Origin of the sequence: Collinsella aerofaciens (assembly GCF_040910245.1) — a bacterium.
GTDB lineage: Bacteria > Actinomycetota > Coriobacteriia > Coriobacteriales > Coriobacteriaceae > Collinsella.
The window spans coordinates 1-54,766 of record NZ_JBDGAY010000010.1; the positions used below are offsets into that span (position 1 = coordinate 1).

45 protein-coding genes, 5 tRNA genes and 1 rRNA gene are annotated in these 54,766 nt (G+C 58.7%); 24 read left to right on the plus strand and 27 right to left on the minus strand.

Annotated elements, in window-relative coordinates:
• The 12 genes from AB5Z20_RS05015 to purB all read right to left on the minus strand — a co-directional run.
• Positions 1-75 (minus strand): 16S ribosomal RNA (locus AB5Z20_RS05015); the annotation flags it as partial.
• A 769-nt stretch (positions 76-844) separates the two neighbouring features.
• A tRNA-Lys gene (locus AB5Z20_RS05020) sits at positions 845-920 on the minus strand.
• Positions 921-948: 28 nt separating this feature from the next.
• On the minus strand, positions 949-2,229 hold the full coding sequence (locus AB5Z20_RS05025; protein WP_368156525.1) for an aminopeptidase: 1,281 nt from the start codon (positions 2,227-2,229) through the stop codon (positions 949-951).
• A gap of 89 nt (positions 2,230-2,318) precedes the next feature.
• A complete protein-coding gene (locus tag AB5Z20_RS05030; RefSeq protein WP_196031406.1) occupies positions 2,319-2,894 on the minus strand; it encodes a hypothetical protein in 576 nt (191 codons plus the stop codon).
• A complete protein-coding gene (locus AB5Z20_RS05035) occupies positions 2,895-3,773 on the minus strand; it encodes a phosphoribosylaminoimidazolesuccinocarboxamide synthase (protein WP_368156577.1) in 879 nt (292 codons plus the stop codon). It lies immediately after the preceding gene.
• Positions 3,774-3,891: 118 nt separating this feature from the next.
• Entirely contained in the window at positions 3,892-5,457 is a 1,566-nt protein-coding gene (locus AB5Z20_RS05040; RefSeq protein ID WP_368156526.1) for a sensor histidine kinase, read from the minus strand.
• A gap of 12 nt (positions 5,458-5,469) precedes the next feature.
• Positions 5,470-6,192 (minus strand): response regulator transcription factor, encoded by a 723-nt coding sequence (locus AB5Z20_RS05045; RefSeq protein ID WP_117735814.1) that lies wholly within the window; start codon positions 6,190-6,192, stop codon positions 5,470-5,472.
• Positions 6,193-6,345: 153 nt separating this feature from the next.
• Positions 6,346-7,557, minus strand: coding sequence for a hypothetical protein (locus AB5Z20_RS05050; protein WP_368156528.1), 1,212 nt, complete (start codon positions 7,555-7,557; stop codon positions 6,346-6,348).
• A complete protein-coding gene (locus AB5Z20_RS05055; protein WP_349104435.1) occupies positions 7,557-7,820 on the minus strand; it encodes a TIGR03905 family TSCPD domain-containing protein in 264 nt (87 codons plus the stop codon). The genes AB5Z20_RS05050 and AB5Z20_RS05055 overlap by 1 nt, the downstream gene beginning before the upstream one ends.
• A 113-nt stretch (positions 7,821-7,933) precedes the next feature.
• Positions 7,934-9,733 carry a GGDEF domain-containing protein gene (locus tag AB5Z20_RS05060; RefSeq protein WP_368156529.1) on the minus strand — a complete coding sequence of 600 codons (1,800 nt, stop codon included), beginning with the start codon at positions 9,731-9,733 and terminating at the stop codon, positions 7,934-7,936.
• Positions 9,730-10,566 carry a substrate-binding periplasmic protein gene (locus AB5Z20_RS05065; protein ID WP_368156530.1) on the minus strand — a complete coding sequence of 279 codons (837 nt, stop codon included), beginning with the start codon at positions 10,564-10,566 and terminating at the stop codon, positions 9,730-9,732. Before AB5Z20_RS05065 ends, AB5Z20_RS05060 begins: the two co-directional genes overlap by 4 nt.
• 138 nt (positions 10,567-10,704) lie before the next feature.
• Positions 10,705-12,051, minus strand: a complete 1,347-nt coding sequence (purB, locus tag AB5Z20_RS05070) for an adenylosuccinate lyase (protein WP_368156532.1) — start codon at positions 12,049-12,051, stop codon at positions 10,705-10,707.
• 618 nt (positions 12,052-12,669) lie between these two features.
• Here purB and AB5Z20_RS05075 point away from each other — a divergent pair.
• The 6 genes from AB5Z20_RS05075 to AB5Z20_RS05100 all read left to right on the plus strand — a co-directional run bounded on the left by AB5Z20_RS05075 (position 12,670) and on the right by AB5Z20_RS05100 (position 16,469).
• A complete protein-coding gene (locus AB5Z20_RS05075) occupies positions 12,670-13,872 on the plus strand; it encodes a tyrosine-type recombinase/integrase (RefSeq protein ID WP_368135195.1) in 1,203 nt (400 codons plus the stop codon).
• The gene (locus tag AB5Z20_RS05080; RefSeq protein WP_368135196.1) at positions 13,872-14,423 is read left to right on the plus strand and encodes a hypothetical protein; all 552 of its coding nucleotides are present in this window, start codon (positions 13,872-13,874) and stop codon (positions 14,421-14,423) included. The genes AB5Z20_RS05075 and AB5Z20_RS05080 overlap by 1 nt, the downstream gene beginning before the upstream one ends.
• A 219-nt stretch (positions 14,424-14,642) precedes the next feature.
• Entirely contained in the window at positions 14,643-14,867 is a 225-nt protein-coding gene (locus AB5Z20_RS05085) for a helix-turn-helix domain-containing protein (RefSeq protein WP_117840649.1), read from the plus strand.
• 260 nt (positions 14,868-15,127) lie between these two features.
• Positions 15,128-15,295, plus strand: a complete 168-nt coding sequence (locus tag AB5Z20_RS05090; protein WP_368135209.1) for a helix-turn-helix domain-containing protein — start codon at positions 15,128-15,130, stop codon at positions 15,293-15,295.
• The gene (locus tag AB5Z20_RS05095) at positions 15,288-16,049 is read left to right on the plus strand and encodes a hypothetical protein (protein WP_368135197.1); all 762 of its coding nucleotides are present in this window, start codon (positions 15,288-15,290) and stop codon (positions 16,047-16,049) included. Before AB5Z20_RS05090 ends, AB5Z20_RS05095 begins: the two co-directional genes overlap by 8 nt.
• 228 nt (positions 16,050-16,277) lie before the next feature.
• The gene (locus AB5Z20_RS05100; protein ID WP_195232638.1) at positions 16,278-16,469 is read left to right on the plus strand and encodes a hypothetical protein; all 192 of its coding nucleotides are present in this window, start codon (positions 16,278-16,280) and stop codon (positions 16,467-16,469) included.
• Between the two features lie 1,014 nt (positions 16,470-17,483).
• Here AB5Z20_RS05100 and AB5Z20_RS05105 read toward each other — a convergent pair.
• Positions 17,484-17,558: transfer RNA gene (locus AB5Z20_RS05105), tRNA-Gly, on the minus strand.
• Between the two features lie 120 nt (positions 17,559-17,678).
• On the minus strand, positions 17,679-18,434 hold the full coding sequence (locus AB5Z20_RS05110) for an IclR family transcriptional regulator (protein ID WP_368156533.1): 756 nt from the start codon (positions 18,432-18,434) through the stop codon (positions 17,679-17,681).
• Between the two features lie 199 nt (positions 18,435-18,633).
• On the opposite strand from AB5Z20_RS05110, the gene AB5Z20_RS05115 reads away from it, so the two are divergent.
• The 5 genes from AB5Z20_RS05115 (at position 18,634) to AB5Z20_RS05135 (ending at position 27,045) form a co-directional block, all read left to right on the plus strand.
• Positions 18,634-20,160, plus strand: coding sequence for a UxaA family hydrolase (locus AB5Z20_RS05115; protein WP_368156535.1), 1,527 nt, complete (start codon positions 18,634-18,636; stop codon positions 20,158-20,160).
• Positions 20,161-20,199: 39 nt separating this feature from the next.
• Positions 20,200-21,333, plus strand: a complete 1,134-nt coding sequence (locus AB5Z20_RS05120; protein ID WP_156599290.1) for a PTS transporter subunit EIIC — start codon at positions 20,200-20,202, stop codon at positions 21,331-21,333.
• Positions 21,334-21,464: 131 nt separating this feature from the next.
• The gene (locus tag AB5Z20_RS05125; RefSeq protein ID WP_156599293.1) at positions 21,465-22,376 is read left to right on the plus strand and encodes an amidohydrolase family protein; all 912 of its coding nucleotides are present in this window, start codon (positions 21,465-21,467) and stop codon (positions 22,374-22,376) included.
• 57 nt (positions 22,377-22,433) lie between these two features.
• Positions 22,434-23,312, plus strand: coding sequence for a dihydrodipicolinate synthase family protein (locus AB5Z20_RS05130; protein ID WP_368156536.1), 879 nt, complete (start codon positions 22,434-22,436; stop codon positions 23,310-23,312).
• A gap of 301 nt (positions 23,313-23,613) precedes the next feature.
• Positions 23,614-27,045 carry a SpaA isopeptide-forming pilin-related protein gene (locus AB5Z20_RS05135; RefSeq protein WP_368156538.1) on the plus strand — a complete coding sequence of 1,144 codons (3,432 nt, stop codon included), beginning with the start codon at positions 23,614-23,616 and terminating at the stop codon, positions 27,043-27,045.
• A gap of 65 nt (positions 27,046-27,110) precedes the next feature.
• On the opposite strand, the gene AB5Z20_RS05140 is transcribed toward AB5Z20_RS05135, so the two are convergent.
• Positions 27,111-27,329, minus strand: coding sequence for a hypothetical protein (locus AB5Z20_RS05140; RefSeq protein WP_329738778.1), 219 nt, complete (start codon positions 27,327-27,329; stop codon positions 27,111-27,113).
• Between the two features lie 22 nt (positions 27,330-27,351).
• Complete coding sequence (locus tag AB5Z20_RS05145) at positions 27,352-30,489, minus strand: hypothetical protein (RefSeq protein ID WP_368156539.1); 3,138 nt, start codon at positions 30,487-30,489, stop codon at positions 27,352-27,354.
• Positions 30,490-30,687: 198 nt separating this feature from the next.
• On the opposite strand from AB5Z20_RS05145, the gene AB5Z20_RS05150 reads away from it, so the two are divergent.
• Complete coding sequence (locus tag AB5Z20_RS05150) at positions 30,688-31,710, plus strand: helix-turn-helix transcriptional regulator (protein ID WP_368156541.1); 1,023 nt, start codon at positions 30,688-30,690, stop codon at positions 31,708-31,710.
• Complete coding sequence (locus AB5Z20_RS05155) at positions 31,697-32,614, plus strand: helix-turn-helix transcriptional regulator (RefSeq protein ID WP_368156543.1); 918 nt, start codon at positions 31,697-31,699, stop codon at positions 32,612-32,614. Before AB5Z20_RS05150 ends, AB5Z20_RS05155 begins: the two co-directional genes overlap by 14 nt.
• Here the strand turns inward: AB5Z20_RS05155 and AB5Z20_RS05160 are convergent.
• Positions 32,611-35,505: a helicase C-terminal domain-containing protein gene (locus tag AB5Z20_RS05160; protein WP_368156545.1), complete on the minus strand. Its 2,895-nt coding sequence runs from the start codon at positions 35,503-35,505 to the stop codon at positions 32,611-32,613. The two genes, AB5Z20_RS05155 and AB5Z20_RS05160, sit on opposite strands and share 4 nt — an antisense overlap.
• Positions 35,499-36,464, minus strand: coding sequence for a D-alanine--D-alanine ligase family protein (locus tag AB5Z20_RS05165; RefSeq protein ID WP_349090258.1), 966 nt, complete (start codon positions 36,462-36,464; stop codon positions 35,499-35,501). The genes AB5Z20_RS05160 and AB5Z20_RS05165 overlap by 7 nt, the downstream gene beginning before the upstream one ends.
• Positions 36,465-36,549: 85 nt before the next feature.
• Between AB5Z20_RS05165 and rlmN the strand changes: the two genes are divergently transcribed.
• Positions 36,550-37,602, plus strand: coding sequence for a 23S rRNA (adenine(2503)-C(2))-methyltransferase RlmN (gene rlmN, locus AB5Z20_RS05170; protein ID WP_368156546.1), 1,053 nt, complete (start codon positions 36,550-36,552; stop codon positions 37,600-37,602).
• Between the two features lie 198 nt (positions 37,603-37,800).
• Here the strand turns inward: rlmN and AB5Z20_RS05175 are convergent, their stop codons facing one another.
• The 9 genes from AB5Z20_RS05175 to rpmH form a co-directional block, all read right to left on the minus strand.
• On the minus strand, positions 37,801-38,055 hold the full coding sequence (locus tag AB5Z20_RS05175; RefSeq protein WP_349100065.1) for a hypothetical protein: 255 nt from the start codon (positions 38,053-38,055) through the stop codon (positions 37,801-37,803).
• Complete coding sequence (locus AB5Z20_RS05180; protein ID WP_368156548.1) at positions 38,045-38,950, minus strand: ParB/RepB/Spo0J family partition protein; 906 nt, start codon at positions 38,948-38,950, stop codon at positions 38,045-38,047. Before AB5Z20_RS05180 ends, AB5Z20_RS05175 begins: the two co-directional genes overlap by 11 nt.
• Positions 38,943-39,743, minus strand: a complete 801-nt coding sequence (locus AB5Z20_RS05185) for a ParA family protein (RefSeq protein WP_368156549.1) — start codon at positions 39,741-39,743, stop codon at positions 38,943-38,945. Before AB5Z20_RS05185 ends, AB5Z20_RS05180 begins: the two co-directional genes overlap by 8 nt.
• Before the next feature lie 133 nt (positions 39,744-39,876).
• The gene (gene rsmG, locus AB5Z20_RS05190; RefSeq protein ID WP_368156550.1) at positions 39,877-40,614 is read right to left on the minus strand and encodes a 16S rRNA (guanine(527)-N(7))-methyltransferase RsmG; all 738 of its coding nucleotides are present in this window, start codon (positions 40,612-40,614) and stop codon (positions 39,877-39,879) included.
• A 96-nt stretch (positions 40,615-40,710) separates the two neighbouring features.
• A complete protein-coding gene (locus AB5Z20_RS05195; RefSeq protein ID WP_368156552.1) occupies positions 40,711-41,280 on the minus strand; it encodes a protein jag in 570 nt (189 codons plus the stop codon).
• A gap of 45 nt (positions 41,281-41,325) precedes the next feature.
• Positions 41,326-42,096, minus strand: a complete 771-nt coding sequence (locus tag AB5Z20_RS05200) for a YidC/Oxa1 family membrane protein insertase (protein WP_195363704.1) — start codon at positions 42,094-42,096, stop codon at positions 41,326-41,328.
• A gap of 29 nt (positions 42,097-42,125) precedes the next feature.
• Positions 42,126-42,350, minus strand: coding sequence for a membrane protein insertion efficiency factor YidD (gene yidD / locus AB5Z20_RS05205; protein WP_117584026.1), 225 nt, complete (start codon positions 42,348-42,350; stop codon positions 42,126-42,128).
• Positions 42,347-42,685: a ribonuclease P protein component gene (gene rnpA / locus AB5Z20_RS05210; protein ID WP_006236191.1), complete on the minus strand. Its 339-nt coding sequence runs from the start codon at positions 42,683-42,685 to the stop codon at positions 42,347-42,349. Before rnpA ends, yidD begins: the two co-directional genes overlap by 4 nt.
• Before the next feature lie 20 nt (positions 42,686-42,705).
• Positions 42,706-42,840 carry a 50S ribosomal protein L34 gene (gene rpmH, locus AB5Z20_RS05215; protein WP_019127408.1) on the minus strand — a complete coding sequence of 45 codons (135 nt, stop codon included), beginning with the start codon at positions 42,838-42,840 and terminating at the stop codon, positions 42,706-42,708.
• A gap of 345 nt (positions 42,841-43,185) precedes the next feature.
• On the opposite strand from rpmH, the gene AB5Z20_RS05220 reads away from it, so the two are divergent.
• From AB5Z20_RS05220 to AB5Z20_RS05265, 10 genes are all read left to right on the plus strand, one after another.
• Positions 43,186-44,538 carry an ATP-binding protein gene (locus AB5Z20_RS05220; RefSeq protein WP_368156553.1) on the plus strand — a complete coding sequence of 451 codons (1,353 nt, stop codon included), beginning with the start codon at positions 43,186-43,188 and terminating at the stop codon, positions 44,536-44,538.
• 15 nt (positions 44,539-44,553) lie between these two features.
• Positions 44,554-46,278: a DnaA ATPase domain-containing protein gene (locus AB5Z20_RS05225; protein WP_368156555.1), complete on the plus strand. Its 1,725-nt coding sequence runs from the start codon at positions 44,554-44,556 to the stop codon at positions 46,276-46,278.
• Between the two features lie 238 nt (positions 46,279-46,516).
• A complete protein-coding gene (gene dnaN, locus AB5Z20_RS05230; RefSeq protein ID WP_117647803.1) occupies positions 46,517-47,620 on the plus strand; it encodes a DNA polymerase III subunit beta in 1,104 nt (367 codons plus the stop codon).
• An 8-nt stretch (positions 47,621-47,628) separates the two neighbouring features.
• Positions 47,629-48,735, plus strand: a complete 1,107-nt coding sequence (gene recF / locus AB5Z20_RS05235; RefSeq protein WP_368156556.1) for a DNA replication/repair protein RecF — start codon at positions 47,629-47,631, stop codon at positions 48,733-48,735.
• Positions 48,722-49,285, plus strand: a complete 564-nt coding sequence (locus AB5Z20_RS05240) for a DciA family protein (RefSeq protein WP_368156557.1) — start codon at positions 48,722-48,724, stop codon at positions 49,283-49,285. The genes recF and AB5Z20_RS05240 overlap by 14 nt, the downstream gene beginning before the upstream one ends.
• 105 nt (positions 49,286-49,390) lie before the next feature.
• Entirely contained in the window at positions 49,391-51,421 is a 2,031-nt protein-coding gene (gyrB, locus tag AB5Z20_RS05245; protein WP_368156559.1) for a DNA topoisomerase (ATP-hydrolyzing) subunit B, read from the plus strand.
• A 41-nt stretch (positions 51,422-51,462) separates the two neighbouring features.
• The gene (gyrA, locus tag AB5Z20_RS05250) at positions 51,463-54,174 is read left to right on the plus strand and encodes a DNA gyrase subunit A (protein WP_368156578.1); all 2,712 of its coding nucleotides are present in this window, start codon (positions 51,463-51,465) and stop codon (positions 54,172-54,174) included.
• A 294-nt stretch (positions 54,175-54,468) separates the two neighbouring features.
• Positions 54,469-54,545 (plus strand) — tRNA-Ile (locus AB5Z20_RS05255).
• Positions 54,546-54,612: 67 nt separating this feature from the next.
• Positions 54,613-54,688, plus strand: a tRNA-Ala gene (locus AB5Z20_RS05260).
• A 4-nt stretch (positions 54,689-54,692) separates the two neighbouring features.
• Positions 54,693-54,766 (plus strand) — tRNA-Ile (locus tag AB5Z20_RS05265).

A 54,766-nucleotide genomic window follows, 5' to 3' on the forward strand; every position in this document is an offset into this window, starting at 1 on the left:
TGGGTGCCGTTCGACTTGCATGTGTTAGGCGCGCCGCCAGCGTTCATCCTGAGCCAGGATCGAACTCTCCGTCCAAATATGTTGGGCTTCGAGCCCGTCCGGTCCTCTCAGTTCATCGCTGATCGGTTCCGTTCGATTCATATGGTTTTAGTATAGGAAAAGGAATTTCTCGGGGCCGCCTCTCGGCGGCCTTGCGAAAAACAAATCCAAGTTAGACCATTTCAAATGGTTCGATGTCTGCCCGGATGCGACACTCGGAAGTGTCCATCCTCGCAGTATCCGGTTCTCAAGGTGCACGCCTGCGCTGGTTCCCGGTCCGACCGGGCCGCGCGGCAAGGAGATATATTGCCAGACCGGAGGGCCCCCGCGGGCGGGAATCACGCACTCCATATTTTGTTCACAAATGAATAGAACCCTCAGTTGCTTCACTGAGGCCGTATTCGAAGCAGCAGCTTCTGATATTGGCGATGACCAGCTGGTTTATAGGTGTTAAGGCATCGGTCATCTCTGGAGCGCCACTTTACTCCAAAAGCATCAACCATTTGTTTCCCGTCGGTAAAAGGCAGGTTTTGTTCGCCAAGCGTTCTTATATATAGAGAAGTTCGGGTTCGAACCCGTGTCGCGGCAACAAAAAAGCGACCAACCGGAGTCGATCGCTTTCTTTTCTATGGTGGGCCGTCAGGGGTTCAGCCTGCTCCGCAGGCGGCCGCTGCGGCGCTTTCGCGCCTTGCGCGCTGCGCTGGCAAACGCTCACGCGTTTACTCAGCTCCGCGCCCTTTCGGGTTCGAACCCGTGCCGCGGCAACAAAAAAGCGACCAACCGGAGTCGATCGCTTTCTTTTCTATGGTGGGCCGTCAGGGGTTCGAACCCTGGACCTTGGGATTAAAAGTCCCCTGCTCTGCCAGCTGAGCTAACGGCCCGCGGGTGGCATTGTACCACGGTCTGGGACTATTCCCAACTCCATTGGCCGTTCTGGAAAATCACAACTTCACGTCCATCAGGTGTTATGCCCGTAATATCGATATCGTCCGTGCCAATCATAAAGTCGACATGCGTGCTCGAAACGTTAACGCCATGCTCCAAGAGCTCCTCCTTGGACATGTCATACCCACCCTCGATGCACTCAGGGAAGCCGACGCCTAGCGCAAGGTGGCAGCTAGCGTTCTCGTCATAGAGCGTGTCATAGAACAGAACGCCGCTTTCGCGGATCGGAGTGTTCTTGGAAATGAGCGCGACCTCACCCAGATGAGCGGCACCTTCATCGGTGTCAATAATGCTCGCAAGCGTCGCCTTGCCCATGCGGGCATCGTAGTCCACTACGCGGCCGGCCTCGAACTTAATCCAAAAATCGTCAACCTTGTTACCGTGGTGAATGAGCGGCATGGCCGAGTACACGATACCGTCGGCGCGCATGCGATCGGGCGAAGTGAAGACTTCTTCGGTGGGAATGTTGGGGAAGAAGGGGTGTCCATCGGGCGTCTTGCCCTTGCCGCCGGCCCACTCGTGACCTTTCGTCATGCCAATCCTCAGATCGGTTCCATTTGCCGCGGTGTAATGCAGGTAGTCGAAACGATTGTCGTTCAGGAAGCGCAAGTTCTTTTCGAACGCCGCGTCATGAAGCTCCCAATCGCTCTCCGGGTCCTGGCCATCGGCACGAGCGGTGTGCAGAATCGCATTCCACAGCTTATAGATTGCAACCTCATCGGCGTCTCCCGGGAACACCTCGCGCGCCCAAGCCACGACCGGAGCGCCGGCGATACACCACGGGTTGATGTTGTAGTCCAGTCCACGGCGGAAGACCTTGCACTGCGTGTTCCTTGCCTTAGAAGCTGCAGCGGGCTTGGCGGGATCGATACCCTTGAGAGCCGCAGGATCCGCACCCTCGATAAAGATAAAGCAGGCACCGTCCTGGGCCAGGGAATCCAGCTGCAGGCGCTTCCACTCGGGCGTCTGCTCAAAATAGCTTTTCTCGACATGCTCGTACGTGAGCCTCGTCACGGCATCATCGGCCCAAATGACCGTCACGTGGCCAGCGCCGGCGGCATAAGCCTCCGCAACCACCACGCGGGCAAAGGGCGCGCACTCGACCGGAGACTGAACGACGACCTCCTGGCCGGGTTTGACGTTTACGCCCTTGCGGACAACCAGGCGCGCATAGTTTTTAATCTTGGGCTCCAGGGCCTTCATGCCCTCCAGAGCTTCTTCGACCGTCAGGGCAGCTCGAATCATGTGCCACTCCATCTATCTATAGAACAGTAAAAAGGCGCGCCGCTAAAACGACGCGCCTTATATCTTAGCGATATGTATGAATACAAACGCTACTTCTTCTTGGAGTCCTTCTTGTCCTCCTCGGCAGCCGCGCGCTCGATAAGAGCGTTGAGCTTGTTCTCGGACATGCCCTCGGCCTGCGTGCGGTACATGTTGCGCAGGGGACGAATACGAACGAAGTCGTAGATAAAGTCACCCAGAATGATGACATAGGACAAAACGATGCCGACCATCTGGACGGGACTGGACACCGTGCCGCCGGGAGCGAAGTAGAGCGAAGCCCAAATTGCCACGACGAGTACCATGCCGATGGCGAGCACGGCCCACCAGATACGGCGGCGCTTGGTGTAGTCCTCATCCTGCTTAAGGAGGATATTCGACACCGTATAGATACGATCCTCGCGAGCACGCTGCTTGGCCTTGCGGGCGCGCTTCTCCTCCTTGGAAAGACCTTCCAGGTTTTCACCCTTCTCGAGCTCTTTGCGGCGTGCCTTAGACGAAGCCGGCACGACGCGAACGGAGCTCGCTGCCTGGCGGGCGGGTTTAGCAGATGCGGCGGACTTGCGCGCAACCCCGGTAACTTCGTGGGATTGCGTGCGCTTGTTCGTGGCGCTACGAGTACTCACTTATGCGTTCTCCTTCATGCTTGTGAACTGGGAGCCCGTGATGATCTGGAAGGCCTCGCGATAGCGCTCGGACGTGCCATCGATGACCTCGGCGGGCAGGTGCGGGGTCTCCCCCGTCATATCCCAGTTGGCTTTGAGCCAATTGCGGACGAATTGTTTGTCGTAGCTAGGCTGAATCTTGCCCTCCTCGTAGCTGGCGGCGGGCCAGAAACGGCTGGAGTCGGGCGTGAGGCACTCGTCGATCAGCGTAACCTTGCCATCGATGACACCAAACTCGAACTTGGTGTCGGCGATGATGATGCCACGGGTCGCGGCGTACTCGGCAGCGGCCTTGTAGATCTTGAGGGACAGGTCGCGAATCTGCATGGCGATGTCCTCACCCACGATCTCGCAGCAACGCTCGAACGAAATGTTCTCGTCGTGGTCGCCGATCTCGGCCTTCGTGGACGGCGTGAACAGCGGCTCGGGGAGCTTGGAGGCCTCGGTCAGACCCTCGGGCAGCTGAATGCCGCAGACGGTGCCGTTCTCGTCATAGGTCTTCTTGCCCGAACCGGTCAGATAACCGCGGACGATGCACTCGATAGGAATCGTCTGGGCCTTCTTGACCAGCATGGCGCGGCCTGCGAGGTAGTCACGATACTCGGCAAACTCCTCGGGGAAATCCGCCGGGTCGATGGAGACGAGGTGGTTGGGAACGATGTCGGCAAACTTATCGAACCAGAATGCCGAGATGCGGTTGAGAACCTCTCCCTTAAACGGAATCTCGTCGGGGAGAATAAAGTCGAACGCAGAAATGCGGTCGGTGGCGACCATCAGCAGGTTTTCGCCGGCATCATAGATATCACGAACCTTGCCACGGGAATCCGGACGACGCTCCATCGTTGTCACGTGAGTCACTCCTTACCTAAATACGACAGTAATGCGGGTTCTTCCCCGCACGTTCTCGCAAACTCGGAGCGGCAGGGACGAAACCCCTCCTTCACCGAATAGCGAAAAGCTAGTGCTCCATTGTAGTAGATGCCGCGTCCGCCGTGTGCTCGCGAGGCAGATGAATCGTAAAAGTCGTACCCTTTCCAAGCTCCGACTCCACGGATATGTAGCCGTGATGACGCTCGACAATCTGCTTGGTCACGGCGAGGCCCACGCCCAGGCCACCCGCCTCGCGGGCGCGACTGGCGTCGGCACGCCAAAAACGACCGAAGATGCGCGACAAATCATCCTTGGCGATACCGATGCCCGTATCCGAAACCGCGATATCGACGTGCTTGCGGTCGCTGAGCACCGACACCACGACCCAACCCCCCTCGGGGGTATAGCGCATGGCGTTACTCAAGAGGTTGATGACGCATTGCGTGATCATGTCGGGATCTGCCTCGACAACGTCATCGTGACCCTGCGTCTCATCTGCAAAGCGTAAACGCAGGTCACGGTCGGCAAACAGGCGCTCCTGGCCGTTCACAATCGATCGCACGAACGGAACCATGTCCACCGGCTCCAGGTTGAGCGGCGCGGTGCTGTTTTCCATGCGCGACAGGTCGAGCATCTGCTGCACCAGACGGGCCAGACGACGCGTCTCGGATGCGACCGTTTCCAGGTGTTCGTCGTCGGTGGGATACACACCGTCTTGCATGGCTTCGACCGTCGCAAGCATGGCCATGAGCGGCGTGCGCAGCTCGTGGGCAACATCAGAGGTCAGGCGCTTCTCGTGCTTCATATCCTTTTCGAGTGAGGTGGCCATCTCGTCGAAGGTCTCGCCCAGCTGATCGATCTCATCATCGCCGCGCAAGCCCGTACGAGCGGACAGGTCTCCATCGCGAATCTGCTTGGCGGTGCTGGTAATACGATGAATCGGCTTGGTGAGCATGCGCGACATGAGCGCTCCGATAACGACCGAGATGCAGACGGCCACAACCGCGGCAAGGGCCATGGCGTTAAAGGTCTTCTCTCTGAATGCCGAGTCTGCCCTGGTGAGCAGGGCATCGGAGCCAACCGCCCACAATTTGACCTGACCCACGTGCTCGCCGGAGGACGTCACGATCTCAACGTTGGCAACACTATTGGAATCGGTGGGAGCAGACGAGACTGGGCTGTGCGATGCCCTCTTTCCGCTCGCATCGTCGGTCGTCGCCTGATTTTCGCGTACATCGGCAGTAGCGCTTGCCGAGGGCCACGAGTCGTCGTAGACGATGACGCCCTTTTTATTGACGACCTGCATACCAAGATCGTCGGACACCAAACTCGATGTCGCGACCGTACGCAGCTCCCCCGCAGTCCAAGAACCGTTTTCCTCATATGACGTTGCCAACTTTTCGGCAGCGGAATTGGCGATTTCGACAATATTGGAGCGCGTGTAATCCGTAAAAACCGTGCCCCATACAACGGAGACTACGCCCACCAGCACCAATACCGTCATGAGCGATGTCAGGGCAAAAGCCAGGGCCATGCGCGAGGGATAGCTCATCGTTGGCCGTGAATCGGAACGAGGCGTGTTCCAACTAGCCTTGGAACCCGCCTCGTTCTCCTGCTTATGCTTTTGCCCGATTTCAAAGCGCGCAGGTGTCATATGTGATTTCCCTTATTTCTCGTCCGACTTATCGGTCTTGGTCGGAGCCTCGAAGCGGTAGCCGACACCGTGGACGGTGTAGAGCCACTTGGGCTTCTTGGGGTCGTCGCCCAGCTTGGCGCGAAGGTTCTTCACGTGGCTGTCGATGGTGCGCTCGTAACCCTCAAAGTCGTAGCCGAGCACCTTCTCGACCAGCTCCATGCGGTTGTAGACGCGGCCGGGGTGACGGGCAAGCGTGGTGAGCAGCTTGAACTCGGAAGCCGTCAGGTCGACCTCCTTGCCCTCGACCAAAATCTTGTGGCCCGAGATGTCAATGACCAAATCGCCAAAGTCGAGCACCTCGACGGCCGGCTCATCGGCCTGGTGGGCACGGCGGAACAAGGCGCGCACGCGCGCGACAAGCTCGCGCGGCGAGAACGGCTTGATCAGGTAGTCGTCGGCACCGAGCTCGAGGCCGATAATACGATCCTCAATCTCGCCCTTGGCCGTCAGCATAATGATGGGGACATCCGAGGTGTCGCGAATGGTGCGGCAAACGCGCTCGCCGGGAATCTTAGGAAGCATGAGGTCGAGCACGACCAGGTCGAACTGATGCTTCTCGAACTCCTCGATAGCGGACTGGCCGTCGCCCACGCCCACAACCCAATAGCCCTCGCGCTCGAGATAGGCAGCGACAGCGTCACGGATTGCCTTCTCATCCTCGACCAGCAGAATCTTTTTTGCATCTGAAGCCATAACACGGCCCCCCTGTCTCAATTAGCTAAGAACAAGCTCATTTTAACGCACCTGAGCCCACCGGGTATCGCATGGGCGCGATAGCTCGGCGGGCGGTACTCATAGTCACAACGCGCTTATTCCCCTGTCGAGCCCTTTTTAACCCCTCGGAGACTAAAGAGAGAACAAGCGAGCGGTAACCGTCTCGGGAATTCCCTGGCTGTTACGCACCGTTGCGTACGTTAAGAACGAGTTCGATTTACCCGCCGTAGCAGGATAATCGCCATACTCCAAGGCTCGGTCGGGCGACAGAAGCGAGCCGTAGGTCTTGGCCGAAGTGTCAATCAAAAAATGCGACGCCTGAACTTTAACCAGGTATTTGTTTTTCCTTCCCGCAGCGCACGCGAGCGGCTCACGCGAAAGGAAGAGGTACGGCCCACCCTCGTTACCGATATAGGTGCCCATATTGCCCAGGCCACCCACACCGCTATACGCCGCCTCAATGGAGAACACGAAGGTGTCGCCCATATACACGGCCTCAAAAGGCGAAACCGATGAAGGAAGCACCAGCTGAGCTCGCTTCGTGTTGTTGCCGTCAGTCAGGTCGATCGCCGTCATGCCGTAATAGACGCCCTCATCATTGTGCACGCGGGGCGAGATGGTCAGGATGCCGTCGCTCACACGCGGGGCGGATGCGAAACGGCCCGTTGACTTCCAAATAGTCTCAGGCTTGGACTCACTGGGCGACTGACGGTAGCAGTACGAATCGTTGCTCGTCTTGGTGCCGCTGGACGAAGGCATCTTATACCAGATGACCGACGACCCATACGCTGTGAAGAGCGGCGGATCGTAGTTTTCGCCACCGCGGTCGAGCTCGACAGCGTTGCCGGTGAGGGAAGAGCCCGCAAGGTTTTGCGCATAGAGTTTCCAAGACGCATTGGCAAAGTTCATCTCGACCCACGCGAACACGCCATCACCCGCGCGAACGTCGTAAAACGCATAACCGGTTCCCTCAATGGGATCCTCGATAAGTGTGGTAAGCGAGCCATCGCCCAGGTTGAGCACACCAAGCGTATTGGCATGCAGGGCAGAAGCAGGTGCCATCATCGCGGCAGCGTAGTCTCCATCGCAGTAGTACAGCAGCGTGCCCAGCGGCAGCGTCCACGAGGCCGCGGGCTCAAGATCGATATCGACAGCTTCGTACTCATCAGTGATCGAGACAATCTTCGAATCGTCCTTGATAACCTGCGGCTCGCCAGCGGCATCATCACTCGTGCCCGTTTTTTTCGAACAACCGGCCAGTACGGCAGCAGCACCGGTAGCGGCGCCACCGAGTACAAAGCCGCGACGCGATATTCCGTTCTTGATGTGATCAGCGATGCCCATTAGGCGATCTCGGCGCGAGCGGCCTCGATGGCGCGCGTAAGCTGATCGGCGCAAGAGGTCTTTTTCATACCGCAGGTATTACCGGCGAGAACCTCGATTACGCGATCGGCGGGAGCGCCCTCGACCAGCCTGGAGATGGCCTTGAGGTTGCCATCGCAGCCGCCGGTAAACTCGACGCCCAGCACCTTGCTGCCATCGTCAGAGAGATTGAGGTGAATATTGCGAGCGCATACGCCCTGCGGCTTGTAGTCAAAACTAATCATTGAGATCCCCTCTCAGAAAGAAATTTCAGACGTCTATTATCCCCGCCTGGGCCGACTTATTATCGCAAGCACCGATTCAACATCCTACGATGCTTGGACTGGTGGGGGCAAGATTAGCAGTCCGCACCCTGTGCGTGGACCATGCGCTTATCCCGATACATATTGTGGTCGGCGACACGATATACATCGGCCAGCGTATTTCCAGCCGTCTCGACGGTCGCCACGCCAATCGATGCGCTGACCGTCAGGTCCTCATCGCTTACCGCGGCCAGACCAAGACGAAGATCCTGTTCCAGCCCGAGCGCAGACTCATTGTCAGTATGGGGACAAACCAGCAAAAACTCGTCGCCGCCAACGCGCATCGGCAGGTAATCCGCGCCAGCCACCCGCCGCAGCACGGACGCCGTCCGTCGCAGCAGCTCATCCCCCATCTCGTGACCATAGATGTCGTTGGTCCGCTTGAGATAATTGCAGTCCACCATAATCACGCTCACTGGCAAGCCCTCGTTTACCAGGCTATCTCCGCGCGATTCAAGATAGTTGCGGTTGCGAAGCCCCGTCAGTTTATCTTGGTATGACAGCTCCTCGGCATGCTTGATCATCGATATATTGTGCGTCGCCACGACGACCGACTCCAGCCGGCCTTGCTCATCGCGATGCTGGGGGACAACCTGTAGCGAGTACCAAGCGCCTCGACAATCTCGCACCTCGGCAGCCAAGTAGGGTACGCCCTCCATACGTTCACGAAGAGTCTTCATATCTACGAGTCCCACAACCGCTTCGCGGCTTTCGGGGCTCACGATATCCCGGCAGACCGTGTCCATAAAGTCATATGCCTCGTTGTGCTCGGCAAATATCTTCGCTATCGCCGGTGACATATTGATTCCCTCGATCTCGAGGGTGTCGAGATGCAAAAGGAAGGTCGAATCGTAGATGGCGCTTATGGCATTGATAATGCCGAGCTGTTTATCCTTTTCGACCAAATTGCGGTGGTCAACGATATTTCGAGCCAACAGTACCACGACCCAAAACGCAAGGCACACCAAGACGCCGGCGGCGACAAATGAAATCCTGTCAGACATGACCTCAGATTTGGGATATAGCGCAAACAGGCGGTAGTCCTTATATGCCGCACGCACGGCATATAAGGTGGTCCCCCGATATTCGATACGTGTTACGCCCTCGTCTTTCCAGTCAATTCCGCTATCGGCGAGAAGCCGGGCAAGGGTTATATCGACGGTCGAATCGTTTGAGGAAACGATTTGCGCATCGCGCATCACAAGCACTGTTGGACTCTGATGGAACGTGTTGTTCACAAGGACGTCGGCGATTGTGTACGAATAGTCATCGGCGGGCTCAGCCGCAAGGGATCGATACCCCAACGCCACCCCATCACCGTATGGAACGGCACTCACGGCAAAGTCGACACCGCGGCGCTCGACAGCGGTCGAGTAGGAAACTTTGGACCCTCGATACATCGATGCGATCGACGAACAGGCCAGCTCCTCTCGCCACAGCATGAGTGGATCGCGGCCGTCGATATCGTAATGGGCGACCATATGACCATCGGCGTCCATGACCAACATTCCCGAAAGGCTCTCGGTATGGACATATTCCTCGACCAGATCGTCGTTGACTTCAAATCGATCAGGCGGCAAGAACGTCGCAAACGACTCGAGCGCCGCATCCAAATTGTGCGTCGCCTCGGTTTTTCTTCCCTGTTCATATCGGTCATATTTTTCGCAGGCATTTTTTAAAAACACCATGGTTTCCTGGCCGAACCCAAGCGTTTTATCAAGGCAGCGATGCGTGCCAACCATATAGAGCAGACTCAGTAGGGCAACGCTGGCCACGATGCCGATGCCCGCTGCGGCTAAACTCTTTCGGCGAAAGCGGCGCTCGTCATTTGTCATGATTCCGCTCCTTGCCCGCCTGTCGTCGCTCCCGCCTTGTAATTGTCCACAATGTGCTCTATCGTGCCGTCTCGATCCATGTCGGACAGTGCGGTATCGAGGTTTTTGACGTACTCCCCCTCATAGCTATCATCAAACGCGACGCCCAGGTCAACCGTCATAACGTTGTCGGCGAACACACGATAAACGCCAGGATACTGGGCAACGAGTCGATCAAGCGACTGAACGTCCGCCATCCAACAGTCAACATACCCTTTGGCGAGGGCGGCCTTGCAGAGTTCGGCAGAACCATACGATTTGATTTGCACGTCCGGCGAGATTTCCAGATCCCCTGCGAGCAATCGGCGTTCGCTCACCGAGCCCGCAATCACCGCAATGGTCTTGCTTCCATCGAGATGCGCCAAGGACGTGATGCCACTCGTTTTCTTGGCGGCGACCGAAACCGTCAGGGTCAAATACGGCTCAGTCCAGTAATACTTATCCTCGCGATAACAGGGAGAATAGTCGCACCACAGGCAATCGATATCGCTGTTTTTGAGTAGGCGATCACGGTCATTCCAAGATATGTCGATAAATTGCGGCTTGATCCCCGCGCGCTTGCAGGCCTCGCGGGCGATGTCGATATCGATACCGGCGTAATCGCCCGTGGTATCGACATACACATAGGGGTCGTTATCCGTAACGCCGATTTTGAGTACCGGGAGGTCTTTGTCGGCTTCATTCGGGGAGGAAGAACTGCTTCGAACGGTATACGTCAGGGCGGCCACACAGGCGGCGACAAGGAGCATGAGCGTAAACGAGACGATGGCGGCTCGCTTGATACGTCCGGGCACACGCCTCCCTTCATCGAAACAGCAGTCGGATTTCATTTTATACCCGGGGCTGATGCGGCGATAAAAAAGCGCCTCACCCAAGATGGGCAAGGCGCCAAAGGTTGAAATGCATCCGCAAGCGGTCGAATTAGGTTAGCCCTACTCGAAGTTCAGCTGCTCCAGGCGGTCGAAGACCGTGTCGATGCGGGTGAGGAAGTCCCACGGATCAAAGATCTCGTCGAGTTTTTCCTGGCTAACGGTGCAGCGCGGATCGGCCTCGAGACGCTCCTTAAAGGTGGGGCCGGAGACACAATCCTGCACCTCGTGCCAGGTAGCCATGGCATTTTCCTGCACGATCGCATAGGCGTCCTCGCGGGTGATGCCCGTGTCGACAAGGGCAAGCAGGACCTTGGAGGAGAAGATGAGGCCGCGGGTCTTGTTGAGGTTGGCCATCATGCGAGCCGGATACAGCTGCAGGCCGTCGATAACGCGGATGAGGCATTGGAACATGTGGTCGAGCGCGATGAAGCTATCGGCCTGGGCGACACGCTCGGCGGAAGAGTGCGAAATGTCGCGCTCGTGCCACAGGGCAACGTTGTCAAAGGCAACCTGCGCGTTGGACTTCACGACGCGCGACAGGCCGCAGACCTTCTCCATGGTGATGGGGTTGCGTTTGTGCGGCATGGCGGAACTGCCCTTTTGGCCCTTGCGGAAGGGCTCCTCGGCCTCGAGCGTATCGGTCTTCTGCAGGTTGCGGACCTCGGTCGCGATGCGCTCGCAGGTGGCCGCTGTAGTGGCAAGCACGCCGGCAAGGTAGGCGTGGTGATCGCGGCTGATGACCTGCGTGGACAGCGGATCGTGGACCAGGCCCAAGTGCTCGCAGACGTACTCCTCGACGAACGGCTCGATGGAGCTGTAGGTGCCGACGGCACCGGAGATGGCACCGAAGGCAACGTTCTTGCGAGCGTCCTCAAGACGATCGAGATCGCGCTTGAGCTCCCATGCCCAAGAGCCAAACTTCATACCGAAGGTCATCGGCTCGGCATGGATGCCATGGGTGCGGCCGGCGCAGAGTGTATTGCGCTCCTCGAAGGCGCGACGCTTGCAGATCTCGCCGAGTTTCTTGACGTCCTCGATGATTAGGTCGCAGGCCTGGGTGAGCTGGTAGCACAGAGCCGTATCGCCCAGGTCGGAGCTGGTCATACCGTAGTGAACCCAGCGGCTAGGCTTGGGGTCGCCCTCGGGAACATCGGCGTCGATGTACTCCTTCATGTTGGTCAGGAAGGCGATGACATCGTGGCGCGTGACCTCCTCGATCTCGTCAACCTTCGCCTTCTCAAAGTTGGCGTGGTCGCGAATCCACTGGGCCTCTTCTTTGGAAATACCGATCTTGCCGAGCTCCGCCTGAGCCTCGCAGGCTAGGACCTCAATCTCCTGCCAAATGGCGTACTTGTTCTCGAGGGAGAAGATGTGTCCCATCTCCGGGCGGGTATAGCGATCGATCATAGCGGCTCCTTTTTGGCTATTGGCACGTTGGTCGTAACCCAACCATTGTACCGTGCGCGGGTGCGAGTAACGATAACGGGCATTAACCTAACATTTTGTAGCATAGAGCGGCCATGAGGGCGTCCGCGTATTTACGAAGCAAATTCGCACCGGCTGCGGGCGAGCCCCTCGGCCTCACGAAGCCGCGGAGGAAGACTTTGTTGAATTGGCCGTCCCGAGGTCTTCCGCGCTCGGTGGAGCGGGCAACGGGACGTCCGCGTATTTGCTTCGCAAATCCGCACCGGCTGCAGTCGCCTATCGGCGACCTTGCCTGCTCGCTATAAACGCTTCGCGTTTATTTAACGCTCGCACCCTGTCGGGTTCGAGTCCCGGCGCTTTATTGAAAAAAGCACGGCACCGTAATGGTGCCGTGCTTGTGCTTTTAACTGGAGCGGGCAACGGGACTCGAACCCGCGAGTGTCAGCTTGGGAATCCTGCACACAAGTGTTCAAAGAGATAAAAAGCGTTGCTAACGTTGCAGGTAAAACGCACGTTATGTGCCATAATGTGCAACGTAGACCAAAGAGATACACGCTATTTGATCTACATTTGGTCTACGTTTTGGTCTACGGAGCACGCATGGAGTACACGCACTACATAGCCGCGAACCTCGAAAGCAGGGGCGGGAAATACCGCGCGGCGCTGAAATACATCGACGAGGACGGCGCGAGGAGGAAAACGACCAAGGCCCTCAAGGCCACCGGGAAACGCGCGGCCCAGAAAGAGCTTGAGGAGTGGCGCGCGGCCATGGAGGCCGAGTGGAACCAGAGGCAGCGCGAGGGCGCGGCGTTGGCGGTTCTGGGGTTCGACCCGGAGACGGTACTCACCGTGGCCGCCTACGTTCGCCGCTATATCGACGGCAAGCGCCCGAGCATCGACCCGTCAACGTTCAACGAGTACGGGCGTCTGCTCGACAACATCATTTCCCCGCTGCTCGGGGAGGTGGCGCTTTCCGATCTCAACCCGGACATGGTGAGGGCGTGGGTTGCCAAGATGGGCGAGACGTACGCCCCCGGCACGATGAAAAAGGCGCTCACGCTGCTACGGTCTGCGTGCAATCAGGCCGTCGATACCGATTTGTTGGGCAAAGACCCGACCCGAGGCGTAAAGCCGCCCAAGGCCGGACGCCCGCGCCCCAACTCGCTTACCGCCGAGGGCGTGCGAACCGTGCGCGAGGTACTCAGGGTGGCGGGCATGACCCCGGCTATGCTCGGGGTGAAAATCGCCCTATACACGGGCATGAGGGAGGGCGAGATATGCGGCCTCCGGTGGGCGAACGTCGATACTGATAGCGGCGTGCTCAAGGTGGAGGACAGCATAGGCCGCGACGGGACGAGGTTCTACGCCAAAGACCCCAAGAACGACGGCAGCGCCCGCGCGGTGTATTTCGGCTCAGAGCTTGCCGCCGATCTCGTGGCCCGGCGCGAGGAGATGGAGGCCGCTTGCCTCGCTGCGGGCGTGCCCTTCACCGGGGCGCTCTACGTGCTCGGGGACATCCGCGGCGGTTTCATGCGCCCCAACACGATTTGGCAGAGGTGGCGCAACCTTGCCGAGGCACTGGAGCTGAAAGGGACGAGAGGAACCCGCCCGACGTTCCACGACCTGCGGCACACGTTCGCAACCATGGCCGTAGCCGCCCACGTGGACATTAAGGCAATCTCGGCGTCTATGGGGCACTCGAACGCCGCCATGACGCTCAACATCTACGCCGACGCGACAGCCGAGGGCAAGCAACGCGCGGCCCAGACCATGCAAGCCGTTTTGTCGAGCGGTGAAGCGTGATGGACGCCGAATATATCGAGCATCAGGATAAGCACGGTAAAACGAGGGCAATTTCCCTAAACGTCGAGGCCGTCGAAAGGCTCAATGAGGGGGCGTGGCGCTTCGGCGTCCCTCCGTTCTCAACGTTCCTCGACGGCGGGCGCGGTATCGTGGAGCTACTCAAGAGATTCGACATTCCCCGGAAAGAGCTAGCCGCCGAGTTACAGGTATCACGGGCGACGGTTACGAACTGGACAAGACGCGACGATCTCGAACCGCACAGAGCTCTGTGTGTGCTTAGGGCCGTTTCGGAGATACTGCGCAGGCGAGGGGCCGCTGACCCTGACGCAGATATTGCGCGCTACGTTGCGCCGAAAATGGCTCCACCTCCGTACATAGACGTTGCGAAAACGAAACGCAGGTTTGCGTCCGAGGCGCTTAACCGGTTGACTGACCCACAGGTCGATATTCTGTTAGAGGTTATGCGCGGGCTGATGTTTTGCAATGGCGAAACAGAGGAGGCAAACGAACTTGCCAGAGCCATCGCGGCGCTAGAGGCAACGCAGAAATGAAAATCTTTTCAATCCGCCCGACACGTTTTCTGGAGTCACTAAATCGCATTGACATAGTGCCAGCACGGATAGACCGATAATTTAACAGCACGTCGAGAAACAGGCGCTCTACTGAACAATCGCAGGTAGAGCGCCTATTTTATGTTTCGTTGCAGCATAGCTATAACCGTTATAGAGCGCTCAAGAAGATAGCAACCGAACCATTGGAGGGATATACCCATGTGCACTCAGGAACATCTCGACGAACTCAGGAAAGCCGCGAACGAGGGCCGCTATTCCGATATTCCCAACCCGCTCACGGCACCGGAGGCGGCAGCTATCGCCCGTCGCTCGCGCGTGACTATCGCCCGCGCCTGCCAAAGCGGACAGCTCAAAGCCTCGAACACGGGCACCCGCTGGAACGTCAACCGTGACAGCCTGCTCGCATACGCGGGCCTCATCTAGGGCGCGGCGCATGAGGCCGATTAGGACGGCGCTCGGGGCCGCGAGGCGCGCGGCGAACGCCGACGTTCCGGGAATGACCGGGCGGCAGATGGGCGAGGAGATAGACCGCCTCACGGCCCGTCTAGCCGCCAAGGGATACAGACAGCCCTACCGCGCTTGGGCGCGGGGCCGTATCGAGGCCATCGGGCGCGAGATAGCGAGACGAAAGCGAGGGGGCGGCGGCAGTGTGGAACGAGGATATTAGGCCCGTGCCCGTGAACATGGGGAGGCTCATAACGTCGGCTCAGGCGGGCGCGGTGCTCGATCTCAGCGAGAGGGACGTTCGCCGCCTCATCCGGCAAGGGGCGCTCGACGAGGTGCGCATAGGGCGGCGCGTCTACGTAACCCGCAAGTCGGCACTCGCACTCGTGGGGGTGGACGATGGATAGCGAAAAGCGGGCAGAGTACCGCCGAGAGGTCGAGCGGCGGGCGGCGGCGCTCAGGCGCATGAGGAAGGACCGGGGCATTGCGAGCGGCAAGCCTCCGTGCGCATACGACAAGATTCAACTGCGGGACTACCTCGCGTCGCTCAGGATAGAGGACGAGGGCGAGCGGTGCGCCTACCTTGCCGCGCTCATCGACTATTGGTTCACGGGCGTGTGCCCCGATCATCTGGACGGCGTGCCCCGCGCCTATTTCGACGCAAACGCCGACCGCCTCAGCGACGCCCGCGAGGACTCGTGGCGAAAGGCCAACATGCTGCGGGACATAGACCTCACCGGGTGGCTGGAGGGCGGGAACGGCAACGTTCCCCCAGCTGGAGAGGGGGTATCACACCCCGTGTCAGACCCCGTGTCAGACGGGGTGTGCGAACAGCATAGCTATAAACTACTACCTACTAGCTATGACCTATCCGCTACTAGCCATGGGCCTATAAGCCCAATGGCTAGTAGCGAGGAGGCTACCGACTATGAGCGAGGCCCCGGCGTTTTCGAGACGGGCGAGACGTTCTTTCATGCCCCGTGCCCCGTATGCCATGAGGCGGTGAAGGCATGGATAGACGGCAGCGGGCTAATCGTTTCGAGCTGCGGCAGGCACGGCATGAAAACCGTCGGCCTGCCACCATCAGGTCTGGAGGCCGTGAGGGAGAACGGTCGAAGCTCATACGTGCTCAGGGAAAGCGGGGAGCATGGGGAAGGCTAGGGCGCTATCCATGCCGAATGGGTGCCCGATGCCCTCAGTCGTTCCCGGTGGAGCGCCGCGCACGCCCTCAAAGAGATCGAGGAGGCGGAAGCCGAGGCAGCGGGAAAGCGCAAGCACCGCTAATCAGGAACCGCTTGATGTCCTGCGGAAATACCTGCTTGATGTCCTGCGGAAATACCTACCTGAATCAACTAAAATATTCGAAGAGATGCTTGAGGAGCTGATTTGATGGAAAGCCAGGTTAAGCAGGAGAAGCTAGCAAAAGCCCGTATCGAGAAGGCCAAACCCGTCTTTATTGAGATGTTCGGCTATGAGCCTATGTTCTACGGGCACGTTTGCGAATATGCCGACCTTCTGGAAGAGTCCATCTCGTCCGGTGAGCCTAAGCTTATGGAGCATGACCCTAGCATCTTCCTTTAGCCCATCAATCGGCTAATCGGTCTAACCGCTTGCCTAGTTCAGCCCCGCCACGGCGGGGCTTTTTTATGCCGGGGCGAACCCGCGAGGCGGGGCCGGGGGCGTGGCGTGTGCAGGGTTTCGGCGTTTCGCCGGGACATGCGGGGCGAGGCCGACGAGGGCGCGGCGTCGGCGCAACATGGGGAGCGCCGGGACGGAACGGAGAGACGAGGAGGAGACATGACGACTCGATTTATCGGGGGCATGATCGCCGAGGGCCTGCCGGAGATAGCGGGCGCGGTACCCGCTGCGGGGGGGGGTTGTCGTGGAGGTGGACACGGCGCTAGAGCCGGAGCGTGGCGATTTGGTGGCGTGCTCGACCGCCGACGATTGCCCCTCAGCGCCCCAGATTGCCCGTATTCGGCGCGTTGACGCCGAGGCGGGGACCGTTGGAGGTGCAGCCGTTGGACACGGCCCTAGAGGCCGCCACGGTGGCCCGGGACGCCAAGCCGGAGGACGGGCTTACCGTTGACGGCGTGATAGTTGCCGCCTACGTCCCCGTCTACGTGAGGGGCCGGGGCGGGGAACATTGGCTCAGGGCCTAGCGCCCGAGGTGGCGGCCCCGTCGCCGGGGCGGTATCGGGGCGCGGTCTCCGTAGACCAAAACCGCGCTCGTTCCAAGCCGATACCGCGCCGAGGGCGGGGCCGTTCAACCTGAAGTTTCTGAAGCCCCTAAAAAGGCGCTCAATTTGAACTATCTGAACAACTAAAAAGGGCCGTATCCCGGTATCAGGGGTACGGCCCCGCTGCTTTAACGTCAACTATGTCAACAACTAAAAAAGGGCGGGGAGGGGCACACGGGCCGATCAGCCCCAACTTGCCCAAGCCCTAAAAAGGGGCCGGAGGAGACGCGGGCGGCGTCGGGGCGAAAAACGGTTTCACCGGAGTTTGGTCTACATTTGGTCTATTTCCGTGGTCTACGGAGCCGGAAAAGAGAAACAGGCCAAGCGCTCTAAGCTCTTGACCTGCTGTTTTACGTGGAGCGGGCAACGGGACTCGAACCCGCGAGTGTCAGCTTGGGAAGCTGATGCCTTACCACTTGGCGATGCCCGCAATTGCGCATTGGGATAAATTAAATGCTTGGATAGTATATACCGAGCATTTCAAGGGGGCAATATGAATGCGGCGTGTTATCACTATGCAATCGCGCACCGCGCACTGCGGCACAAAAGCCTACGAAACGCGCTCCAACTGGTCCCTTGCATCAGAAAGCGCATGTTCTACCCCGTTTTGCGCCTCAGTATCAAAACGATACGCAGGGACCGAAACGCTTAAACCATAGAGACGCCCGCCTTTTTCTATGGGAACGGCGATGCACTCAACCCCTTCTGCCATCTCCTGATGATCATATGCAAAACCACACCTTCGGACCTCCTCGAGCTGCCGCATCAGGTCATCTATGTGTTTTACCGCATGCCCAGTCGTTTTCTCGAATGGGAAAGGAAGCAGCGAGCGAACCGACTCCTCATCCCATCGAGATAGAATCGCCTTTCCAATCGCCGTGCAGTGCGCAGGAAGGGTCTTACCGATTTCCGATGAAAGACGGATGTGCTGGGGGGAATCAACGCGCGAAATATAGAGGACACGACCGTGGTCGAGCACACCGAGCTGACAGGTCTCTCCGCACGATGCGACAACCTTTCGCATGGCTGTCTCAAAAGAGGACAATCCCCCACTCTCACGATCGAATGCCTTGCCCAGCAGATACGTCTTAAGCCCAATCGAATACCTACCGGTAGTCTCGTCATAACTAACGTAATCTGAATCGGCCATGGTGTGCAAAATCGAGAAGAGACTGCTTTTTGGAGCGCCGACAATGCGGCATATCTCCGCCATGGTAAGTCCGCTCTTTGTAGCCGAAAGGGCCTCAAAGATTGATAGAACCCGCAAGGTAGAGCGGTGGCCAGCAGGATTATATCGCGAGGACATGGCAACTCTCCCTGTTCATTAACGCCCAAACTTTCCCCGTAAGTATAGCGGCATGCCCCTTCAAGCAACCGTTCACCGGCCAACCAAAACCATTCGCGGCGGGACCGTGTGAGATCTTCAGCATTTCATATATATTGTTCCGTATAACGAATAACGTTCGTAAATACGAACGTTATTCAAATGGACATAGGGAGGAAACATGTCAGACGCTGTAAGCCAAGGCCAAAACGCCGTTGTCATCGATCAGAGGGACAACGTCGCCGTCGCCACCTACCAACTGGAGGCGGGCGCCGAGGCCCGCTATCCCATGCCGGACGGCACGCTGGCGAGCGTTACCGTGACCGACGACATCCCGCTGTTCCACAAGATTGCCCTCGTGGACATCCCCAAGGGTGAGAAGATCGTCAAGTATGGCGAGTTCATCGGTGTGGCCACCACGGACATCAAGCGCGGACAGCATGTTCATACGCACAACTGCGCCAGCTCCGACGACCTGAAGGACTCCGTCGTCACCGACACCGACTCCGTCGCCTCCAAGACCTCCTCGTCCGCGGAGGGCACACGCACCTTCATGGGCTACCGTCGCCCGGACGGTCGCGTCGGCATCCGCAACCACGTCCTGATCCTTCCCACGAGCATCTGTGCCTCCGACACCACGGAGAGGATCGCGAACGCGGTTGAGGGCTGCGTCTCCTTCCACAACCAGAATGGCTGTTCGCAGGTCGACTGCGACCAGAAGGTGACTATTGCTGCCTTGGCAGGCTACGCTGCAAACCCGAACATCTATGGCGTCGTTTGCGTCTCCCTGGGCTGCGAGGGCTGCCAGAACGACATCGTGGTCGACGCGATTCGCGAGCGCACCAACAAGCCCGTCGAGACCCTGGTCATCCAAAAGGTCGGCGGCTCCATCAGGGCAATCGAGGAGGGCACGCGCCTTGCACGCAAGATGGTCGCCGAGGCGGACCGGTGCGTCCGTGAGCCCACTGACATCTCCGAGCTCATCTTCGGCACCAACTGCGGCGGCTCCGACCCCTCGAGCGGCCTTGGCTCCAATCCGCTGATCGGCGAGGTCTCCGACTGGCTCGTCAACCATGGTGCCACCTCCGTGCTGTGCGAGACGCCCGAGCTCTTTGGCGCCGAACACATCCTCGCCCGCCGCGCGAAGGACAAGCAGGTTTCGGACGACATCCTCAAGATCGTCTACGACTACGAGAAGTACGTCCAGATGTTTGGCGCCGAGATGCGAGAGGGCAACCCCAGCCCTGGAAATATGGCTGGCGGACTCACGACCCTCGAGGAGAAGTCTCTCGGCTGCGTGCACAAGGGAGGCCACAGCCCCCTCAACGCCGTCTATCCGTACGCGGCGCAGCTCAATCCGCACGAGGGCCTCGTCGTGATGGACACCCCCGGCAACGACCCCTCCAGCGTGGGCGGCATCATCGCCGGCGGCTGCCAGCTCGTGGTCTTCTCGACCGGTCTTGGCACCCCTACCGGAAACGCCATCGCGCCCGTGTATCGCCTGACTGCCAACAAGCGCACCTACGAGGCCATGAGGGATAACACCGACCTCGACGCGAGCCCGACGATCTACGGCCCCGAGTCCATGGAGGAGATGCGCGACAGGATGCTCGACGACATCATCGCCGTCTGCAACGGCCGCAAGGTCTGCGCCGAGGCCCTTGGCTATACCGAGACCGCCCTTCCGCACATCTGCAACTATATGTAGGCCAGCGTCTGACAGGACGCTTCAGAAAGGAGAGAAACCGTGACAACCACGCAAGCCCCAGAAAAGACGCCCAACGCGTTCCAACGCGGCGTCAACGCGGTCATCGACCTGCTGTCTTCGTTCTTCCTCCCGATCATCAACCTGCTCGTCTCCGTCGGCATCCTCAAGGGCATCCTGACGCTTCTGCAGGTCTCGGGCATGGTCACCGACGACTCGACCACGTATGCGATCCTCAACGCGATGGCCGACTCGCTGTTCTACTTCATCCCGGTGTTTCTTGCTTACACCTCGTCAAAGCGCTTCGATGTTGACACGGTGACCGCCGTCCTTCTCGGCTGCATCCTGGTGTATCCGTCCATCACCACCATCATGGCGGCGGACGCGCCCGTCTACCTGTTTGGCCTCGAGCTCTCGAAGGCGACGTACTCCAGCTCCGTCATCCCCATCCTTCTTGCCATCTACTGCGCGAGCTGGGTCCAGAAGGCCTGCTACAAGATCATCCCCGAGACCTTCCGCGGCCTGTTCACGCCGCCTATCACGATCATCGTTATCGTCCCGCTCACCCTGGCCGTCTTCGGCCCCCTCGGCACCATCGTGGGCGGTTGGCTCGCGCAGGGCTACGAGGCCGTCTACAACCTCTCGCCGCTCGTCGCCGGCGCGCTGATCGGCGCGTTCCAGCCGTTCCTCGTCATCCTCGGCCTGCACTGGGCCCTGTTCCCCATTGCCATGAACAACGTCGCGGTCTACGGCTTCGACACCATCATGGCCCTGTTCGGCGGCGCGATCTTCGCCCAGGGCGGTGCCGCGCTCGCCGTCGCCCTCAAGACCAAGAACAAGAAGTTCCGCTCCCAGGCGATCTCCGCCTCGCTCACCACGCTGCTGGGCATCACCGAGCCCGCGATGTACGGCGTGAACCTGCGCCTCAAGAAGCCCATGGTCTGCGCATGCGTCGCCGGCGGCATTGGCTCCGCCGTGGCAGGCCTGTTCGGTTGCGCCGGCACCGCCTTCGCTTTGCCCGCGCTCACCACGCTGCCCGTCTTCATGAGCCGCGCGTTCGTTCCCTTCTGCATCTCGCTGGCGCTCGCCTTTGGCCTCGCCTTCCTGTTCACGCTCTTCGTCCCGATCGACGACGTGACCGAGGAGGAGATGGAGGCCGAGGAGCAGTCCGCCTAGCGTCCGGATTGCAAGGCCACTCTATGTCCCGCGTCTGCGGGTTCGACTGGAGGTGGTGCCCACCTGGCAGCAAAGCGTATCCGTCACTGACCATATATCCATTAGACATTGTTTGACGTAAGGAGAACAAAATGAAGAAGATCGACGCACACGCCCACGTCTTTGACCACATCGGCTCCATGGGCAAGGCCGGAGAGCTGCGCCCCCTGGGCAACGGCAACTGTCGCTGGGCCACCGGCGAAGAGTTCCGTATCATCCCCGAGGGCAAGGGAGACAAGGAGTACCTCGTTGAGACCTTCATGGACGTCATGGACGAAAACGACGTCGAGAAGGCCATCCTGCTGCAGGGCGTCCTGTACGGCCTGCAGAACGAGTACGCCATGGAATGCGCCGAGAAGTACCCTGACCGCTTCAAAGCCGCGGTCATGCTCGACCCCTTCTGCCGCTGCGCCCAGCAGATCCTCGAGCACTTCATCAACGATCTGCACGCCCACGTCTTCAAGTTCGAGGTCTCTGTGGGCGGCGGCCTTTCCGGCTACCACCGTGATTTCGCGGTCGACGGCCCCGAGATGACGGTCCTCATCGACAGGATCGCCCAGGTCGAGGACGCCACTCTGGTGCTCGACATCGGCAGCCCCAACCAGTCCAGCTGCCAGCCCGAGGCCGTATATCGCCTGGCCAAGAAGTACCCCGGCCTGCACATTGTCGTCTGCCACCTGCTCGCCCCGTCCCTTGAGGACGGCGACGTCCTCAAGTGCGCGCTTCCGTACCTCGCCCACGATAACGTCTGGGTCGATCTCTCCGCGCTGCCCTGGAACGTCGCTCCCGAGGCCTACCCGTATCCCACCGCGCTCGAGTACATCGCGATGGCGAAGGACGTCCTGGGCGCCGACAAGATCATCTGGGGCACCGACTCCCCCTGTGTCCTCACCAAGTTCGACTACAAGGACCTCTATAGCTTCATCGAGGACTCCGACGTCTTCACCGACGCCGAGAAGCAGGGTGTCTTCTACGATAACGCCGTCAAGGCCTACTACCTCTAGGTCCTTCTCGGCAGTGCAGGGATTCGTGGGGGTGTGACCCCGGAAAGCGAGTGACACATGTTTGAGGGAGTCTTCTGCCCCTCCATCACCATCACCGACGATGATGGAAAGATCGATAACGAGCTGTGGGGCAGGCACCTGGACCACCTGGCCGACGCGGGCATCAACGGCGTGCTGCTGTTTGGCAGCATCGGCGAGTTCTACAGCGTGAGCCTCGAGGACAAGAAGTCGGTCATCGACTTTGCCGTCGAGCGGGTCGCCGGCCGCATGAAGGTCTTCGTCGGCGTGGGTGACACCACCTACGACAACGTCCTCGAACTCACGCGCTATTCCCAGAAGGCCGGTGCCGACGCAGTCCTGGCGGTCTCGCCGTACTACTTCGGGCCCACCGACGACGCTGCCGAAAAGTACTTTGGTGGCATCGCAGACGCCACCGACCTGCCCGTCGTGCTATACAACTTTCCGGCGCGCACCGGCACCGACCTGTCGCCCGAGCTCGTGGCCAGGCTCGCCGCCGCCCATCCGAATATCTGCGGCATCAAGGACACGGTCGACACCATCAGCCACACGCGCAAGGTCATCCGCGCCGTCCGCAAGGTCAACCCCGAGTTCTCGGTCCTTTCCGGCTTCGACGAGTACTACCTGGTCAACCGCGCGAGCGGCGGCAACGGCGTTCTGTGTGGCCTCACCAACGTGGAGCCCGAGCTCTTTGTGAGGCTGCACGGCGCCTACCAGGCAGGCGACTTCGCGACCGCCATCGAGTGCGCCAAGCGCATCTCGTCGCTCATGGCCGTCTACGACGCCTGCGATTTGTTTGTATCTGCCATCAAAGTAGCGGTCAATATAAAGGGTCTTCCAATCTCGACCGCGATCTTTGATCCCGCCATACAGGCCAGCGATGACCAAAAGGCAACAATCGAACAGCTCCTGTCATAGACTTGTATTTGGATCGATGTGAGATTACCGTCTTCACATCGATCCAAATATCTTTTTTCTTGTTTAATATATGAATTTATTTCCATAAGTTCATAAATATATGGAGACAAGGACCCGTGGGGGTTCTTTTTCATTTATTTCTACCTGCGCTTTTATCTGATTGTTGTATTTGAGCTCGATTTGTCAGAAATCGGGCAAGCTTTTGGTCAGCTTCTGGTACTTACCCGCATGAACCATGGCGGTAGCCTCATCCCAAGCGCCGCGGCCTCCCCGTGCGGCGCACGAGGGATAAGGAGCAGCCATGTCCAACGCACCCACGCACTCTGTCCACAGCGCAATCGCAACAGGTCCGCTGCTCCTGCTCCTCTTTTTTCTGATCGGCTGCCTGACCCCAGGGACCGCACTCGCCGTCGACGGGAGTGACGCCCTTAATTTCCGCACCATAAGCGACGGTTGCGGCCCCTTCGGTGTCGGTAAATACGAGGCACAGGACACATCGATTTCGTACTGTATGAATCAAGACTGCCCCGGCCCCAGCAAGCCGGGAGGGCCATGGCGCACATATAACCAGGGCTGGACATGGCTCGATGACGAATTTGCCGCCATCGTCTGTCACGGATACCCCTCCAGTACATCCTTTGGCGGCCACAACCTGTCGCCCGATCTCGCCCGTGCCGCCACCCAGATTGCCGTGTGGATGCTCAACGGAACCACGCGCCCCGACGGCACCTATTCGTATACAAATAGCAAGGGAGTTGCCAGGAGCGGTAGGTTTTACGAAAACGCCGAGGCCGTAGCGGCTGCACGTTGGCTCTACGACAGCGCTAAGTCCGGATCCATTAAGGCAGCCCCACATCGAGCCAGGCGTTATCACGGCCCGGTCTCGGGCGAGGGTCGACACCAGGACATGCTCTATGTTCTGCCCGCCGTCTCCGTATCTTTCCAAAAACAATCGTCCCAGGCTGGCATCACCGCCGGCAACGACACCTACAGACTCGGTGGCGCAACCTTCGATATCTTTGAAAGTGCGGGCGATGCACGTGTCGGCACTATCCAGATGGACGAAAACGGGCGTGCACAAGCAACACTTTTGCCCAATACGGCATATTACCTGGTCGAAACCAAAGCCCCGGCAGGCTATATCCCTCGAAGCGACCGAATAGCCTTCACCACACAAAACAGCGGCGAACATGTCACTATTAGCGAGCAGCCCGGCACCATCACTTTGCGTATTGTAAAAATCGATGCCGCCACGGATGCCGGCGCCCAGGTTGGAGCGTCGCTTGCGGGCGCTGAATTCACCTGCGTCTCGCAATCAACTCCCGGCTGGACTCGCACCCTTACGACCGACGAAAACGGACGGGCGATCCTCAATGACGTTCCTCTGGGCACCTTTACCATCTACGAATCGAAAGCGCCCGAGGGCTACCTGATTTCAAACGACAGCTGGAGCTACACCGTCGGTGCCGAGCAACTCGGAGATACGGGCATCGTTGAGCTCGAAAGCCGTATTCCCAACATCCCCATCGCCTTTGACCTTGAAATCTCGAAGTTTAAGGACTATGGCGATAACGATGAGTCCGGCCTTGAGCAGCCGGCGGAAGGCGTCGTCTTTGAAGTTATCAGCAATAGCTCCCAACAAGTCGTCGGCACGTTGACCACAAACGTTTACGGCTTTGCCTCCACCAAAGACCAGCCCGAAGTATGGTTTGGCGCAGGCAAGCGACCCGCCGGCGCTCACGGTGCCATTCCCTACGACCGCGCGGGCTACACCGTTCGCGAGGTTGCAGAAACGGTCCCTGAAGGATTTAAGCAAGCAGGGGAATGGACCATCACAGCAGAGCAGACCGCAGACGGCGCCGAACTTCAGTACATCGTTGACAACCATGCCTTATCGACACACCTTCAAATCGTAAAGCGCGATGCTCAGACCGGCGGCACCGTACCACTTGCAGGCTTTGCGTTCCAGCTGCTCGATAGCCATCACGAGCCCGTCTCGCAAACATGTTGGTATCCGGCCCACAATGTAATGAACGCCTTCACAACCGATGCAACCGGCTCTGTCACGCTGCCCGAATCACTTAATCCCGGAACATACTACGTGCGCGAGGCATCGGCCAAGGAACCGTATCTGCGCGGAGAAGACCTGGAGATAACGATTCCCGCCGACAGGAATCTGACACCGGTCGCCGTCGCCTCGTTCTATGACGACGCCGCAACCGGAAGCATCGAAATCATTAAGACGGATACTGTAGATGGGCGCGCCCTCGCTGGAGCCACGTTTGACATCCGCGCTGACGGCGACATCGTGCGAACCGACGACAGCATCGTCGCCCTGGATGGCGAAACCGTCGCCACCGTTACAACCGACGAACGGGGGCATGCGCGAGTCGACCATCTTTCGCTGGGATGCGGTACCGCCACCTACGAGGTCGTCGAGACACAAGCGCCCGAAGGTTATCTGCTCAACCCGACCCCACATACTGTGAAGTTGTCGTACGCTGACCAGCAAACGCCCGTGATCGAAGTGCACCTTGACGTTTCCAACGACTACACCAAGATCGATGTCTCCAAAGTCGACGCGTGCGGAGGTCAGGAAGTGACAGGCGCCGAGCTTGTCCTCTGCGACTCCAATGGCAACGAAATCGATTCTTGGACTTCATCCGGCAAACCGCACCACATTGAGCACCTTTCGCCCGGCACCTACACCCTGCGCGAAACGATGTCTCCGCGTACCTACGACCTCGCCGAGGAGATAACGTTTGAAGTAAAAGCCACGGGAGAAGTTCAAACCGTAGCCATGAAGGATACCCCCATCGAGATCAGGGGAAGCGTCGATAAGCGCCAAGAGATTGCACAGCCAGTCGTAAGCAAACTCGTTGCCAACGGCGACGGAAAAAACCGAGCCAAAGCACGGGCCAATACGCAAGGCGCCTTCTCCTATACCATCGACGCCAAAAATGAGTCGAGCACCTGGGTCGACGAGTTAACCATCACCGACGACCTTGAGTGCGTCAAAGATGGTGCAGCGAAACTCGTTGCCGTTGAAACCCCCATTGCGGTCGGTGATCTAAACGGGCTGTGCAACGTGTGGTATCGAACGTCTCCGGCAGGAACAAGCGATACGGGCAGGCAGGTCAATGCAACGCTTGACGACGGGCGCCACAATCCTTGGCTCGAAACGGAAGAGGCTGCAAAGCTGCTGGGCGACGATGTGCGTCTCGTCGATTACGACGGGTGGCACCTATGGAAAGCAGATATCCCGACGGACAAGTCCGTCACGCTCGATACGAAAGAGCTTGATCTTACAGACGACGCCGTCATCACGGGCATCCGTTTTGAATACGGTGCGGTAGCCGCCGACTTTACAACCAGAAGCGAGGCGGGTTCTTGGACCCGGGAAGACCTTAAAGACGAACACGACGATCTTGACGATGCCAAGGCGGTCCTTAACTCGGATGCCCGAGGCGCAGTCGTGCTTATGCAGGCAACGTCGTCCTATACGCCCCAAACCGCACTTGCCAACAGCGCGCGCGTCGATCTTTGCCGCAACGGCGGTGGCGATAAACTCGAGGCGCATGATGAGGACCGCGTCATCCAACGATGCACCCTGCCTCAGAACCTGCCGGCAACGGGATCTGTTCCTGTCGCCGCATGCATCACCGCACTCCTGACCTCGGGCACGGCAGCCATATGGTTCGCTCGCCTTAGGTCAGCCACAAAGAGGCGCTAGCACGACGAAAAAGCGGGCGAGCCAGTCTCCCGGCTCGCCCGCCTTGGGCATAAACGATGAATCGGCTATTCAGCAGATGACGAACCGCCATCGATGGCCGCCTGATCGGACTCGGAAATACCGTCAGCACCCAAACTTTGCTCTTGCTCCACCTCTTCGTTCATTGTTGTCTCGGGCGTCGAGCCCTTAACGCCAACGACATACGCGGCCCCAAAACCCAATGCGACAGCGATAAGGGTCAAAATCAGATAGATGGGCCAATGGCGCTTGATATACGAAAACACGCTGACTCCTTAGCGGGTCTGTCTACGAACGACGAATGACCTCGGTCACGACCTCGGACACCGTAGCGATATTGGTCGGATTGACGTTGTACGGCAGGTCATCCTCGGTGCGAGCGCAGGCAAGGCGCGGGCCGTCCACACCGGCGATCGTAAGGGCGCGACGGCTCGCCTCGAGCGCTGCGGATGCATCGGTTTTTGCATAGGGCATCTCGAACGCACCGCAATCGACGTGGAACGACTTACACACCTTGCTGACCAGATTCATGATGCGGCGATCGCCCTTAAACAGCTGCTGCTCGCCCTCGACCGTCACCACCGAAAGCCTGCCGGCACCGATAGACTCAAGGTTGATGAAGAACACACCGCGGAGCTTGTCACGATGCGAGGCCAAAAACGCCCTCATGCCGGCGCCGTCGCAATCGGACGCGCCCGTTGCGACGAACCAGATATCGTGGCCGAGCAGCTCATCGTCACCCATGGAGGCAACGGCCGAGAGCATATCCTCGGCAGAAGCACCATCGGAGGAAGTGGCGCCGCCCTTCCAACCGTCGTCGTCATCCTCGAAGTTATCCCACGAGCCAATGCCGCGGCCAGACTTCTTGGCATCGTAATCGTCCTCGACGCCCAGCCAGTCGCTCATGCTGTCCTGCTCGTTCTTCTTTTTGCGACCGAACAAGCCACCCAGGCCACGCTTCTGCGGCTTGGCGCCCGTCGAAGCAGGAGCCGAGATGGTCTCGAGCGGCTGCGCGCCCGAGGAGATGGGCATGGGGGTCGCAACCGGTGCCGATGTGGGCTCGGGCCCCTGCGCCGTCGCAAAGGGATCATTTGTCTGTGCCGAAGGATCGGGAAGATCGAACAGCGACGTGCGGGACGCGACGTTGGCCTGTTGCATCGAAGGCAGCGACGGATCGGGGACCGAGGCCAGCGGCGACGAAGAGGGCGCAGGCGCGGAGGCCGGATCGGGGATATTCATATGCTGGCGCGCAGGCACCTGAGACGAAATCTGCGCCATGAGGGAGTCAACTGTCTCGTCCTGCGTGGGAGCGACATTGGCCACCGTGGCACCGGGGTCGCTCGGCGCGGGCATGGTAAAGATCTGCGTAGAATAAGGCCTGGACTCATCCGTCTTGGGAGCCTCGTCAATCGCAGGGGACTCCTGCTTCATAGCAGGAGCCTCGACCTGCTCGGGTGCGCTGGCCTCAACGGAATCGGCCTCGTCAACAACCGAATCATCGGCGACGTCCTGGGCATCATCGGAGATGGGAAGGGGCTCGGCAATTGCGGTGCCCTGCTTCTCAAACGTCATCGTGGCATCGAATGACATGGTGCCATCGACCGGCTGCTGCGCCTCGAAGGACGTCGTAGCCTCGGCAACGTCAGCGGATGTCGGCTGCGGAGCCTCGAAGGACGTCGTGGCGCCGGCAACATCGACATGCTCCGGCTGCTCGGCCTCGCTCTGCTCGAACTCCTGTGCCGCACGCTCACGCTCGGCCTCGGCGGCCTGCTGCTGGGCGATGGCCTCCCGCTCGGCGGCCTCGCGGGCAGCGGCACGCTTTTCCTCAAAGTCGTCGACGAACTTCTTGCCCTTCGCAAAGGCGCCCTTAAAGAAGCTAGAAGCGCTGGCACCAATCGAGGAGAACGCAGAAGCGATATCGGCATGGGGCGTTGTCGAGGGAAGCTCGGCCGAGAAATCGGTGTCACTCTCATAGGACACGCGCTGCGGATACTCGTCATAGTCTTCGTCGGCGGTCTCGTCTTCAACCTGTGCCGGAGCGGCAGGCGCCAGAATATCCAGACCAGCTGCAGAATCGAGCACGGGTTTATCGTCAGGCTCCGCGGAAGCAACAGGGGCAGCGACCGGCTCGGCGGGAGCAACAGCCGTATTGGCCGCGGGCGCAGGCTCCTGTGCAACGGGAGCAGGCTCCGGCTCAAACGTCGGCTCCTCGCCCTCTTCGTAATCGAGCGTGCAGGACTCGGGAAGCATGCCGAGCGCGCGGATGGCATCCGAACCAAAGCGGATATTGCCGGCGGCATTGCGATAGAGCTTGGGCTCGGGCTCGGCGGCTTCGACCGCCGCAGGCTCCTCCGCCGGCTCGGCGGCAGACTGTTCCTCGGTGGACACTTCGGCCTGGGCAGTCTGGTCTTGAGCCTCGGGGGCGATAACGCCGATCAGCGTCTCGTCGGCAGAGGCACCCTCAAAACCATCGATCTGTCCATCAAAAGCCTCGTCCTGCTCGGGTACATCGACAGGCGCCACCGGCTGGCCAAACTCATCCTCGTCGTAGGAAGGCTCCTCATATTCAATGGTGTTACCGTAGTCGTTTTGCTGCTGGGCCGCGGCATACTCGGCCGCCGCGCGCGCCATTTCCTCGGCGCGACGCTTCTGCTCGCCAAAATAGGTATCGAACGGAATGTCATCGGGGAACTCGTTTTCGCCCTGATAGGGGGCAACGTTGTCCATGACACCGAGCATAGCGGCAACAGAGGACTTGTTGCACACCGCGCCAGACGTGTAGGGAAGCACAAAACGGTTGGAGATGATATTGGCGGCGTTGGCCAATGCCACAAGGGAGGCCAAAATCGCGACAACCCACAGCAGTACCTTGAGCACGCCGGGGAGCGGCAGGATACGCAGGATGGCGACAGCCGCGGGCGCGATCGTGGCGACAGGCAGGAGCTTGGCGATGAGCGCACGATACGGAGCGTAGGGCTCGCGAGCAAGGAGCTCGGCACGGGGGGAATCATAGTGGGCCACCACGACGACCGGGCGGTTGCGAGGAGACGCAAGCGGGCCCGAGGCCTTGTGATAGGCGATGACATTTTGGCTCACACCGGTCTTTCCCAGGCGCGAAACCACGGGATGCCCTGTGCGCTCGAGTACGTAGAGCACGGCACCGACAATGGCCAGCAAGGTGCCGACCAAGCCGATACCGCCGCCGATGCCCATCAGCAGGGCGCCGGCAAACGCCAGGATACCGGTAACGGCAAACGCCAACCTGCTGGGCGCGGGAGCATTAAATTCCTGCACCTCGGGGTCAAAGCCGTGGCTGCGGAAAATCTGAGCGATATCCTCGGCAGCCAGGCGCTCTTCTTCACTGCACGCCGGCGTAATGCCGGTGTTCTGCAGCAGGTGGTTAATATAGTTCTGGGTGTTCGCCATGTGCGCTCCACATCCATAATCCGACAAATAGGCCCAATGCATGCACATTAGAACCGTATATAGTCGAAAGTATACCCCGAGCGAGCGCAAACGACCGAATTCGGGCCATCTTAACGCCGCGAGCGGACAAGGATATAGCCTAATCTCCATATCGGACTAAAATCATGGCATCAAACGACCTTCTCATGCGAGGATTCTATGACGGCAAGCGACGCGACCGCGACAATTAAAAAGGGGGCACCCGAGCCCGGTTTCGATAAAACGGCTCAGCGCATCCTCAACCTTTTCTTTGTACTCAACAGTTCTCCCGAACCGCTGACGACCGAGCAAATCGTCCTGGATTCCGATTTGGGATACGGCTCGGGCAATATCGACTCAGACAAGCGCAAGTTCCGCCGCGATCGCGACAAGCTGCTCGAACGCGGCATCGTTATCAGGGAGGTTCGTGCTGCCGGAGCGAAGGAAACCGAGGAGAGCGCGTGGACGATCGACCGCGAGCACACGTTTGCCGCGGGCGGTCTCATCACCGCAGACGATGCCGACATCCTGCTCAATGCCATCGATCAGACACTCGCGGCAGGCTCATCCACCTTTGCCGCGCCTCTTGCCGACATTCGCTCCAAGATTGCCTACCTCACCGGCATGTCGACGACAGGAGAGGCACCGATCCGCCGCTCTCCCGCCGTCGATGCGGTATGGAGTGCTTTTGCCGAGCGTTGCGCGCTGCGCTTTTTGTACCAAAACGGACGCGGCGAGCAACGCGAACGGACCGTTTGCGTCTACGGCATGTTCGAGCGCGAGGGTGCGGCATACTTCTGCGGCCTCGACAATGCCACCGACAATATCAGGACATTCCGCTGCGACCGCATCATTCGCGCCTGGAGACCTTCGAAGGCCTACGCCATCCCTGCGGATTTCAACCTCAACGATTACTTATTCTTTGAGTTTGATTTTGCCGACCGCCCACCCGTTGCGGCTACGTTCTCGTTCGCGCGTGAAGCGCAGGCCGATATGATCAGCGGTCTCACACGCGGACGAGGCGAACTCACGCGCACCGAAGCAGGTTGGACCTGGACCGTTGACGTGCGCGACTTTGAAGCCGCAGCCTCGTTTTGCATGGCCCATGCCATGGATGGCATGAGGCCCGTCGCCCCCGATGCTCTCAAGCAGGCGTGGAATCGCCTCATCGAAAGGACGGTGCACGAGCATGCCCGTGCGTAAACTCACCAGCGAGCAAAGACTCTCGCGCGCCATCGACATCATGGAGGCCCTCTACGCCGCCGGCGAGAATGGCATGACACGAGACGAGCTTTGCAGCCGCTTTGATATCACGGGGGCATCACTCGACGAGATTCTCGAGATCGTCTCGACGCTTGCGGACCGAGAATCGGGCGCACGTATTATCTGTGAACGCCGCGGCGAGTGCGTGGTCCTCACCGGTGATGCGGGGCGCGTGCTGCCGCTACGCCTGAGTGCCGCCGAGGGCGCTGTGCTCAACCATGAACTTGAATCATTGGGGATCGAACCCCAGGCGGCGGCTCGAATACGGCGAGCTCTTCTTCCCAAAGAGCTCGGTTACAACCAGCGCGTCTTTGACACCGTCGCCCACGGATCGCACTGGCAGCAGCTGAGCTGCGCCATTCGGGACGGCGTTCGCTGCCGCATCTCGTATCGCTCGATGGATGACACACAAGCGCGCGAGCGTTTGGTCGACCCCTTGCGCATCACAACAAACGGCGATCAAACGTATCTGATTGCCTGGGATGTCGCGGTCGATGAACAGCGTACCTATCGTATGGATAAAATCGAGGGCTTGGTCTTGACCGACGACTCCGTCGTGCGCCACGCACCGGAGCCCGCGACCCTCCACGACTCCCTCGCCCAGGCGGAGCGGAGCGCGAAGCTTCTCATGCCGCGCGCCTTGGCGGAGCGCCTAGACTGGCCCGGCATTATGTCGATTGAACCCAATGGGGCGGACAGCTCAACAGTGAATGTGCGCTACGGCTCCGAGCGCTGGCTGTTAAGCCAGGTAATCGCAGCGGGCGGGGCCATCCGCATCCTGGATGACCCCGCCCTGTCAGAGCGTCTGTGCGATATGGCAAAATCCCTCGTCTGTCCGCTTTAGCGGCGCCGCTCGTGGCGTGCGCGCCACAGCTGTAGATAGTGCCCGATTTGTGCCGACTCGATGCGCTGATAGGAGCTCGTGGGCAGCGACGTTAAGAATTTCTTGCCGTAGCCCTTCGTCACCAGGCGCGGGTCGGCCAAGATGAGTACGCCACAATCGGTCGATGAGCGAATGAGGCGACCGGCTGCCTGCTTGACCTCGAGCACGGCCTCGGGCAGCGAATAGCGCGCCCAAGCGCGGTCTTCGCGCAGATTGCGCTCGCATGAGAGCGGGTCTGTGGGGCTCGAGAACGGCAGCTTGGGGATGATGACGCAGCGCAGCGTCTCGCCGCTGGCGTCAAACCCTTCCCAAAAGGCCTTAAGCGCAAAGAGCGACGAGGTCGGTTCGTTGATAAAGCGGTCGCGCAGACGGCGAGGAGACGAGTTGCGCTGCTGGCAGTTGAGTTCCAGACCCGCACGAGCCATCTTGGGCTCGACGCGAGCGTACAGCTCCTCCATGTCACGCCTGTTGGTGAACAGCGTGAGCACCGAGCCGCCCATGGCGAGATGAGCGTCGACCAGCACACGCTCGAGCGCCGAAAGATAGCCTTCGCGGTCGCGCGGATCGGGGATATCCCCAGCCACGACCACGGCCATATTCGAATCGAAGTCGTAGCTCGAATCCAAGTGCAGCGACGATGATGTCGAGGCACCGATGCGATCGAGGCCGACGGCGTGGTTAAAGTGCTCAAAGCTCTTGGAAACCGTCATGGTCGCCGAGGCAAAGATAGCCGTGTGGACCTCGGGCAACCACTCGGTTGCCAAGGCCTCGCCAATATCGATGCGCTCCGCGGTCATCGACTCGCCGCCGGCACGCAATCTGCGATTGACTTGCAGCGAGTACACATAGTGTTCATCGGTACCGTCGATGATGAGTTTGAGGTTCTCGGCCAGCTCGTGTAGGCGGCGCGAGATATCACCCAGGTCGACAACAACCTCGGGCTTGTCGGCGGCGACGGCTTGTACCAGCGCGTCGACGCTCTTGTCAGCTTGTTCCAATGCGTCGATGGCAGTGCAGGCCGACTGTAAGAAATCATGCCAGTCGTCAGATTCGCGCAGCTCGGGGCCAATCCATAGGTTCGCATTGTCATAGCCCCCGCGGGCACGGCGGCCGAGCTCGCGAACGCCGTCAAACACGTCGGCGATTGCCATGCTCGCGCGCGCAACCGTCGACGTCGCCTTGGCGGTTAGACCCAAGTAGAGCGTAGAGCCCTCCGAGGTTGCCAAATCGCGGGAAACCTGGCTCAGCGCGCCGGTGCTCGAGCCACCCAGGCGCTCAAACAGAACGCGCGATTCATCCGCCGACACCACGCGCGCCCATTGACGGCGCGCCTCGCGCTCGATGGAGTGGGCCTCATCGATCACCCAGTGACGAATCGGAGGCAAGATTCTGCCCTCGGCCGCAACATTGCGGAACAGCAGGGAATGGTTGGTGACCACTACATCGGCATGCGCCGCGCGACGGCGGGCGCCGTGGACCAGGCATTTATCGGGGAAAAACGGGCATAGGCGACGGGCGCACTCGCGCGACGCCGTCGTAAAGTCGGGACGGTTGACGCTGCGCCAGCGAATGCCGAGCGAGTCGAGGTCGCCATCGGCCGACTGACACACGTACGCCGTGATGACCGCGACTGCCGTAAGCGTGTCGGCAGGATCACGCTTAGTCGTAATTTCGACTTGCCCGCGGCTCATGCGCTCAAGCTTGCGCAAGCATGGATAGTGGTCATAGCCCTTGAGGGCGCAAAACGATAGGCCTCCGTCCAGCTGCTCGGCAAGTTTGGGCAGCTCATGATACATGAGCTGGTCGGCAAGATTATTCGATTTAGTCGCGATACCAACCGTGATGTTGTTGCGGCGCGCGGCCTCGGCAAAAGGCACCAGGTAAGCCATCGATTTGCCGACGCCCGTGCCCGCCTCAATCACGCGATGCGTTCCCGTAACGAGTGCATCACGGACCTCGAGCGCCATCGCGATCTGCTCATCGCGCGGCTCGTACGTGGGATACATGCGATTAACCAGGCCGCCCGGGGCATAGTCCGCCTCGATTTCCTCGCGGCTCGGCATCTTAAGGACCAGTAGCTCGTCCGCATCAACGCGATCATCGGCCCGATCGGCCTTGAGTACGTCGGCGCGGGCGGCGCTGAGAGAGAAGATGGAACCGGGGTTCTGCCCCGCCAAGAACGAGAAGATAGGACGATAGGACCAGGGTACGTCGGGGTGCATGTCGGCCAGGCGCGCCATTAAGCCCTGGGGCAAGTCGGTGAGCGCCACGAGTAACACGCGCCATACGCCACACAGGGCGTCGACATCGGCATTGGCGCGGTGCGACACCGAGTCGCAGCCAAACAGGTCGGCCATGAAAGACAGCTTATGCGATGCCAGGCGCGGAAGCGCGATGCGCGACAGTGCCAGCGAATCAATCCAGATGTCGCTGACGTTGACACCGCCCTTGACCGACTCGATAAACGAGCGGTCGAAGGTGGCGTTATGTGCGATCACCGGGCAGCCGCCGACAAAATCGGCGAGAGCGGCCACGGCATCGACGGCCGATGGGGCATCTGCCACATCGGCGTTTGTAATGCTCGTGAGCTCGGTAATCTCGGCGGGAATCAGCTGCTTGGGATGCACGAAGGTATCGAAGCGGTCGACGATCTCGCGGCCCGAAAGGCGGGCCGCCGATATCTCAATAAGCTCGTTGTCCTGCACCGAAAGACCCGTGGTCTCGGTATCGAGGACGATAACATCTTCCTCGATGAGACCAAACGATTGGGTTTTGGCGCGCTCGGCAAGCGTGGCATAGGAGTCGATGACAAACTGCGGCGTTCCTGATGAAACCGCGTCCTCGATTAGCATGCAATGCCCGCTCGACGAAGACCCATACGGATCAGGCTGTCACAGACCTGCGGGAACGTCATATCGTCGGTGTGGCGGATCTCATCCGGATACAGCGACGTATCGGTCATGCCGGGAATGGTATTGGTCTCGAGGATAACGGGGCCGTCCTCGCTCACGATAAAATCGCTGCGCGAGATGCCCAAGCAACCGAGCGCCCTATGGGCGGCACAGGCTAGCTCCTGGGCACGAGCGTAGTTCTCGGGCGAAATCTGCGCCGGAATGCGATGAATGTCCGTAGGGTCGACATACTTCACGTCCAGATCGTAGAACTCGCAGTCCTCGGGCTTACGGATCTCAACGATCGGCAGAGCGCGCACGTCATCCTCGCCGTATACGCCGACGGTGATCTCGGTACCCTCGATACACTTCTCGACCAGCACTTTGTCGCCGTACTCAAACGCCTTGGCGATTGCCGCGGGAAGCTCGGAGGGCTCATGGACCAGGGAAATGCCATAGCTGGAACCGTTTACGGCCGGCTTCACAAAGCAGCGCTCGCCACAAACCTCGACGATATGATCGATATCGACTTCATCGCCCACTTCGAGCGCCAGGCCGGGGGCAATGGGAATGCCCGCCTTGGCGTATAGGAGCTTCGAGACCTCCTTGTCGGCACCGCAGGCGCTCGCCAGCACACCCGACGCCGTGTAGGGGATACCCAGGGTCTCCATGGCACCCTGCATGGCACCATCCTCGCCGCCGGCACCGTGCATGGCGATAAACGCCACGTCAAAGCCGCCGGTCGCCATGGTTACCATAAAATCATCGGCAGCCGTGTCGAGCAGCTCCACCGAAGTGTAGCCAGCCTCCTTCAAGGCCACCACGACGTTCTTTCCCGAATTGAGCGAGATCTCGCGCTCGGCGGAATGACCGCCCGCCAAGACCGCTACGTGCATGTTCTCTAGGCTTTTACCCGGCATGGGCAGACTCCTCCTCTATAATTTCTGCAGCTGATACCATATTGTAGCGATACCCTCTACGTTTCCCCAAAATCGAAAGGCTTCCATGAATCCCAGGACTAAATCTCAGGACATTCGCGACTTGAGCCAAAACGATATTCGCGAGCTTGTGGCCGAACTCGGCCAGCCCGCCTTCCGCGCGAAGCAGCTCATCGAATGGGTCTTTGAGAAGAACGTTTGTTCGTTTGACGATATGACCAACCTTCCTAAGGCTTTCCGCGAGCAGCTTAAAGAGGCTTTTGCCTTCGACACGCCGACTGAACTCACCAAACAGGTTTCCAAAGATGGCTCTCGCAAGTATCTGCTCGAGTACCACGACGGCATTTCCGTCGAGACTGTCGGTATGCCCCGTCGTAACAAGCTTTCCGTCTGCGTTTCTACTCAGGCTGGCTGTGGCATGGGTTGTGCCTTTTGCGCTACCGGTCTCAACGGCCTCAAACGTTCTCTGACCGCTCAGGAAATCGTCGACCAGGTGTTGCACGTCTCGAATGATTTTGGCGAGCGCGCCACAAGCGTCGTTTTCATGGGTCAGGGCGAGCCGTTTGCCAACTACGACGAGGTTCTCAAGGCACTGCGCATCCTTAACGACCCCGATGGCATCGGCATCGGCGCCCGTCACCTTACTGTCTCTACCAGCGGTATTATTCCTGGCATTCGCAAGTTTGCCGACATTCCCGAGCAGTTTACGCTCGCTGTGTCGTTGCACTCCGCCATCCAGTCCACGCGCAACAAGATTATGCCTGGCGTCAAGAAGTACACGCTTCTGCGCCTTCATGAGGCGCTGCAGCTCTACACTGAGAAGACTGGACGCCGCCCGACCTATGAGTACGCCATGATCGAGGGCGTCAACGATACGAATCCCGAAATGCAGGCGCTCTGCGACTTCTGCGAGGGAACCCTGTGCCACGTTAACCTAATTCAGCTTAACGACATCGAGGGCAGCCCGCTCAAGCCGTCTCCGATTCATAAGGTCGAGGATCTTCAGCGCCGCCTTGAGTCTCGTGGCATCGAGACCACGATCCGTAACTCGCGCGGCAATGATATTGATGCTGCCTGCGGTCAGCTGAAGCAACGTTTCAAGGTCCAGAAGAACGCATAGGGGAGTCTGTACCCCATAACGTTTCATGTGAAACATCCGACAGCCCTGGTTGCAAAAAATGTAATCAGGGCTGTTTCATTTGTTTTCATCCTAGAGGACTTGATATACGTAACCTTAGTTTTATAGCCAAAATAAGGGGTCCTTGTCTCATGAATCAGACAAGGACCCTTTCAAAATAGGCACGTAATTGTTAGGTACCTAATAACCAACATTTTCCCACTGATGGTTAACCCAGTCTTGGTTAATCTTAGGATTCTTAGTCACCTGAGCAGTGCGCATAGCGACATCTTCGGTCATCACATCCATTTTCTTCTTAGATGTATCAACGATATCCTGAGCTCCGCGCAGCAGTCGACCTCGAAGTTCATCATCTGTCGCAAGCTTATAACCAGCAAAGGCACCAGCGACGACGGTGGTTGCCAACGCAACGACCGCGAGAACCTTATTCTTCATCCTGATCCTCCTGCCCAAATTGAATCATTTCACCAAGGATACGGGAGAGCTCCTCCTCGTCTTTGAACTCGATTTCGATTTTGTTCTTACCACGCGAGCTCTTCACGCGTACATTCGTGTTAAAAACTTGACGAAGTACTCGAGCGGCCTTTTTGAATGACTGAGGTGTTGCCGGCCTCGGAGTCCTTGGTGTCTCTCCGGCAGAAAACAACGGAGCAAGATTTTCTGTCGCTCTAACGGAAAGACCTTCTGCAACAACTTTTTCAGCAAGTCGAATCCTGGCATCTTCATATGGAACTGCAAGAATCGCTCTCGCATGGCCGGCAGTAAGCTTGCCCTCGAAAATCATCTGCTGCACGACTTCCGGAAGGTCTAACAAACGAAGTGAATTTGTAATTGCGGAACGAGACTTACTGACAGCCTTTGATAACGCCTCTTGCGTCATGCCGCTGGCATCAATGAGCTGACGATAACCCTTCGCCTCTTCGACGGGATTCAAATCAGAACGCTGAAGATTCTCGATAAGTGCAAGAGCGAGCATTTCCTCATCATTAACTTCTTTAATGATGACAGGCAGTTCCTCAAGACCAGCAAGCTTTGACGCCTGGTAACGACGCTCGCCCGCTATAATCTCATAGCCATTTCCATGCTTGCGAACTAACAACGGCTGCAAAACGCCATGTTCTTGGATTGACTCGCTCAACTCGCGAAGTTCAGTTTCGTTAAAGTGAATTCGCGGCTGATTAGGGTTGGGAACGATATCCTCAATAGGCAGTTTTGTTTCAGATGCGGCATTTGAAGTCAATGCAGCCGAACCACCGGTCTCATACTCGGCCTCTGAGACCAAAGCATTGAGTCCACGTCCCAATCCGCCACGTTTCTTTGCACTAGGCACGCTTGATCACCTCTTTTGCAAGGTTCATATACGCTTTTGCACCCTTATTTTGAGGTGCATAGGTAATCACCGGCTCTCCAAAAGACGGAGCCTCAGAGATTTTTACGGTACGAGGAATTAAGGTCTTAAAAGCCTTATCACCAAAATACGACTGAACTTCCTCAACAACCTGATTCGACAGAGAAGTACGCGAGTCATACATGGTCATAAGCACACCATAGGTGTCTAAGCCCTTATTCAGACGTGATTTGACCATCTTCATTGACTCAAGCAGCTTCGTAACGCCCTCGAGTGCGTAATACTCGCACTGGATCGGAATCAAAACGCTATCTGCTGCGGTCAAAGCATTGATGGTAAGCAGGCCAAGCGAAGGAGGACAGTCGATGAATATAAAATCGAACTCATCCTGAATCGGCTCAAGCAAATCTTTAAGGCGGGTTTCACGAGCAATTGCGCTTACGAGCTCAATTTCGGCACCTGCAAGCTGAATTGTCGCCGGAATAACGAATACCTTCTTGCAATTTGTATCAAGAACAAGCGATTCAGCCGGCGCGTCATTCAGCAATGCATCATAGATGCACTGATCAAGGTCTTCTTTTTCAATTCCGAATCCACTGGTGCTGTTTCCCTGCGGATCAAAATCGACAATCAGTGTCTTGCGACCCTGCTCACCCAGTGCTGCTGCAAGGTTTACAGCCGTCGTTGACTTACCGACGCCGCCTTTTTGATTGATGATTGCAATAATACGCGTGTCTTTTGCGCTCTTAGAACGCTTAACGTCGCGAAATCCCACGGTCCCTCCTGGTGTGTTTTAAGCTGTTAAACGGAGGATGTTTCACGTGAAACATTCCGATTCAATATCAACATCAATGTTTCACGTGAAACACTGCAAGTTGTTAGTATCCATTATGTTTCACGTGAAACATCTAGGCAAGCGGATTCTTCTTTGCCATGCCATTTGCACGAGGCAATGAAACGGATGCTGGATGACTCTTCTTAAGAACAATGAACTCCCTGTGACCCAAGCCCTCAGGCAAATCAATTGCGTCATTCAGAAGCAAGGTGAAGCCGCAGATCTTAGCCACTGACATGCCGGAAGCAAGCTCCTCATCCGTAGGATTGCCCTTCGTGATAACAAATAGCCCACCATCCTTGAGGTACGGAGCGGCATACTCAACAAGAATCGGTAGAGGGGCCAATGCGCGGGCGGTTACAACAGAGAACTGCTTCTTATGGCTTCGAGCATATTCTTCAAGGCGATCATGAACTGCATGACCATTTTTCAATCCAAGAGCATGAACGAAAGAATTGACAGCATCAACCTTTTTGCCAACAGAGTCAATATAAGAAGCTTTACGATGCGTGGTTATCGTTAATGGAATACCAGGGAAACCCGCACCAGTTCCCATATCGAGCAAAGCTCCCTCAGGAGCCTTATTGACATAAGGGAGCAAGACAAGTGAGTCGAGGATATGAAGTACCGCAGCGTCTTCTACGTTAAGAATACGGGTGAGGTTGGTTGTCTTATTTGTTTCTAGAACCAAATCCAAATGCTGAATACATTTCCTTAGATCAGCATCAGTTACATTCAAGGAATACTCTTTGCAATAGGAAGTTAGACGACTCAGCATCTCGTCAGCTTGCTGATCTGTAAGTACAAACAACAGAAGCTCCTTTCTGACAAAAATCAGTGTATCGAGAACTTTTGACAAAAAAAGGGGACGTGGAAACCACGCCCCCTTAGCATAAGCTCGAGTAGATTATCGAGCAACAATCACCACATGGCGATCAGGGTCAGAACCCTCAGAATGGGTGTCTACAGCATCATTGCCACGAAGTGCAATATGGACCAGACGGCGCTCATAGGCATTCATGGGCGGAAGCGAAACACTCTTATGAGTACGGATGGCACGCTCGGCGGCAGACTGAGCCATAGAGGCAACCTTGTCCTGACGACGACTCTTGTAGCCCTCAACGTCAACCACAACCGGATACCTAAAGCCAAGCTTGCGGCTCACCAGCAAAGAGAACATAACCTGAAGGGCATCAAGGGTACGACCATGACGGCCAATGAGAACAGCAAGATCAGGAGCCGTAACATCCAAAATCAGCTCACCCTCGTCGCCCTCGTACTCATCAATAGGAGAGCTGGCGGCATCGAAGTGCGAAAGGATGGAACGCAGAATGGAAATCGCAACATCGGCAATGGTGTCGAGCTCCTCATCGGTCAGTTCTTCACCGGCCTTGTAGCGCTGTGCAATCTCGGGATAATCGCCCGCAATCTGCGGGGCAACCTCCTCAAGCATATCCTCGATGATCTCTTCAGACATAACGTACTCCAAAAGTTAGGTACCTAAATAAGATTGATATCCCGACTACTTCTTCTTGTGCGGACGCGGCTTCTTCTCGCGACGGGTAACCTCGACCTGCAGCGGAGCGTTCTTGAGGCGCTCCTCCTCATCGGCCTTGGCCTTGTCGATAACCTTCTGTGTCACAAAGATCTGCTGGATAACCTGCCAGGCAGAAGACACATCGTAGTACAGCAGAACGCCGACGGGCAGGCTCCAGCCCATCCAAAGCATCATGACGGTCATGACGACGGCCATCATGCGCATGCTCTGGGCCTGCTGACCAGTCTGATTGCGAGACATATACAGCTGCGGAATCAGGGTCAAGACAGCGAACAGAATCAGGCAAACCAGCGCAGGCAGCGCAACCATAAAGCCATCGGCAAAGGAAGCGCTCGGCGTGGTGGTAAGGTCAGGCAGGATGTTGAAGAACGAGAACGTGCCGTCGCTAAAGTAGTTCGGCAGGTTACGCAGCAGCGTAAACAGGGCGAACAGGACAGGCATCTGGATCAACAGCGGCAGACAACCAGCCATGGGGTTGAACTTGTTCTCGCTGTAGAACTTCTGCATCTCCTCGGCCTGGCGCTGGGGATCGTCGGCATAGCGCTCCTGGATCTCGAGCATCTTAGGCTGCAGCACCTGCATGCGAGCTGTCGACTTGGTCGACTTGAGCATAAGCGGCGTCAGCAGCAGACGGATGATGACCACCAGAATGATGATGGACAGGCCCCAGTCGACCGCAAAGGTCTGGATGAGCTTGAGCAGCTCAAAAAGGATGTTAACGATCCAATCCCACATGTAAGTTTTCCTCCGATAGCGAGTGCCCGCTAAGGCACAGGGTCATAACCGCCGACGTGCAGGGGATTGCAGCGAGCGATGCGCCTCACGGCAAGCCAGCAGCCTCTCAAAACACCGTACTTCTCAATCGCCTGGATAGCGTATTGTGAGCACGTTGGGTAATAAATGCAGGCGTCAGGCAATAAGGGCGAAATAACCTGTTGATATATGCGAATAGGAGCGATGGCAACACGTCGCAAAACGTGATTGCTCATCGCTCCTCCCCGGCAACGCCGGCGCGTTTCATAAGCGAACGCAATGCCTTGTCCATCTCCTGCGGCGAGGAAACCCTCGTCTTGGGAGTCGCGAACAAGATGATGTCATAACCCGCAACGGGAAATCCACAGCTGCGGGCGGCCTCGCGCATCACACGCTTAGATCGGTTGCGCACGACAGCACAACCGAGTCGTTTAGCACCAACGAAGGCGACCCTTCCGGAGTCGCCTTCGCCAACCGATTCACATATGGTCATTCGAATCAGAGGGTGATTGAAACGACGCCCCTGACTGAACACATGCTCGAAATCTTGCCGAGACTTAATAGTCTTCATGCGAGATGTGTGTATCGCTGCTAGACAGTGAGACGCTTGCGGCCCTTGGCGCGACGACGGGCGAGCACGGCACGACCACCCTTAGTGGCCATACGGGCACGGAAGCCATGGGTCTTGGCACGCTTACGCTTATTAGGCTGATACGTACGCTTCATCTTAAGTTCCTCCTGCTGCATTTCGAGTGTCCGCGGGGGCGCGGACGCAGATATAGACACGTGAGCTTGAAGATTGTAGGGAAATCAATGTTCAAATGTCAAGAAATCAAAGGTGAAAGGTTGCAAAGAGTACACGGTTCCCCCATAAGCAGAACCGGCAGTTGAGGCAGCAGGCAACTTTTCACGAAATTTCATCGAGTTTTCAACAGGTCGTGTTGGAAATGTTGAGAACTTTTCGTCCGTTTTCCAAAGTTTTCAACAGGTTTTGAAAACTTGTCGAAAGATGAGAAACGTTGCGTGGTGAGCTACTATTTGTTCAAAACCTTTTGAAAGATTGCGAGCGGCATGTCTGACGACTTCTACACCATGGTCGATTCCGGTGATCCGGCACCCGACAACGAGCACATCACCGGCGTGCGCGAAGAACGCAACGAGAGCGAGCAGGTCACCGCACAAGCACCGAAGGCCATGTATGCAGCGCGCATCGCGGTCTACGATGACATGCTGTCGACACCGCGTGTCATCGTCATCGAACCGCAAGACGTCCGTACCTACTTGGAAGAGACAACCAACACCGTCTACCAGTGCATGAAGGAGCAGGGAGGACGCATCTCGCTGATGGTTATCCGCGAGATTGTCGAAAACTTTATCCACGCGCATTTTGCAGAGCCCATCATCTCGATTCTCGACGGTGGCGATACCATCCGCTTTGCCGATCAGGGTCCGGGCATCGACGACAAAGAACGTGCCTTCGATTTTGGCGTAACCAGCGCAAACAGCAAGATGAAACGGTATATCCGCGGCACCGGCGCCGGGTTTCCCATGGTACAGGAGTACTTGGAAAACGCCGGCGGCGCCGTCTCCATCGAGGACAACATGGGCAACGGCACCGTCGTGACGGTAAGTCTGGACCCCAAGCGCGTGCAGGAAATCGAACGTGCTGGCGGGCGCGGGGCAGCCGTGCGACCCGAAACAGAGCAGCAGGCATATCCCATGCCGGGCGCCTTCACGCAGCAACCCGCAGCGATGCAACAGGTGCAACAGCAAATGGCCCCCATGCAGCAGCCTGGCATGGCCCCCATGCAAGAGCTCCAGGCACCCTCGGGCGCGATTCCCCAAAACATACCCGATGCAAAGCCAGCGATGGGCCAGGACGCGGGAACCTTGCAGCAGATGGCGGGCGCATCGGCCGCACAGCAGATGTCCTATCAACCGAACCCGCAAGGGTATCCGGCTCAATACGCACCGCAAACGGGATATGCGCAGGCATACCCCCAGCAATACCCGCTGGGATACCAGCAGCCGTACCAACAGATGCCCCAGGCGCAGTACAACCCATGGGCCCAGCAGATGCCCCCGCAGCCTTACCAACAGTGGCCTCAAAGTTTTCAACAGCAGCCGCTGCCCATGCAGAGTTCTCAACAACCAGCAGCTCAAATGATGTATCCTAATGCGGCGAATCAATATGCACAGCCGCAGCAAAACGTATTTGTGAGCGAGCGCGGCGAAGCGGCACTGGGCTATCTGGCTCAAAACCAGGAGTGTGGCGCAACCGACCTGGCACGAGCGTTTGGAAACTCAGCGCCCACGTGGTCGCGAACGCTCAACGACTTGGCACAGGCCGGCTTGATAATCAAACATGGCCAGAAATATCATCTGACCGAAATAGGCAGCGCTCGCGTGCGAGCCCAAAGTTAAGGAGCGGGAGAAACAGTGGACGAGGAAGCAAGCATCATCCTGGGAGATGCCATCGCCTTTTGTCAGCGCGACGGCCAAGATGCACGCCTCATCAACATGCTGGGACAATCGCGCGCCGTAAGTTTAACCGAGGACACTCTGACGATTGAGGCCCCTTCGCGCTTTGCCATCGCTCAGCTCAAAAAGCATCAGGCGACCATCGAGGCGTACCTAGAAGAGATCGCCTTTGCACCGATCGCGCTCAATATCGTGGCACCGCAAGGCGCCTCGGCAAATACGGCCCCGGACACTCACTCGGCAGTGACCGCCACCGCAGCGGCAACGCCGGCGCCCGAGCCTCGACGCGACGATGTTTCCCGTGAAACCATGGCACCGCAGCCGACCGCTTCGGTCGCACCGGCGGTAGAGCCAGCCCCCTCGCCCATCCCGACCGCCACGCATATGCCCGTCGCACACGAGACGACACCCGGCGAGGAATCGGGCATTGCAATTAAAAACACGTTGTCCGCCGACGATTTCCGCCGCATGATGACCCAAATGAATGGCAGGCCACCGGCGAAAAGCGCGAGTTCGTCCGCAGCGCCGGCAGCACCTTCGGCGGCGGCCCCGGCGGCAGTCGAGAAAAACGCAGACGGGGCACCCCTCGCGGCGAATTCGAAATTCACGTTTGAAAACTTCGTCTTCGGACCGGAGAACAGTCTTGCCTACCGATCGGCGCTCAAATTCGCCATGCTTGCAGACACGCCCGGCACCTGCACGTCGCTGTTCATCTACGGCAAATCGGGCCTGGGCAAGACGCACCTGCTGCTCGCCATCAAAAACGAGCTGGCAGAGAAATCGCCCGAGATCAAGGTGAAGTACGCCAACTCGCAGGCATACCTGGACGACTTGATGACGGAATTCGACCGCCAAAAGAAGAGCAACGCCCCCATTATGCAGGCATACCACGGCGTCGACGTGCTCATCATCGATGACATTCAGAACATCATCGGCAAGCGCGCGAGCGTGGATTACTTCTTCCAGTTGATGGACGAATTTATCCGCAACAACAAGAAGGTCGTGATCGCCGCCGATCGCGCTCCCAAAGACCTCAATATGGACGAGCGCCTGACCAGTCGCTTTAATGCCGGTCTGCTGTGCCTGGTGGCGGAGCCCAGCTACGAGATGAAGTACAAGATTTTGCAGCGCTATTACGAGAACACGATCGCCGCCGCGCCCGAGGCGGGCAACGACTCGCTGCTGGCGGCCTACGGGGGCGACGGCGGACATCTGACCGACGCGCACTTTAAACATATGGCCGAGGTCTCGGGCACCAACATTCGCGAACTCGAGAGCTTTTGCGAGCGTTGTGCCGGCGAAGCGGGCGATCGCGAACGCGAGGGCGGGGAGCTCACCTTTGACGACATCGACGCCATCGCCAACCAGTACTTCGACACATCGGCCAAGAAGATCAATGTGCAGACGGTCCAGTCCGTCATCGAGGAGCAATACGGTGTGACGCACGAGGAACTCATCGGGCCTCGCCGCAACGCCAATATCGCCAAGGCGCGCCATATCGCCATCTACCTGGCAATCGAGATGTGCGAGATGACGACGACGGCCGTGGGCGCCGAGTTTGGCAACCGCAACCACTCGACCGTCAGCACGAGCTATAAAAAGGTTCAGAAGATGATTCAGGAAGACCGGACTGTCACCGAAGACCTCAAGTCACTGCGCGATAAAATTACACTGCGCTCGTAGGTAAATGGACACACCTGTTGAAAACTTGTCGAAACAGCGGTTATAAGGTGTCAAAAACTCGAGCCGCGGTGATGAAAAGTTTTGCGCAGGTTTTGAACGTGGAAAACATGCCCGGTTGCACACAGGTTCCTGTCGATTCCCTTTTTAGGGCTGACCTGCACTTTTAGGAGTAATCAACAGTTTCGTCAGTACTATTACTATTATTAAGATATTTATATCTATAGAAAGGTATTAAAAGATGAAGTTCACCGTCAGCCAGAGCTCGCTTACGCAAGCCATCGGCGTCGTTATGAAAGGCGTCGCTTCGGCATCCACCCTTCCCATTCTGTCGGGCGTGCTCGTTAAGGCACAAGACGGCATCTTGGAATTCCAGACCTCCAACTACACCATCTCGATTCGTCACCGCATTGCGGCTCATGTCGAAGAGGAGGGCGAGATGGTGATTCCCTGCAAGATGCTCTCCAACATCACCAAGACCCTTCCCGATGCCCCGGTCACCTTTGAGCTGTCCGAGCGTCAGGTTTTGATTGGCTGCGAGAAGAGCTCTTTCCGCCTCAACACGCTCGATGCCAACGACTTTCCCGAGTTCCCGGCATACGCCATCGAGAGCGCCGTCGAGCTGCCGACCGATATCCTGTCCGAAATGGTAAGCCGCGTATGGCGCGTAACCTCGACTGACAAGGCCCGCCCCATCCTGGGTGGCGTGCACATGAAGGTCGAGAACAACACCGTGCGCCTGGTGGCGACCGACTCCTTCCGTCTGGCCGTGTGTGATACGCAGGTCGAGACCTCGACCCTCGAAGGTTCCTTTGAGCTCAACGTGCCTGCCGACGCCTTCAACGATGCTCTGAGCATCATGGCAAGCCAGGCGACCATCATGATCGGCGCCACCGACACCCAGGTTGTCTTTGAGGCCGGCAACACCACCTACGTGTCGCGCCGCATCGAGGGCGTATATCCCAATTACAAGCAGCTCATCCCCGATTCGTGCGTGACGAGCGTCAAGATCGACGTAGCCGCCTTTAACGCCGCCCTTAAGCGTGTAGCCGTTATCGCGAGCGCCAACCCCGCTGTCAAGTTTGAGATTGACGTCGAGAACGGCCAGATGGGCCTGTCCTCCATTTCCAACGACCAGGATCTGGCGCAGGAGACGATCGATGTCGAGGCCGAAGGCGAGTCGGGCACCATCGCCTTCAACTACCACTACATCTTTGGCTGCCTCAATGCCCTGTCCAAGGAGAAGGAGATCACGCTGGAGCTCAAGAGCTATTCGCAGGCTGGCATCTTCAAGTCCTACGACAAGATCAACTACCTGTACCTGGTCATGCCGGTACGCATCTAGCACTGCCCATGACCATGTTCGCACGCGATCTTTCCGTTGCGCGCTATCGCAGCTTCGACAGTTACCGCCTTGCCCTGAGCGACGGTGTGACAGTGCTCGCAGGTCCCAACGCGGCGGGAAAGACCAACCTCATAGAGGCGCTGCAGCTTTTGACGAGTGGCGCCTCGTTTAGGCATCCGACCGCAGCCGAGCTCGTGCACGACGGCGTGGGCTCATGTAAAGTCGAGCTGAGGCTCGAAGGTGATGAGCGCGTGCTGGACATGGGGCTGAGCGTGGAAGATGGCAAGCGTTCGTTTAGCCGCAACGGCAAGCGCTGCGCTGCGTCCGGCGTGCGCGGGGTGCTGCCGAGCGTTCTGTTTTGTCCGGACCACCTGGATATGGTCAAGCGGGGTGCCAGCGTGCGCCGCACCGCACTTGATGACTTTGGCGTTCAGCTGAGTGCGCGCTATGCCGATCTGGCTAGTGCCTACGGGCGCTGCGTGACCCAGCGCAATGCCCTGCTCAAGGAGACCTGGTGCTGCCGCGAGATGCTCGGCGCCTGGAACGAATCGCTCGCCCGCGCCGGTTCGGCCGTGCTCGTACATCGTCTAGCCCTGCTCGACCGGCTGTCGGTCCATGTGCGCGATGCCTATGGCCGCGTGGCATCCGGCGAGCCCGCCGGCGTGTCCTATGTGTCCACGCTTGGCGACCTGCCTCGCATCGAGGATCGCGACGAGCTCAGGGGTTGGGCGTATGAGCACATGCTCTCGGCGCTCGATGAACGCGCCGACGAGGAGATCCGCCGCGGCGTGACGCTCGTGGGGCCGCATCGCGACGAGATTGAGTTTTCCGTCGCGGGTCGATCGGCCCGTTCATTTGCCAGCCAGGGCCAGCAGCGAACGCTGGTGCTTGCCTGGAAGGTGGCAGAAGTGGCCGTGGCGCGCGATATCCTGGGCACCGCGCCGCTGCTGCTTTTGGACGACGTGATGAGCGAGCTCGACGCCGGGCGCCGAGGCGCTTTTCTACAGCTGATCGGTGATGATATCCAGACAGTCATAACCACCACCAATCTGGGGTATTTTACCGATGACCTGCTTGATCGAGCCAAGGTGGTGAGCATGGGTGAGACGTGCTAATTACGAGCGCGAGAACGGAACGGTTGCCTTTGGCGGCTTTTTGGATGCCGAGCGTCAGCGTATCCTGGCGGCCGCGACACCTGAGCACCGCGCGCAGATGGAGGCTGCGGAGGAGTCTCGTGCGGTCTATCGCGCCTGGAATGCGGTGTGCTCGGGCACGCGCGAGGGACGCCATGTGACGGGCCTGCGCTACCTGCCCGAGTCCAACGAACTGCTGGTGTACCTCGATTCGCCCTCATGGACGCAGGAGATGACACTTTTGCGCGAGATTATCCGCGCGCGCATGGAGCGCGCCGGCGCGCACGTCGACGGCCTGGTGTTCAAGACGACCGCCCCCGGCCACACACCGCCCGCTGCAAAAGAGCGCCTGCGTCCGGCCGTGGCCGAGCGTCCGCCGGCTCCGCATGCCGACCTAAGCGATGCCGAGCGTGCCGAGATTGAGCACCAAGTGGCACCCATCGAGGACCAAAAGCTGCGCGAGGCCCTCGAGAACGCCATGAGAGCCAGTGCCGAGTGGGCCAAGGGCGTGCAGAGCAAAAAAGAGCCTTAAATCGCATCTGGTGGCCTTGTAGAGCCAAATACCCTCGTTCCCGAGGGTATTTTTTTACGATAAACTAGTAAGGCTGTACACATTTTCTTAACTGAAGGAGGACGTGTGGCAAACGAAAACGATTACGATGGCGGCGAGATTAAGATTCTCGAAGGTCTCGAGGCCGTTCGTAAGCGCCCGGGCATGTACATTGGCTCGACGAGCGCCAGCGGTCTTCATCACCTGGTGTGGGAGATCGTTGACAACTCCGTCGACGAGGCCATGGCCGGTTTCTGCACCGAGATCCAGGTGACGGTCCACGCCGACAACTCCATCACGGTCGTCGATAACGGGCGCGGTATCCCCGTCGACGAGCATCCCATCAAAAAGATCCCGACGCTCGAGGTCGTCATGACGATCCTGCACGCCGGCGGTAAGTTCGATAACTCGGCCTACAAGGTCTCGGGCGGCCTGCACGGCGTGGGCATCTCCGTCGTCAACGCCCTGTCCAAGCGTGTGGTCGTACGGGTATGCCGCGATAGCAACATCTACGAGATGGAGTTTTCGCGCGGCAAGACCGTCAAGAAGATGGAGGTCGTGGGCACTTCGGAGACGACGGGTACCACTGTCAGCTTCTGGCCCGACGACGAGATCTTCGAGACCTGCATCTACGATTTCGACACGCTGCACAACCGTCTGCAGGAGACGGCGTTCCTCAACAAGAACCTCAAGATCGTGCTGACCGACGAGCGCGAGGCGACTCCCCATGTGGAGGAGTTTTGCTACGCCGGCGGCATCATCGACTTCGTCAAGTTCCTCAACGAGGGCAAGGATGTCCCCGAGGCCTTTAAGGAGCCCATCTATATTGAGGGCAAATCGGATCCGGATGCGCCCGTGACCAAGATGGGCGAGGTCGAGGTGTCCCTGCAGTGGAATAGCGGCTACGGCGAGAACGTCATGTCGTTTGCCAACGACATCTACACCCCCGAGGGCGGCATGCACCTCGAGGGCTTCCGTACCGCACTCACCCGCGTGATTAACGATTACGCTCGCAAACAGAACCTGCTCAAGGAAAAAGACGCCAACCTGACCGGTGACGATGTGCGCGAGGGCCTGTCGGCCGTTATCTCGGTCAAACTGCCCGATCCACAGTTTGAGGGCCAGACCAAGGCCAAGCTCGGCAGCTCCTATATGCGCGCGCTGACGCTCAAGATCATGACCGACGGTCTGGCCGATTACCTCGAGGAGCATCCCAAGCCCGCTCGCGAGATCGTCAAGAAGGCTCAACAGGCCTGCAGGGCGCGCAACGCCGCCCGCAAGGCGCGCGAGGCGACCCGCCGCAAGAGCCTGCTCGAGACGGCGTCGCTGCCCGGCAAGCTCGCCGACTGTTCGGTGCGCGACGCTGAGTTGACTGAGCTCTTTATCGTAGAGGGCGACTCGGCAGGCGGCTCGGCCAAGGATGGCCGTCGCCGAGACATCCAGGCGATCCTACCCCTGCGCGGCAAGATTTTGAACGTCGAGCGCGTGGGCGATCATCGTGCGTTCTCGAGCGACACCATCCAGTCACTCATCACCGCGATCGGCTGCGGCGTCACGACGAGCGCCGGCGACGGCGGCGACTTTGACATCACCAAGGCGCGCTACCACAAGATCATCATCATGACCGATGCAGACGTCGACGGTGCGCACATCCGCATCCTGCTGCTGACGTTTTTTTACAAGTACATGCGCCCGCTGATTGACGCCGGCTACGTGTACGTCGCGTGCCCGCCCATCTTTGGCATCAAGGTGCGCAACAAGATTCACTACGTGTATCCCAACGCCCGCCAGCCCGAAGACGAGATCCTGCGCGACACCATCCAGAGCCTGGGACTGAACCCCGACGACAACGACGAGGACGGCAAGGCCAAGGATGGCAAGATCACCAAGAAACGCAAGGGCTACACCGTCCAGCGCTACAAGGGCCTGGGCGAGATGGATCCCAAGCAGCTTGCCTCGACGACGATGGACCCCAAGACCCGCATCCTACAGCGCGTGACGATCGAGGACGCCGTGGTGGCGGACCGCGCCGTGCGCGAACTGATGGGTTCCGAGGTCGGCTACCGCCGCGAATATATCGAGAAGCATGCGCATGACGCGCGTTTCCTTGATGCTTAAGAGGAGGTAACGTGGCAGACGATATCAACAACAACGAGGGTATGGACGAGGCCGGCGACGCCGGCATGCCCGACGATCTGAAGCGCCTGCTCGCCCGCGCCGAGCAGGGTGAGGACGGTAACCCGGATTCCTATAACCCCGACGCCGAGGACGAAGAAGAAGAGGATGACGACGCCGAGCTCGAGGAGAGCTTTGGCGCTGTCGACCGCGGCGCCTCGGCCGGCGAGGATATCAACGGCGGCCAGCTCCAGATTTCGGAGTTTGGCCACGAGATGAAGCAGTCGTTCATCGAGTACTCGATGTCGGTCATCACGGCGCGCGCCCTGCCGGACGTGCGCGATGGCTTAAAGCCGGTGCACCGTCGCATCCTGTACGCAATGAACGAGAGCGGCATCTACCCCAACCGTCCGCACAAGAAGTCGGCCTGGACGGTCGGCGAAGTTATCGGTAAGTACCATCCGCACGGCGACTCCGCGGTCTATGAGGCCATGGTTCGCCTGGCACAGTGGTTCTCCATGCGCACGCCACTCATCGACGGTCACGGCAACTTCGGCAACATCGACGGCGACGGCGCCGCCGCCATGCGTTACACCGAGAGCCGTCTGGCTAAGCCCGCCATGGAGCTCCTGCGTGACCTGCAGAAGGACACCGTCGACTGGCAGCCCAACTACGACGAGTCGCTCGCCGAGCCCGTGGCACTGCCCGCGCGTTTCCCCAACCTGCTGGTCAACGGCAGCCAGGGCATCGCCGTCGGCATGGCCACCAACATCGCCCCGCACAACCTCACCGAGGCGATCGAAGCCACGTGCTACCTGATCGACAACCCCGACGCCACCGTCGACGAGCTCATGCAGATCATGCCCGGTCCGGACTTCCCCACCGGTGCCATCATCATGGGCAGTGCCGGCATTAGGCAGAGCTACGAGACCGGCCGCGGCTCCATTACCGTGCGCGCCAAGGCCCACGTGGAATCCACCAAGACCGGCCGCAGCCGCCTGGTCTTTACCGAGATTCCCTACATGGTCAACAAGGGCACCCTGCAGGAGAAAATCGCCCAGCTCGTCAATGACAAGCGCATCGAGGGTATCTCGGATATGCGCGATGAATCCAACCAGAAGGGTATCCGTCTGGTCATCGAGCTCAAGAAGGGCGTTATCCCTCAGGTCGTGCTCAACAACCTGTACAAGTACACCTCGCTGCAGACGACCTTTGGTGCCAACAACCTGGCGCTTGTCAACGGCGTTCCCAAATGCCTGAGCCTGCGCGAGATGCTGCAGCACTACATCGACCACCAGGTCGACGTCGTCACCCGCCGCACCCGCTTTGACCTCAAGAAGGCACAGGCGCGTGCCCATATCCTCGAGGGCTACCTGATGGCTCTCGACCATATCGACGAGGTCATCAGCATCATCCGCTCCTCGCAGACCGACTCTGAGGCCAGCAGCCGCCTGATCGAGCGTTTTGGCTTTACGCCCGAGCAGACCACGGCCATCCTCGAGATGAAGCTGCGCCGCCTGACCGGCCTGGAGCGCGACAAGATTCAGGAAGAGCTGGACGGCTTGCGCCGCGCCATCGCCTACTACGAGGACCTGTTGGCGCACGAGGAGAAAATCCTGGGCGTCATCAAGGAAGAGATGCGCGAGATTTCCAAGAAGTTCGGCGACAAGCGCCGCACCGAGATCAGCCACGTCGAGAAGGACCTGGACGTCGAAGATCTGATTGCCGACGAGGACATGGTCGTGACCATCACCCACACCGGCTACGTCAAGCGCATCCCGGTGGCCGCCTATCGCGCCCAGAAGCGCGGCGGCAAGGGCGTGTCGGGCGTCAACCTCAAAGAGGACGACGTTATCGACGAGATGTTTATTGCGTCCACGCACGAGTACGTGCTGTTCTTCTCGAGCAAGGGCAAGGTCTATCGCCTGAAGGTGCACGAACTGCCGGTGGGTACGCGCCAGGCGCGCGGCACCGCGATCGTCAACCTGCTGCCTTTCGAGGAGGGCGAGAAGATCGCGAGCGTCATCAGCTGCCGCGAGTTCCCCGCCGACGAGTACCTGATGTTTGCCACCAAGAGCGGCATGGTCAAGAAGACCGTGATGAGCGCCTACGACCGTAGCCGCCGCGACGGCCTAATCGCCATCAACCTGAGGGACGACGACGCGCTGCTCGCTGTACGTCGCGTGCGCGAGGGTGACAAGATCATCATGGCAACCACCGCGGGCAAGGCGATTATGTTCCCCGAGGACCAGGTGCGCGCCACCGGTCGCGATACCAGCGGCGTCCGCGGCATTAGCATGAAGGAAGGCGTGAGCGTTCTTGGTATGGAGATTACCAACGGTAACGGCGACCTGTTCGTCATTACCGAGCGCGGCTACGGCAAACGCACGCCGGTCTCGGATTACCCGGAGCAGAACCGCGGCGGTCAGGGTGTCTACACCATCCAGATGACCGAGCGCAAGGGTAACCTCGCAGCCATGAAGACGGTGGGCCCGCAGCATGAGCTGTTCATCGTGACGGAGGGTGCGACGGTCATTCGCGTCAAGACCGACGAGATCAGCCAAACCGGTCGCGCCACCCAGGGTGTCAAGATGATGACCGTCGACGATAACGACCGAATCTGCGCCGTAGCCCGCATGACGGCCGCAAAAGAGAAGCCCGAAGGCGAGGATGCCGAGGCCGCAGCCGACGCCGAAGAGGCCCCAGTCGACCTTGGCGACGGCAACGACATGCCAGAAGATCTCCTCGACGAGTAAGAGGAACTAGCTGGTAGAAAATATCAGACCCCATACATCGGCGGTCGGCGCACTGCGCGTCGACCGCTTTTTTGACAACCTTGGACCCCGTGCCCGCCGAGTGGGCGAGATGGGTTAGGTTTGTCGCGAGTTCCGCACGCAAAGAAGGCCACTTAATGTGGCCTTCGTCTTGCGCAGGACTGTCCGAGCAGCAAACCTAACCCATCTCGCCCGCTCGGCGGGCACCCTCCAAAGTTTTTCAAAAAAGTTGTTGACGCGCGCGTAACGACTCGTCTAATATATCCCTTGCGCGATGGACCTGTAGCTCAGTTGGTTAGAGCGTCCGGCTGATAACCGGGAGGTCACAAGTTCGAATCTTGTCAGGTCCACCACTTTCTTTCGCAATAAACACCCCAGCGAGAGCCGAGTCGCCGCTGGGGTGTTTATTACTTTCTCCGTGGGGGTTTAGCTCAGCTGGGAGAGCGCGGGCTTTGCAAGCCTGAGGTCAGGGGTTCGATCCCCCTAACCTCCACCATGATGGACCTGTAGCTCAGTTGGTTAGAGCGTCCGGCTGATAACCGGGAGGTCACAAGTTCGAATCTTGTCAGGTCCA

Bases quoted from the DNA above. Each gene is read 5' to 3' on its own strand.
- AB5Z20_RS05045 (WP_117735814.1), bottom strand. From the start codon at position 6,192: ATGGCTTCAGATGCAAAAAAGATTCTGCTGGTCGAGGATGAGAAGGCA.
- AB5Z20_RS05050 (WP_368156528.1), bottom strand. From the start codon at position 7,557: ATGGGCATCGCTGATCACATCAAGAACGGAATATCGCGTCGCGGCTTT.
- AB5Z20_RS05200 (WP_195363704.1), bottom strand. From the start codon at position 42,096: ATGTGGGATTGGATCGTTAACATCCTTTTTGAGCTGCTCAAGCTCATC.
- yidD (WP_117584026.1), bottom strand. From the start codon at position 42,350: ATGAGCAATCACGTTTTGCGACGTGTTGCCATCGCTCCTATTCGCATA.
- AB5Z20_RS05195 (WP_368156552.1), bottom strand. From the start codon at position 41,280: ATGTCTGAAGAGATCATCGAGGATATGCTTGAGGAGGTTGCCCCGCAG.
- AB5Z20_RS05160 (WP_368156545.1), bottom strand. From the start codon at position 35,505: ATGCTAATCGAGGACGCGGTTTCATCAGGAACGCCGCAGTTTGTCATC.
- rnpA (WP_006236191.1), bottom strand. From the start codon at position 42,685: ATGAAGACTATTAAGTCTCGGCAAGATTTCGAGCATGTGTTCAGTCAG.
- AB5Z20_RS05095 (WP_368135197.1), top strand. From the start codon at position 15,288: ATGGATAGCGAAAAGCGGGCAGAGTACCGCCGAGAGGTCGAGCGGCGG.
- AB5Z20_RS05145 (WP_368156539.1), bottom strand. From the start codon at position 30,489: ATGGCGAACACCCAGAACTATATTAACCACCTGCTGCAGAACACCGGC.
- AB5Z20_RS05115 (WP_368156535.1), top strand. From the start codon at position 18,634: ATGTCAGACGCTGTAAGCCAAGGCCAAAACGCCGTTGTCATCGATCAG.
- AB5Z20_RS05060 (WP_368156529.1), bottom strand. From the start codon at position 9,733: ATGACAAATGACGAGCGCCGCTTTCGCCGAAAGAGTTTAGCCGCAGCG.
- AB5Z20_RS05125 (WP_156599293.1), top strand. From the start codon at position 21,465: ATGAAGAAGATCGACGCACACGCCCACGTCTTTGACCACATCGGCTCC.
- AB5Z20_RS05110 (WP_368156533.1), bottom strand. From the start codon at position 18,434: ATGTCCTCGCGATATAATCCTGCTGGCCACCGCTCTACCTTGCGGGTT.
- dnaN (WP_117647803.1), top strand. From the start codon at position 46,517: ATGAAGTTCACCGTCAGCCAGAGCTCGCTTACGCAAGCCATCGGCGTC.
- AB5Z20_RS05135 (WP_368156538.1), top strand. From the start codon at position 23,614: ATGTCCAACGCACCCACGCACTCTGTCCACAGCGCAATCGCAACAGGT.
- AB5Z20_RS05055 (WP_349104435.1), bottom strand. From the start codon at position 7,820: ATGATTAGTTTTGACTACAAGCCGCAGGGCGTATGCGCTCGCAATATT.
- AB5Z20_RS05035 (WP_368156577.1), bottom strand. From the start codon at position 3,773: ATGGAGCGTCGTCCGGATTCCCGTGGCAAGGTTCGTGATATCTATGAT.
- AB5Z20_RS05155 (WP_368156543.1), top strand. From the start codon at position 31,697: ATGCCCGTGCGTAAACTCACCAGCGAGCAAAGACTCTCGCGCGCCATC.
- recF (WP_368156556.1), top strand. From the start codon at position 47,629: ATGACCATGTTCGCACGCGATCTTTCCGTTGCGCGCTATCGCAGCTTC.
- AB5Z20_RS05080 (WP_368135196.1), top strand. From the start codon at position 13,872: ATGGACGCCGAATATATCGAGCATCAGGATAAGCACGGTAAAACGAGG.
- AB5Z20_RS05220 (WP_368156553.1), top strand. From the start codon at position 43,186: ATGTCTGACGACTTCTACACCATGGTCGATTCCGGTGATCCGGCACCC.
- AB5Z20_RS05150 (WP_368156541.1), top strand. From the start codon at position 30,688: ATGACGGCAAGCGACGCGACCGCGACAATTAAAAAGGGGGCACCCGAG.
- AB5Z20_RS05090 (WP_368135209.1), top strand. From the start codon at position 15,128: ATGGGGAGGCTCATAACGTCGGCTCAGGCGGGCGCGGTGCTCGATCTC.
- AB5Z20_RS05040 (WP_368156526.1), bottom strand. From the start codon at position 5,457: ATGACACCTGCGCGCTTTGAAATCGGGCAAAAGCATAAGCAGGAGAAC.
- AB5Z20_RS05075 (WP_368135195.1), top strand. From the start codon at position 12,670: ATGGAGTACACGCACTACATAGCCGCGAACCTCGAAAGCAGGGGCGGG.
- AB5Z20_RS05165 (WP_349090258.1), bottom strand. From the start codon at position 36,464: ATGCCGGGTAAAAGCCTAGAGAACATGCACGTAGCGGTCTTGGCGGGC.
- AB5Z20_RS05130 (WP_368156536.1), top strand. From the start codon at position 22,434: ATGTTTGAGGGAGTCTTCTGCCCCTCCATCACCATCACCGACGATGAT.
- AB5Z20_RS05085 (WP_117840649.1), top strand. From the start codon at position 14,643: ATGTGCACTCAGGAACATCTCGACGAACTCAGGAAAGCCGCGAACGAG.
- AB5Z20_RS05100 (WP_195232638.1), top strand. From the start codon at position 16,278: ATGGAAAGCCAGGTTAAGCAGGAGAAGCTAGCAAAAGCCCGTATCGAG.
- AB5Z20_RS05025 (WP_368156525.1), bottom strand. From the start codon at position 2,229: ATGATTCGAGCTGCCCTGACGGTCGAAGAAGCTCTGGAGGGCATGAAG.
- gyrA (WP_368156578.1), top strand. From the start codon at position 51,463: ATGGACGAGGCCGGCGACGCCGGCATGCCCGACGATCTGAAGCGCCTG.
- rlmN (WP_368156546.1), top strand. From the start codon at position 36,550: ATGAATCCCAGGACTAAATCTCAGGACATTCGCGACTTGAGCCAAAAC.
- AB5Z20_RS05175 (WP_349100065.1), bottom strand. From the start codon at position 38,055: ATGAAGAATAAGGTTCTCGCGGTCGTTGCGTTGGCAACCACCGTCGTC.
- purB (WP_368156532.1), bottom strand. From the start codon at position 12,051: ATGATCGATCGCTATACCCGCCCGGAGATGGGACACATCTTCTCCCTC.
- rpmH (WP_019127408.1), bottom strand. From the start codon at position 42,840: ATGAAGCGTACGTATCAGCCTAATAAGCGTAAGCGTGCCAAGACCCAT.